Here is a 57671-nt window from a genome sequence, read left to right on the forward strand (position 1 = left end):
TGGAGGACCGATCGATATTCTATAAAGCGATGTAATTGTTTGCAAATAGAAGCAATCTTACGAAAATTGGTTTTTTTAACGGGAAGACTCCGGAATTAGGGGGCCTAGCCGGTAATACAGGGAAAACCTACGTTAATTTGGTTTTTTTCTAAAAAAGTTTAGTTTACATGGAAAATCTCCCGTTATTTCAGAGGGTTTCTCGCTGAATAGCGATTCCCCCAAAAATTAGAGGGAGGTTTTCCAGTTAGATGACCGTTTAGAACAATTAACGCCAAATTAACGGGAGGAATTCCTGTTAGATTTCGCTCCGTATTGAAACAAAAAAGAGGCTGCTCGCTAGGTTTTAACCTTTTGAGTCAGCCTCTTTTTTGTTACTCTTTCGTCTTTTTCCCGCGATATTGACCCGTCCGCAATTCCAAGATATAGGCCTCTGAATCCGGCATCCGCTCATCCTTCGCGTGCTGTACGGCGAGTTCAATGTCGTAAGGCACTCTCACGTGTTGTAAATTGAACACCGCAGGCTGTTTGCTGTGGTAATTCCCCTCAAGTAGGACATAGGAAGCTTGTGTTAAATCCAGCGGATTCCCTACGCTTCCTGTATTGAAAAGCATTTTGCCCTTAAGAATCTGCAAATAGGCGTTGTGAACATCACCATAGCCTGCTACGTCAGCTTGCAAAGGCTCCCCGCACACTTCCGAGGACTCAAACATCGACATACGGCTTTCCATCTGGTCCCATGGCTGAATACGTTCATAAACGCTTCTTGGCGAAGCATGAAATAACCTCACGAACTTCCCGCTCATCCAAAACTCATAGCAAAAAGGCAGTCCTTTCAGATAAGTCAACCGTTCGCGTCCAAGCCTAGTCTGCTGCCAAAGTAAAACCGGATCTTCGGTAGGATTACCAATGAAATCATCCCAGTTTCCCATAATGACCGAGTTGCAAACTTCCCGCACGTGATCAACAATGATATCCGAATGTGGCCCCTTCCCTACTAAATCTCCTAGACAAATGATCTCCGTAACATGTCGATGCTGAATATCCTTCATAACCGCTTCGAATGCAGGCATATTACCATGGATATCTGAAATAATGGCTAGTTTCTCCATCGACCCACCTGCCTTTATGTTAATATTTTCGTTACGTGAAATTAATGCTTCTCCTCGCCCGCTCTGCCAACCAAAAACGGATACATCAGATACAATCCAACCACATACAGCAGAACAGCTATATAAACAGGCAACAAATGAATGAAGTCCATATAGCCAATGTGAACATGCACCAGAAGACCGGCCGCAAATCCGGGAAGACCGCCCCAGAGAAACGTCCACCACAACCAGCTCTCGCCTTGATTAACCCCCCATAAAGCGGAGGCTGTAATCGCTACCGCTAGTGAAAAGAGCGCTCCACCGAATCCTGCTCGGTCATGAGCAATGAGCGGAATGATGTGATCGTTCCAAGCAGAAAGCTGCTGGACTGTCAGGCCGAGATAGGATAAATCTGTCGGTACGAACACGGTAGTGATACCGACGAAAGATATCGTCAAGCCTCCGATTGCTAAACCAAATCCGAGCACAACGAAGCAGCATTGCCCCCACTGCGCTCTGAGCCAAACAGAATCATTCAAAGCGCCTGGTTTTTTCCGGGAGGGATGATCTTTCAATCCGCGCAAGGTCAACAGCAGCATCGGAAGGAGCACAGCCGCAGCTGCGGCATGAAGAGGATCAAAATAGCCATAGCCGAGATAAAGGAAAAAGCTGCTGAACCCCACCGCACACGAAGTAACTACCGCAGTTCGCGCCCAGTGAAGCCCGCAACGCAAGCCATGACGAGCCAGTTGATAATAAAAGATACCGATCGAAATCATCGTTCCGGCTAAAGTAATGCGGTCATGGGACATGAAATGTATAATATGCCCATTAAATCGATTTATGACACTTCGGCTCACGCCAAGAAAAGTTTCGTCGTAAGGCAAGAGGACGCTTGTGGCCGCAATAAGCCATGCGAGTACACCACCAATCATCATGCCGATACCCAGCAGGCTCATCCAGCCCCAATTAGCCCAAAACGAAGGCGGCTGGGGCTCAGCTGTTTGCTTGATGCGCTCATGAATGATCGGTTCATTGATTCGCTTGGGCAGCCCTGGCCCCGCGTACACCAGCCCGCTGTGCAGCTGGACGCTATTCGCTCCGGCTGCCAACAGCTCTAGTGCATCCTGCGGCTGATGAACGCCGCCAGCCGCAACAATCGTGCTCCGCTCGCCAAGCGACTTGCGGAGCAGCCGGACCTGGCTCAGCTGCGCGGTGAGCGCCTCCGCACCGCCGCCGACGCGTTCGCGGCGTGTGCTCGGCTCGCGCAGCGCTTCGCCGACGACGACACCGCTGAAGCTCTCGGCGGTGTCGGTGAGTTCACGCAGCATCCCGATGGGATATGGCTGCGGTAGATAGAGCAGCAGCGGCTTCCCCGGGGCCGCTTCTAATGCGAGCTGGCGTACCTCGCGGAGGTACGCTATGGCTTCTTCCGATGGCCAGCCTTCGGCGAGGCCATCGATGTAGAACCCCGCCGCGTACGGCGCCAGCTTCTCGAGCAGCTCCTGCTGCTCGAGAAGCGCCTCGCGCGGCGAACTGCCCGGCATCGGCCGCAGCCGCACGAAGTGCGGCAGGCGATGCCCCGTGCCCTTGCGCAGGCGCGCGGCGATGGCGTCCGCGCCGTCATTGACATAGCCATCGGGGTATACGATGGCTTCATGCACCACGTCCCGCTCAATCGGCGCGTCGTTACGTACTGCTCGGACCGTCACAGGTCCGATCTCGATGAAGCCAAACCCGAACTGGGCCAGCGCTTTGTGCGCGGTCCCGTGAGGATCAAGCGTACCGCTCAGGCCGATGGGACACTGAATCGGCACCCCCGCCAGATCATCCTCGAGGATCGGCGACAGCTCCATGTGACCCATTGTTTTGATCACGAACGTTCCGCCTGGGACACGGCTTAATCCGCCTATCGCATGAAGGGTTGAGTTCCGGGCTATGCGCCCCGGCAGTCGAAATAGCAACGGACGAAATATCGCGTGATAAGACCAATCAGGCATCGATATGTACTCCTGTATTTGTTTATTTTATCCAGTATACCTCGGATTCAGCATCATGCCTACGTCACAGATTGTTGCTATTCACTGTGATTATAATCACACAGGCTCCATCGTCTTGTTCACTATACTTAAGGCATCAAGTTAATCTATGTGAAGTGAGGCGATCCTTTATGTTAACCGAACAAACCATCCGAGTTATTAAATCAACAGTCCCCGTACTGGAAGTTCACGGTGTAACGATAACTAAACGTTTCTATGACAGGTTGTTCACAGATCACCCCGAGCTGCTGAATATATTCAATCATGCGAATCAAAAACAAGGCCGGCAGCAAACCGCTCTAGCCAACGCCGTGTATGCGGCAGCCCTGCATATTGATCGACTCGAGGCCATTTTGCCTGCTGTGAAACAAATTGCCCATAAGCATCGCAGCCTGGGCGTCAAGGCGGAGCATTATCCGATTGTCGGCCAACATTTGCTTGCAGCCATCAAAGAAGTGCTTGGTGATGCAGCAACCGAAGAAATTCTTCAAGCTTGGGCTGAAGCCTATGGGGTCATAGCGGATGCTTTTATCAGTATTGAAGCCGAGATGTATGATACGTCTGAGCAACAACCCGGTGGTTGGAAGGATTTCAGACCGTTCAGAATCGTACGCAAAAACAAAGAAAGCGACGTTATCACTTCCTTCTACCTGACACCCCAAGATGGAGGCGCACTCGCAGCATTTGAACCGGGGCAGTATGTGAGTATCCGAATTCAGATTCCTGGGGAAGAACATACCCATATTCGGCAGTACAGCCTCTCGCATGCACCCGGTCAGCCTTACTATCGGATCTCTGTAAAGCGCGAGGATCACAATCCTGTTGTTCCTGCAGGCAAAGCTTCGGTCTATCTGCACAACCAGGTGCAAGAAGGCGATGTGCTGTGGTTGTCCGCGCCTGCTGGCGATTTTACACTGGATCAAAAGGATACTCGGCCTGTCGTACTTATCAGCGGCGGTGTTGGGCTGACACCAATGGTCAGCATGCTTCATACCCTTACAACCACGTCGCCGAATCGTCAGGTTACCTTTATCCATGCAGCTCAGAACGGTCAGCATCACGCGCTGCGCAGGGAAGTTGAAGAACTCGCCGTGCATCATCCGCAGGTGACTGTTGCCTGGTGCTATGAGAAACCGACGGAAGCCGATGCAGCTGAGCAAGCTTTTCAAAAAGAAGGATATATCGATTTGCCGTGGCTTCAAAGCATTGTACCGACTGTGGATGCTAGCTTTTATTTCTGCGGCCCCGTACCGTTTATGAAAGCAGTGAACCAAGCGCTCCGTGAATGGGGTGTTCCCGACTCGGATCGCCACTATGAATTTTTTGGTCCTGCGGGCACTCTGTAAACGGATTGGCGGTCTAATTTCGCCTGTATTATGGTTTTACGTTCTCCCTCAGTAGACGATTCACGGTCTCTCGGCGAAGCCCGATGAACTGACCGATTTCCTCCTGCGTTAGCACGTCTGTCAGCTTCGAGGCTCCCGAGTAGTGTTGGAACCAGCTTTCGAGCTTCATCAGCTTGGCCGCTGGAGTCACTGATGTCAGTTGATCAATTCGCTGCTGCATCATGCGCAGTTTATCCTGTAATTGTCGCGCAATCGTGCGGAAATGCTCCGGGCTGCGTTCCAGCTCCTCGTACCACTGCGCAGCAGGAAGCACCTCAATATCACAAGTGACAAGCGCTATCGCAGTACCGTAGTAAGGACTTGGACTAATGAGCGAATGATGTGGAATCGTCTCTCCTGGCACAATTATATTCACGAGTGTCGTATTCCCGTCCTCATGAGCACGGACTATTTTCAAAAGACCGGTTTGGAGTTGGTACAGTGGACCCGTGTCTCCTTGGCGAAATAGGATTTCTCCTTTGTGCAGTTTCATTTCCATTCTCCTTCATATGAAAAAAAGCGACAGCATTCACCTGCTGATCGCTTTTTTGTTTATGATTGCTAGCTGCTAACCAGCTACATCTCTTTTTTTAAAGGTTCCAGCTTCGTGCGAAGCGGCGTAAGTGCCAGTGTTAATCTGGCAAACCAATTCAACTGCTCCAACTTGCCGATGAGCCAAATCGATCCCACCAGCCCCAGAAGAGAAACGAAGACGGCTGCAGGCAGTGCCCAGAATGAGACTGAATGCGCAAAATAGGGAATGAACGAAACGGACAAAATCGGCGCCGCGTTCCATTTGAACCACTGGATGAGAGAGATGGTAATTATTGCTGTTATGAAAAATGATATGGCGCCATGGCTTATCGCAAACATGGTGCTGCCTAATGTCACGGCTATGATTGCACCCATCGTGATGCGTCCAATGTCCTTAATTTGGTCTACCCGGTGCATAAAAAGAAAGCAGAATGCCCCAAGCGTCGGATAAAACACCATCTTCATTGATGGGAAATGGTAGGAAGCCCAATATGCTCCCATGAGGTAGCAGCACATCACTAGTGAACGTAGAAACATCGTTGGTTCCCGTCCTTTGTTCTCGAATTTTTGGCACTTTTCTCATTGTACAAAAGTGACCATCCTTCGGTCAATCATATGGCGGGAATTCCCACTTTTCTTAGTTCCGATCAACCGAAACCGTTGTCTCCACGAAAAATGTGGCCACCGCAAAAGATGCCGCCCCGAGCACCGTCGACCGATCGCTCAGCTCGCTGAACGCCACTTTTAACTGCTTGCGCGGATGCGGCAGGGAACGCTTCTCGAGCAAAGCCAACAGCGGTTTCATCAGCCATCTCTCAGCGCTGGCTAAGCGGCCGCCGAGAATAATATATTCGGGATTGTACCCGTTGATTATATTGACTACGCCCACACCAAGATAGTAACCGAGGCGCTCAAAAAGTGCGATCACCTTAAGATCTCCAGCTTCAGCTTTGTTCAGCAAAACCTCTAGATCCGCAGCGTCATCGTTAAGCTCACGGCGCGCCTGTGTAAGGAGCGCGTGCTCCGACGCATACAGCTCCCAACAGCCCAAGCTGCCGCAGCTGCACTTGGGCCCGTCGTGCTGGATCGAGATGTGCCCGATCTCACCAGAGAAGCCGGTCGCCCCGCGGTACAGCTCGCCCTTAATGATGATCCCAGCTCCGATCCCGATGCCGATTGACACATACACCAGATTCGCCGTGTCTTTACCGGCTCCGAACTGTTTCTCCCCCACAGCTCCTGCATTCGCTTCATTATCAATAACAACCGGAATGTTGAACGTCTCCTCAATTTGCTGCTGCAAAGGCACGTTCTCCCAGCCAAGATTCGGCGCGAACAGCAGATTGCCGCTCTCATCACAAATACCCGGCACACCGATGCCGATACCGATAATACCGTAGACGCTCTCCGGCGCGCTTTCTATAAGCCCGCGGATGGTCGTTTTCAACAGCTGGACGACCTTTTCGACTGAAGCATTGTCATGCTGTACTCTTACTTCGCGGATGATCTTACCGCTTAAATCCGTCAGCACCGCGAGAATATCATTAACGCCTAGGTCTACCCCGATGGCATAACCAGCCGTCCCATTAAAAAGCAGCATCATCGGCTTACGCCCGCCGCTTGATTCACCTACGCCAATCTCTTCGACGACGCTGCTCTCGATCAATTCGTTAACAAGACTCGATACCGTCGCCTTTGTAAGCCCCGTAATTTCCGCAATCCGTGCACGGGATATTGGTGAATTCGTGCGAATATGGTGTAGTACGATGGATTTATTTATTTTTTTTACGAGATTCAAATCGCCTGTTTGCTTCATGTTTGCCCCCACACTGCTCTAATTGCTTGTCGCTCTTTTCTAATGAACTGATTTTAACATGAAAGACATTTTCACGCATTAACTAAGTTTGTTTAATGAATTTACAAACTATTCATTTGGTGCTATGATGACTTCATAAGCACTTATACCTTAATTAATGGAGGCTGAATTCATGAGCTACTTTGACAACATTCAACCGATTAAGTACGAAGGCCGCACATCGACGAACCCGCTTTCTTTTAAATTTTATAATCCTGATCAAGTTATTTTAGGCAAAACAATGCGCGAGCACATGCGTTTTGCAATCGCTTACTGGCACTCTTTTTCCGCTAATGGCTCCGATCCTTTTGGTAGTGGCACAGCGATCCGCGCATGGGATCAATACTCCGGCCTTGAGCTGGCCAAAGCTCGCGTCGACGCTTGCTTTGAGCTGTTGAACATTTTGAACGTCGACTACTTCGCTTTCCATGACCGCGATATCGCGCCTGAGGGCAGCACGCTGCAAGAAACGAACAAGAACCTCGACGAGATCGTTGCCCTGATCAAAGACAAAATGACATCCAGCGGCAAAAAGCTGCTCTGGAATACAGCTAATATGTTCACTAACCCGCGCTTCGTTCACGGTGCTGCTACGACGAATAATGCAGACGTATTTGCTTACGCTGCTGCCCAAGTGAAGAAAGCCTTGGATCATGCCAAAGAGCTTGGCTCGGAAAACTACGTTTTCTGGGGCGGACGCGAAGGCTACGAGACGCTGCTTAACACGGACCTCGGCCTGGAGCTTGATAACCTTGCTCGCTTCCTGCACATGGCGGTTGATTATGCCAAAGAAATCGGCTACGACGGTCAATTCCTGATCGAGCCTAAGCCAAAAGAGCCGTCCAAGCACCAATACGACTTCGATGCGGCTACGACGCTATCTTTCTTGCAAAAATACGACTTGCTGCCGTATTTCAAATTAAACCTGGAAGCGAACCATGCCACGCTTGCTGGTCATACTTTTGAGCACGAGCTTCGCGTCGCGCGCATCAACGGTGTTCTTGGTTCCATCGATGCGAACCAAGGCGACCTGCTGCTCGGCTGGGATACCGACGAGTTCCCGACAGACTTGTACTCGACGACACTCGCGATGTACGAAATCCTCCTGAACGAAGGCGGCATCGGCCGCGGCGGCGTGAACTTCGACGCCAAGGTTCGCCGTACTTCCTTCGAGCCTATCGATGTCGTCTACTCCCACATCGCAGGTATGGACTCCTTCGCTCGCGGCTTAGAAGTCGCTGCCAAATTGATCGAAGACCGCGTATTCGATAACATCCTTGACACGCGCTATGCTTCCTTCAAATCCGGCATCGGCGCCGATATTGTGTCCGGAAAAGCGGATTTCAAGACGCTTGAAGCTTATGCGCTTGAGAACAGCAACAACATCGTGAACCAATCCGGCCGTTTGGAATTGATTAAGGCGACGGTTAACCAGTACCTAATTAACTCCTAATTCGTGAAAAAGCCCGTTAAGCCGTTTCTTGGCTTAGCGGGCTTTTTGGTGTGTCTGACGGCTTGTGCAGATAACGCAGCTTCTCTCTGTAACGATGTTTTCCATCGCTAACGTTATATGGAACGCGGAAACTTGCCTCCTCAACGATATCAGGAACTCTCATCTTAATATGCAAAATGCCCGCTCAGGCCAATAATTTCTTATCAACCATAATTCCCTCGAAATTACCATTCGCCCAATACTTAAATAACGGAGACCGTCGATTCATTCATCCAATCTAGTTCTACATGGTGGTGTCTTAAATCAGGACCCATCGTCAAAATGCGATCCTGCACATCCCATAGGCCAATACGCCGGGGACTGTTGTAAAAACAATCATGACGCCTATGACGCCACCCCCAAGAATGAAAATAATGTTCTCTTACGTTTTTTATTTTTGTATAAAAGTTGAATGCGAGGGCAGGTAAATAATCAAGAATAGGTTCACTGGTGGGTGAACATTAATTATTTGACCTGTTGTAAACCATATGACGTGCTCCGTTATCGGAGTGTATAGCAGAAAAGTTTGGTGCGAGGGCAGGTAAAAAGAAAATAGGAATCTGTTCAAATACTGATAAACAGCTGGTCAAATCCAACTCTGTGGAGTGATTTCGGACATATAAGCTGCTAATCTGCGGATCATTGGGAACGAGCAGCTGCTATTTCGGTGATTATGCCGATGCCGGACCGGTACGCGGAACGTGGGGGCGCTATTTTGGCGTTTTACCGGTTTTTACACCTCGAAAGCGGGAAATAGAGGCTCCTCGTTCCGCGAAAACGTGAAATACGCGGTTTTGAGCAAAATAAGGCTTCTACGTTCCGCTAAAATCTAGTGATCAACTTCAACTCGCAAAATAGCCCTTGAGCGCGTCAATTGTTGTAGAATTTACAACATTGGTAATCGCTAGCTTCCGATTATCCCTCGGAAAAAAGGAAAAAGATCTCTGATCGAAGAGATCAGAGATCCAAAAAGCCAGAAGCACAAGCCTACCTTTTCTTAGGCCACCTTTTTATGAAAAATAAAGTTCGCAGCTTCCATCCTAACGACGATGTCTAGAGCGGCAATTTGTTCGTATGCTGCAAGCAGCTTCTCGTGCTTCGGACATCTTAAGCTGAAGATCAAGTGCATCATTGGGGTATTTCCAGTATTACCTGATACGAGGGAAGATTCACTTCCTGGCATCATCTTTAGATTGGTGACTTGGATACCCTGTTCACCAAAACGGGAGGTAACCAAGCTGAGAAAGCCGGGATGTTCATTGATCATGATCTCTATTTCGTGAGTTCGGCGATGCCTTAGGAAATGCTTCTCCCACTTATTCAGGAGATACAGACTGATGAGTACTAAAAAGGTGCATACCAACGCCCCGGTAATAAAGCCCGCACCTACGCTCAAACCGATAGCCGCTACCAACCAAACGGAAGCAGCAGTAGTCAACCCTTTAATAACACTGCCGTTTCGCAATATCGCGCCTGCGCCAAGAAAGCCGATGCCGCTGACAACCTGTGCAGCCAAGCGGGACGGGTCTATGCGGACGTTGGGTTCATTTACAAAATCAGAGAATCCGTACTCCGACAGCAGCATGATGGTGGCGGAGCCTAAACAAACTAAGATGTGAGTACGAAAGCCCGCTGCATGATTGTTCAATTCCCGTTCAAGACCAATCAAACCACCCAGAACGACCGCCAATACCATTCTTACGATCAAATCCAAATGACTAATTTGCCACACACTGCTTACAGTCGTCATTTATGCATCACTTCAAGCGGCTGCGACAGCCATCGCTTCAGCTTCACTACTTCTGTGCCAGCCAGCATCATAATGCCAACCCCGTGGTTGTCATTGGTTACGGTGAGCAGGTCTTTTTTATAATAATCAGCGGTAAAAGCATACCGCGAGCCGCTGCAAACGCCATGCACGTTGCCCTGAGCGTCGATGGCCAGACGGGTCAAACCGTCCCATGCTTTCAGCGAAGCGTTGATGAACCGATCAGGCTGCTCCAGCCAGCCGAATCGCACGCCTCTCGCAAACGCATAGGCGAACATTGCGGTACACGAAGCTTCCTGATAGGCGTCGGGATCGTTCAACACCTGATGCCACAGCCCGCTTTCAGCTTGCAGATCGGCATATCCCGCGCACAGTTCGTTAAAGAAATGCACTAACTCCGGGCGAGCTTCATGCTCTTCGGGCAGAACCTCCAGCACCTCTGTCAGCGAGAAAAGTGTCCAACCATTCCCACGCCCCCAAGGAATGCCGGTAGCCATGCCGTATTTGAAATCAAAGACATGCGACATGATGCGCTGATCCGGCATGTATAAATACTTGCGGAATAACAGAAATTGCTTCGCTGCTTCATCCAGTGCCTCGCTGCTGCCGGTTATCCCCGCATAGCGGCAGAGAAACGGCGTGCTCATGTAGAGGTCATCGGCCCACATCGTATTTTCCGAATATTCATCCTGACATATCCGATAAAAGGCACCATCTTCCTTACGCTCCAACCTCACGAGTATGAAGTCGGCAATTCGCTGCGCTATCGGCAAGAAGCCCGGATCCTTGTCTTCCTGATAAGCTTCTAACATCGCGGAACCAAAGGAACCGCAGTTATCCAGCATTTTCATCATGACTAACTGTTGATTGATCGCCGGGAACCCGTACTTCTCTCGATCCCATAAGGAGTATTCGAACATGTCAGTGCAGCTTTGAACATGATCGAGGGCATACCCGATAATATCAGACCGCTCCAACAACCGACCTGCTTGCAGCAGCCCATAAATGGTAACGCCAAGCGGATAATCCCAACGGGCATAATTCGTGACGTTGCCGACGGTCCACTTATTGCTCAGCATGGCATTCTCATAATAAGGACGTATCCAGGCGTCTGGACGGTCTAACTGCCAGTACGTCTTGTCACCTGCAGCGTCTGACTCTGAACTTTTTGCATAAATGCGATCGGTTCTTATTAATTCCTCATACGCTAACTCAATGCTGGAATCCAGTGGCCCCACATATAACCACGGCTCATCTGATCCGTGAACCTTCTGAGGAGCGCTTAAAGGGACAACCTCTCCCTTAACATAGGCATGTAGTGTGTAACCCCAAGCGTTATTACCACAAATACTGCGGATTAACAGATCATGTTTGCCAAAAGAAAGCGGCACTTCCACCTGAAAGCTGCCTTCTTTCTCTAGCTCCAATACCTGCCTCCCATCCAGCCAAACGGTTAACGGACCTGCCGTATGGCCCTTCAACAGGCAGGGTTCTTCACCTGAGCTTACTTTGTTCAGCTTCGTCCACGCGTACGCTTGCTTACCAGGCTGTAAGCCGAATAAACGCTCGCAAACAGGCTTCGCAAGATCACCCTCACTCCACTCACAAGTCGGCAACCAGCGCAGCCCATACTCTTTCTCTGACGCCAAACCATCTGGCAGCGGACTGCCCTCGAATAGATCCGTGTCGACTGGTGCAGAGTACACCCATCCCGCCTGTCCTTGCCTTTCGGCAAACGGAGTAAGCACATTCAGAATCCGTACCTTGGCTTCATCAGATCCGAACAAGCAGCCGAAGCCCGCAGCCGTATGCTTAGCTTTGATGAAGAGTCGGTTCCAGCCTTTCACAAAGTTCAGATTAAGCTTAACGCTAGCATCTGGCTTAATTTCATCGATCACGTTGGAGCGATAGGCACGCTCATCATTGAAATAGAACTCAATCGGCCCCAAACAGCGGAACAACACATCCAGATTTCGTTCACCATCACTCCATACTAAACCATAGGCATACGAAAATTGGCCGGGTCTTGCTTCGGGAAATCTACGTCCCAGATTTAAATCAAACATTCCATCCTCGTTTTGCAAAACGCCAGATCGGTAAAAAGCCCGGAAAGCAAATGGGACAGGCGGATTGGCCCCTATATAGCGGTCCGCAAGTACCTTCAATGTTCGATTGTCATCGTCTCCTAAGCGAGACTGTATACTTTCTTGTTCATTAAAATAAGTCGTCATCTCGACCTTCCTTTCTACAGCAGGCGAACCGTAAATGTTCGGTCGAACGGCGTCACCAGGTTCACATGGACGTATTTGCAGCCGGTCGGATGTTGGTCTTCACGAAGCACAGGCAGCAAATGCTCGTAGGCGCCTGTTGAAATCTCAATCGCATCTTCATCCACCGCATATTTCATAGATCCATTTTTCAAGAAATATTTCCCTGCCTCGGCTTGGGCGAGATCACTGCCGCTAACCGTACCCTCATCTCCAAAAATAAAGGATAACTGCGTGAAAACATCTTCTCGCTCATCGGAAAGGATACGAATCTTCCATTCCGCATCTCCTTGTGTAATTTCTGCTTGAAACTCAAGGGTTTGCAGATGTGTCATTGGCCGATGCTGATGCGGAAGCAAGTACCATGGACTGAGTGTCGATCTCTCCGCAGACTCCGGCAGAAATTGTCGCGGAATCGGTCCGTTATATCCTTTTTCCAATACGATTCCTAGCTTATAAACGCCTTCCTCCGCAGTTAGATGTGCGAACTTCACAATCCCAGGTGAGAAAGATGTAGACAACTTAATGCCTAGCAGCCTAACTTTTCCATGGCGAAGGGAGAAGAATGACGGCGTTTGCGGCATAATCGTCACGCTCTGATCAAGCTCTCGAATGCGCACAAGCGGAGCGCCGAAGGCTAAGTGCATGCTGCTGTGTTCAATTTTCATATGGTGACCCACGCCATCGATCTGCGTTAAATGCTCATTGATCGGATGGTGCTCATTGATTACTTGGACATAACGATCAGGAAGCGGAGTACGCTCCAAATCGGAAATATCTGCTTCGGGATACAGCAATAAACCCAAGAGCGCATTATTATTTACCGCCTCAGGACGCTTAATAAAGGTGCCTGCGTAGTCTGACATCGCAGCGAACAACGGATCTTTATCATGTGCAGCCATTAGACGATAAATCAGGAAATAAGTCGCCATATCGAACGTCTGCCCGAAATCCTGGCGTCCGGAATAATCGGTTACCACCTCTCCGGATGGATGGATCAAATACACCATCATGCGCAGATTGCGGCGCACACATTCTAATAATTCTGGACGGTTAAGCACACGCCCCGTATGGTATAAGGCAATATCGCTGACGGCGTTATAGATGCCGTTGCTGCGCTCCGTCCACTCGCCATCCTGTGTGATATCCATACCTTCTGCCAACCATTCTTCCGCTCTAGCTACCAGCTCCGGCATTTGGAAAATCTCATACAGCAGCGAAAGTGCCGCTGTAATAACCCAGCGATGGTTCGGTGTATGACATCCGCCTGTCAGCATAGCAGGGATTGTACGCTCTAGGAAAAGCCTCAGTTTAGCGGATGCAGGCTTCACAGCCGCCCAGTCATGCGTCTCAAGCAGTTGATAAATTTGTGTAATTCCGCCTACGACAAAGGCTGTATCTGGAGGGGAATTATAATTGGTTGAACCTAACGATATCGTACCGTCGGCATGTTGGCGGTTCAAAATAAAATCAGCTGCTTTGTCGAAAGCGGCCAAGAGTGTCTCATCATGATAGTAACGTGAATCTGGATTAACTAATGCGGAAGCCCATACGGCCAAAACGCTCGGCGTGCTGAGATGGTTGGCACGCGCAATGCCCGTTTCATCGATGATACCACCGTAATATTTGGATGTAGAATCAAGCACCTGCCGCTGCAGCGTAGCTGCTGAATGTTCGTCATAAATGTGTACCAACTGTTTATAAGTAGCGTCCATGCTGATCACCTTTTAACCTTTCATAGCTGCAATTTTACTCGTAATAAGCCTGTGACTTTCATCAATTTCATCCGGCTCGCAAAAAGCCTTCAGTTCATACACTTTGACTTTGGCAAAATCAATCGCCTCCAGAAAATGATCAAAGTATTGCAGATCTTTACTGTGTATATAAGGACACCAGTGATCGGACAGCTCTAACGTTTCATGGATGTGTACGCCATAAATATAGCGCTTCACTTCCTGCAGCTCCTTGAGATTATCGTACAATCCCATCCGATCCATCATCATGGCATGACCGATGTCGTACCATAAGTAAACCGGACTGCCTTTCAGGTTATCGCAAATGGTTTTCGCCTCCATTAAGGTCGGCATCTGATAAGATCTTGAGCGCGTTTCGATGCCGATGGCTACAGACCATCCTTGTTTGGCTGCATGCTCGCTCACTTCCTCCAGACTGTCTTGAATTCGCTTGGTGTAGAGCGGACTCAACCGCTCCCGTCTTTCGGACATGATCTTCCAAAGCTTTTGATACTCCGGTGAATCCTTCCCGTGATCCCTGTAAAGCTTTTTCAAATCCAAATCAATGTTATATTCGAAAGGAACTTCGCCTGGATGTACGACAACGGCCTTCGCTCCATAGCGGTTCGCGTATTCCATAGACCGAATTAATAGCTCCACGGATCGCTTGCGCTTCACCTCATCATCGAAACCGAGCATGACAGAATCCGTATCGTAATCCTTGTCATTGATGAAAGGAAACACATTGTGCACACTGGATACACCAATTTCCCCTTTTTCGATCATCGGCTCAATCGTCTTCATCATCTCTTCCGTCACGTTATAGTTCAGTTCCACCTGACGAAAACCGAGCTCCTTGATCTCCTCTATCATGTTCCTTCCAATCGAATGCTTTTTAATATTCCAGCAGGTAGAAAATGAGTATTCCCCTTTGTCCAGCATGTCCGTTCCTCCTTAGAGCATTGTTTTCATCATTTAGAAAAAGAAAAGCCAGATTACCCTTATTTCTTTGCAGGGAATGATCTGGCCTTTCTTCAAGAAAGTCTCTTTATTCCGCCAGGTCACTCAGCCTACATACAGCACCTGAGCGTGCCGATAAAGTCGAAGCTTCCATTAAACGGGTCAAATCAAGGGCTATTTGTATATTTTCAGATGCTGTCGTCCCATTTCGAATATGTGTCACCCATTGTTCAAAGGGAGAAGGGAGATTCGCTGGCAGATCGGTGACTTCTTGCCATCCGGTTGCTCCTTTACCTTCCAGCTTGTGGCTTCGGACTAAAAGCTTATCATCCGTTCTTGTGTACATGAGGCTGCCTTCCGTTCCTTGCACCTCAATATCAAATTGGGAGTAGTTGTTCACGAATCCCGCTTCAACAATGCCTATAGCTCCATTAGGATAACGTAAAGTCGCTATCGCACTATCCTCAACTTCTCGCTCCGTGATATAGCCGAAGCTTGCACTAACACTTTCTGGTAAGCCTAGGAATAAGCGTGTCAAGTACATCGGATGACAGCCAAGATCCATCAATGCCCCTCCTCCGCACTCCTCTAAATTAAAGAAATGGGACGGGAGTAAACCATTCGGATTTTTCTCAGTTCGCAACGCTCCGTTATGAGCAAGCCGTATACGAACCGTTGTTATAGTGCCAAGCTGACCACCCCGAATGAAGTTATGTGCAGCTTGTGTGAACCAGGTATATAGCCGAGGGAGAGAAACCGTTAGCTTAACCCCAGCTGTCTCAACCGCAGCCAATATCTCATTACATTCCTTCGTCGTGGTGGCTATAACTTTCTCTGTGAAGATATGCTTACCCGCTTTGGCTGCTGCGATGATGACATCCCGATGCCGATTCGTAGGAGTATCCACAATTACAGCGTCGATATCCGGATTAGCCAGAAGCGCATGCAAATCGGCATAAAAGCTAACGCCATGCTCCTCTGCCTTTTGCCTTCCTCGTTCGGGAACTTCATCCCATACAGCCACAATTTCGGTACCCGGGTGCTCGGCGGCTAGACGTGCATAATCCTTTGCATGAACATGCCAAAAGCTCAACATCGCTACTCTAATCATGAAAGAATGGCCTCATTTCGGGTTATTTTAGTCAAAATAGACCGCTTTTCCCGTTCTATTGGATTCGTAAATGGCTTCAAGAATTTCAGAAACTACACACGATTGCTCAGGCGTTACAATAGGCTGCTTATCGTTCATTACAGCATCAATCCATGTACGGATTTCTTTATCCGACATGCTCTCTTTTTTACCCTCGTAGAAGTCTGCACCTTTGGCATCGAATTGCAGCTGATTGACGTATAAACGACTGTGGTTTTCACCATTTATGCGTAAGCCATCCTGCATGTCGGCTCCGCCTTCTGTACCGCAAAGCGTACATTTAGCTTCCTTCGTATCCAATGTATTCAAGGCCCAACTCGCCTCCACCATCACGGTCGCACCGTTTTTCATCACGATCATCGCAAATGCGGAGTCTTCCACTTTGAATTTCTCAGGATCCCAAGGACCCCAGGAATTAGCGGCATTTTCTTTCCGTGAAAGCTTATGATAAGCGGTGCCAAGCACCACCTTAGGTTCATAGTTATTCATCATCCACAGCGTCAAATCGAGCGCATGCGTACCGATGTCGATCAGCGGGCCTCCGCCTTGTTTGTCTTCATCCAGAAATACACCCCAAGTCGGAACCCCACGCCTGCGAACAGCATGCGCTTTGGCAAAATAAATGTCGCCTAGATCGCCGTCTTCAACCACTTTCTTCAAATACTGACTATCCGCACGGAAGCGATTATTGTAGCCAATGGTCAGCTTCTTACCTGTACGCTTGGCAGCTTCAACCATACGCCGAGCATCGGCAGCCGTTTTGGCCATCGGTTTTTCACACATGACGTGTTTGCCTGCTTCCATAGCTGCGATAGAAATCTCTGCATGCGAATCATTCGGGGTGCAGATATGAACGACGTCAATCGAAGCATCAGCAAGAAGCTCATAATAGTTCTCAAACACCTTCGCTCCGGGAGCACCAAACTTCTCTGCTGCTTGCTGAGCGCGTTCAAGCACGACATCAAAAAAACCAATAATTTCTACTTGCTCAATTTTACTTAAGCTGGGTAAATGTTTACCTGTTGCAATGCCGCCACAGCCAATGATAGCTACCTTAACCTTATTCATTCCTAGTTCCCCCCATAATGCGATCACCGACTCTAAGCTGACGAATAATGAATGAAGCTGAACATCTTAGCGATGTCTGCATGGGCAGGCACTCGCATATCCATGTCCAGCTCCCTCATTTAATCAGTTACTTCACTTGCTCCATTTGCTGTCTCGCAATTGCCATAATATCCTTAGCAAGGAACGCTTTATCTTTATTTTCCGCATACCATTTGTTCATAAAGTCTTCAAGCTGCTTGCCGCCGGCTTTATCCCATGCCGCTTGTGCGTCTTTAATCGCTTGTTCCGGGCTGTATTTCGCACCGCTGATGATGGCCTTAACAAAAATGTCGTTTTGCTCTTTAAGAATTGTTGTATTAAGAGTTTGGAGATCAGCAGGATAGACCGGCATATGTTCCCCATGAGTCATTCCAGGGTATTGTCTTTGCGAATCGAAATAAATTTTCTGAAGTTCTTTATACATGTCCGAACCGACTTTCTGTTCTGGTACTGCAGTATTAAATCCGTTTATCGTAAAGTTGCACTTATCTGTTCCTGAAGAGTAGAACATTTCGTAGTCTAAAGCGTAGCCGACTTCATTTTTCGATTTCGTTGGATCGATGGTCTCACGGCAGCCATTGGCGCTCTTCTTCCAATGTGTCCCTTCGTCTCCGTTAGTAATCTTCAAAGCGGTTTCCGGTTTCATCATGAAATCAAGATAGCGGCCGACAGCTTCCGGCTCCTTCGCCTTGGCGCTCACAACAGTCGTCATTTGCACAGGATTATCAACACCACCGGTAAATGTTCCAAGCGGCGATTGCGGGTAGCCTAACGGAGCAATTTCCGCGCCTGCCATATTTTTCTTCAGTGTAGCAAAGTCGTTCATAACAAGATCATACACGCCGCCGGAAAATTTAACGTAAATGCCGATTTTACCATTCAGGAAGTCTTGTCTTGCCTTTGCACCGTCTTTATCATTGATGTAATCTTTATCGATAATGCCATCGTCATAGAGCTTCTTCTTGAAGGTCAGGGAGGCCAACTGATTGTCCCACAGAGGGATTACTTTTCCATCCTTAGTTCCCCAGGCAATCAAATCTTTTGACGAATTTTCACCGAAAATCTCGTTGATGGCTTGTTCAGAATAGTAGCTCATATTCATCCCGTACGTATCTTTCTTGCCATTGCCGTCAGGATCTTGCTCAGCAAATGCTTTGGCTACTTTCATAAGTTCTTCCGTTGTTGTCGGCATGCTCAAATTCAGCTTTTTCAACCAGTCGGTACGAATCAATAACATGTGCTGTATGACTGCTTCTTTTACTTTACCGACTTCATACAGCTTGCCGTCCGGTTTCGTCCCCGCTTTCTTCAACTGAGGATACTGGTCCAGCAACTTCTGGTACTCAGGCATGTATTTTAAGATGTCGTCAATGGGAAGCAGCTGCTTTTGATCGTATAGGCTGTTACGAAACGGCGTGTTGTACTCGTTCACAATATCAGGCGCAGAACCGGAGGCAAAAAGAACATTCAATTTTTTCGTAGACTCGCTTCGGAGGACAGGAATGTATTTCACATTCACAGGACCGTTTTGATTGATCCATTTGCTCCAACGATTTTCCTCGTAGTTCCCCTCTGACGCAGGAACCCCTCCCCGATCATACATGGAAACGGTAACATTTCCGCGTTTGGCAGCTGCTGACTCCTTTGGAGCATTCGTAGCCGTAGTACCTGCTGCTGCTCCTTCTTTCTTGTCGCTGCTGCAACCAACAAGCGTTGCTCCTAATGCTACAACCCCTATTGTCATTCCCATCCACAACTTTCTTTTCATGCGCAAACCCTCCTGTTTATATTGAAAAGTTTTGGTAAACGTGGAACCCCATTTGGTTTAACCCTTAACAGAACCAAGCATAACGCCTTTGACAAAATATTTTTGCAGAAACGGATAAACGATCAGCATCGGGACAACCATAACGACAACGCCGACAGATTTGACCATTTCCGTAGCAACCATTTGCTGCTCCTCTGATACCAGGGAAGGTGAATTCAAGATATCGTTCTTTTGCAGCATCGCTTGGACAACGACCGTCAAATTCTGCATGTCACTATTATTGATGTACATCAGAACGCTCATAAATGCATTCCAATAGTTAATTCCATAGAACAAGGCTAAAGTAGCCAGCATCGGAAGCGATAGCGGCAATACGATTCGAATGAGGAGCGACACGTCGCTGCATCCGTCAATTCGCGCTGCTTCTTCCACTTCATGCGGTATATTTTCAAAGTAGCTTTTCATGAGCAGCATATTATAGGTGCTGATAAACCCGGTGAGCCACAGAGACCAATAGGAGTCGATTAAAGATAGGTTCTTTACAACGAGATAAGTAGGGATCAACCCTCCTGAGAACAACATTGTAAACACCATGGCAAGCACAAATTTGCGTCGTCCTATCAAATAGCTTCTCGACAACGGATAGGCTGCCAATACCGTTCCCGCCATACTAAGTGCAACACCGATAATTGTAATGATAATGCTATTTTTAAAAGCAGAGAAAGCCGGACTTGTTAGAAAGAAAACCTTATATGCCGTAAACTGCAAGCCTACCGGCCAGAAGAAGACATGTCCCGAATCTACGGCCGAACGCTCACTCATTGATAGCGCTATGATATGAATAAATGGCAGTAAACAGGTTAAGGCAATTGCCCCGAGTACAACATAATTAACTGCGTAGAAAACTTTTTCACCTTTTGTCGCTTTCATGCGGATGCCCCTCCTCGTTATCAGAATAAAGCTTGGTCAAACTTGCGGGCGATCCTGTTAGCTACCAGTACGAGCGTACAGCCAATGACGGATTCGAATAGCCCCATCGCCGTAGTTACGCTAAATTGCGCATTTCCCAAACCTATTTTATAAATATAAGTACTTATGACTTCCGACGCGTCAGCAACCGCTGAGTTCTGTAGATTATAAATCTGGTCAAAGCCGACCTCCATCAATTGACCCATAGCCAAAATGAGCAGCAGGATGATCGTGTGACGAATGCCTGGAATCGTAATGTGCCAAATTTGCCGCCACTTCGTAGCGCCGTCCATACCTGCTGACTCGTAAAGGGCAGGATCTATGTTCGTCAGAGCGGCCAAATAAATAATTGTGCTAAACCCCATTTCCTTCCAAACCCCCGAACCAACGAATACGGCAACCCAGGATTTCGACTCGTAAAGGAAAGTTATAGGCTCAATATTGAATAGCTTGAGCACCTTATTGATCGAGCCGTAGTCGGTTGCAAATAAGGACAACACGAGACCTGCGACAATGACCCAAGAGAAAAAGTGCGGCAGATAGACGATCGTTTGAACCCATTTTTTAAACCATGTCTTTCTTACTTCATTGAGCAGAATGGCCAGGAAGATGGGAACGGGGAAGCCAACCGCCAAATTCAAAAAGCTGAGCCAAAAGGTGTTCCATATAATTTGGAGCGTACTGGCGCTGGAAAACAAAACTTTAAAATTTTTCAGGCCAACCCATGGACTGTGCAAAATACCATCAGCAAAATTGTAATTTTTGAAAGCAATTACAAGTCCGCCCATCGGCCAATATTTGAACAGAATGTAGTAAGCAATGACAGGGAAAAGCATGATAAAAAGCGGAATGTTTTGTTTCAATCTCCTTCTTCGTCTCAGCTGCGATGCTTTTTGCTGACTTACCGTTAGGGGGAGTCTAGGAGCTTCATTGATATTTCCGTTCAAGGCTGCTTCACTCCTTACTTCAATGTTATAAACCTATAATAAAAGTTTTGATCCTAAAAACCCTTAAAAAATTATAGGAAAAACTATAAATTCATTGGGTATGTGTGTCCAAATAAAAAAAGACAGCTTACGCCATCATTAATCGAATTGTATAGGTTGATAAACATCCTTAGCTTGCCCACTAGAAATCAAGGAAATTGTTGTACGTTGTACAACTTACCTTCCTAATTCTCCATTTTCTCAAAAACCTGTAAACATAACATCAGGTAAATATAGTCAATTACTAATCATTTTGCACGAATCCACAAAAAAAGACTATTTCATATACGGACTTGGCATCCGCTTCTGAAACAGTCTTTTTTCTTTTACTTTATCGTTCAAAACAAATCGTAACGATTTCTGCTGGACGAACGGATACGGACAAACGCTCCGATCCCTCCTGCTGCAGACGATCCAAACGCCGTTCAAGAATATCGCTCTTATAAGCATGATGGAACTTCTCAGGGAGATCTATTTTCAGAGCTCGCTCTTGTGCAGAGATGTTATACCACCGCGTAATGATATCCCCTGTCTCCTCGGAAACTTTCATGGCGGAGAAAACCATAGCTTGACCTTCCCAGCCCCCAAAAGTGTAAATTGGCGGCAGTTCTCCATGATGTACCTCAGTTTGCCTTACGGACCAAGGAACTTGATATTGATGGGCAGCCTGTATGGCACCGGAGCCATGAACTAGCGGATCTTCTTCCATCGTCTCGACAGGCACCGCATAAGGGATAACGGATAGGTGCACAGTGTGTTCGCCTAGACACTGTGCTTCTGGCGTTGGGAAGTATCCCCAGTCGCCTAGTTCCCCTACAGCTCGAAGCAGTGTGACCGCAATGGTTTGGCCGCTATCTTCTCGAACGATCTCGTATTCGTTCAAACCGCGGTTGGCGATAGTAAGCCCCTGCCGCGCCCCCGCCACCATTACGAATGCTTGCTGGTGCTGGCAGTTGCTCGGATTTTTCCATTCGGCTGTCGTTATATTGCTCCGCTCCGGCACTTCAAAGATGGAATCAGCAAAATGGGTTTCTGAATCCAAACCAGTAGGAAACAGCATTCGCAAACGGTGATCTTTGGCATGATTATTAAATGTTGACGCAATATCAACGCTCTTTCCGTTTTTATCCAAGGATACGACGGTCGTGATTTTCAAAACAATCTTTGCGTCAGATCGCGCCGATTTGCGTTGAGTAAACCAGACCAATTCCTTTCTTTCCATTTCCAACAATTCCTCAGCAGATGCCGGTATTTCCAACTCGTGAACGATCTCTATGCTAGCTCGGTAAGGCGTATCTTCCTGAATACGAATGGATGCCGGTATACCTCGCGTAGTCACAGCCGTGTCTCCGCAAGCTTGGCGATACATATACTCATTGCCGATATCTCCCGTATTTTCATAAACGCCTAAGCCTTTGTATACAGCTCCTTCAAGCTTCTCCGTTACCGTCAGCGAGCCGTCTTCAGCGACTTGGACACTCAAATATTCATTTTCCATCGCGTGTGTACCAACGATTAAAGAAGTCGGCGAAAGTTGCTGCTTTAATGAGGCATCGCGGGTCAATGCATACGTTTTATACCCCAAAGCTAGGACATTAGCCGCTTCGAAGGTCACACGGACGGCACGAGCGAAATAAGGCTGCCTGAATTTGTCGTCAGGTAAATCGTACCCAAAGTGAATTCCCATATCCTCTAATCCAAAAGGAATAGGTTTCCCATTCACATCTACCAACACATAATCGTCCAAGCTCTTATCCTTCAAGTCCTGTCTCATATCCCGGAAATCCCTGCCATCACGGAAGTAGATCCTGTTTAATTCCAGCTGCACGGTGACGGTACCACTACGTTCCCACCCGGTCGTATTCGTTACTAGAAACGGCGCCGCTTCTTTTCCGTAACCGGCAAAAGCCGAAGTATCCACTCGTTCCGCCAACCAAGTCAGGCTATCTTGAACGATAGATTCAGCTACATGCTTGCTTTTCTCAAAACGCGTCATCATTTCGGCATGCACTTCGTCAACGCTGCACCCGCAAATACTGTCATGCGGATGGTTCTGCATCAATGTTTTCCAGGCATAGGTAAACAGATGATGGGGATATGGGCATCCTGCTTGGTAAGCAAAGGCAGCCAAAGGCTCTGCCACTTTTTCCAAGAGTGTCTGGCCTTCTTGATTTTTTTGCTTGATATAAACGCGGGAAGATGCCGTATTTACGAGCGTAGACCAGCCGTCTGTATGCTGGCTTCTCAGCTCTCCGCGAATGACGGATAGGTCACTCGGGATCGTCCGGTTCACTTCACTTAAATAATCTTCAAAATTAGAATGAATGAATCGAATGTCCGGGTACAGCTTCTCGGCTGTGCCGATCGCATCCGTCAGATCAGTCTGCACAGGCTGATGATCACAGCCGTTCATGAACAACCAATGCGGTGTAGAAGCATATTGGGATACTTCTGCTAGTTTTCGATCCCAATACTTGGATGCCGCTTCAGGATTCACAGGGATCTCATTCCCGTTGCTGTACCAATTGGCAAATAAAATACCCAGCACCTTGGAGCCGTCAGGCGCTTCCCAAAACATCTCTGAATACGGAGATTCGTAAGCCTGAGTTTCTGATACCTCGTTGTTAAATCCCGTCGGCTTCACACCGCGTCCGAACACGGCGTTCTCAATGTCTGCTTGCCGCAGCAGCTGCGGTGCCTGCCCCATGTTGCCGAAAGAATCCGGAAAATAGCCCAATTTCGAAATGACCCCATAAGCTTTAGCATCGCGGTGACCAATTAACAAATTGCGCACATTCGCTTCGCTGCTCGTAAGAAATTCGTCCTGCAAAATATACCATGGACCGATATGAATGCGTCCGCTGCGAATCAATTGCTCAAGCGTCTCCTTCATTTCCGGTCGTATCTGCAAATAATCCTCTAATATGATCGTTTGTCCGTCCAGATGAAAGCTGCGGTATCCATCATCTTGCTCAAGGGTTTGAATCAACGTATCCATTAACTTGATCAACAATACGTGATGCTTTTCATAGGGCAAATACCATTCCCTGTCCCAATGTGTATGCGAAATAATATGTACGGTTTTGGACTGTGTCATGGCGTTGTCTCCATTTCTATGTAATGTCATCTCTTTGCTTCAAGATGCTCTGTCCGTAGTCGGAGCGCCTCCATGACCGTTTTCAGCGTAGCAGCAATGCCCTTAATATCGCCCGTATCCTCGCCTAAGTCCCCATCTCCCAGCAGCGCCGTCACCAGCTTGGCGCCGTTGGCGTTCCAACCAGTCACCAACATGCCGGGCATGCGGTCAATCGCCCCCTGCTCTTCCGCTTGGCGGATAGACTGCTCGAGCAGATCAAGGGCCGCTTCCGGTGTTTTCCAGCAGCTGGGCCACACTTCAAATCCCTTGTCGAGCAAATGCCCGACGGACGGATAAGCATCCAATTTATCGTAGTGCCAATCGCACAATATGATATCTTTCGGAATAAGATCCACGGCCGGCCAAATGCCGTAAATGTCGCCGTCAAACTCTGTATACCCCATGCCTTTGGCGTCAATTAACCGATCAGCCCACATGAGCATCTGCACCTTCCGATTACGGACCAAATGCTCGTAATAATCGTTAGTTGCTTTTGCAAACAGTTCCGCCTTATTTCTCCCACGACACCGTGGGCACCCATCATCCGCGATGGCGAACACTTCGTCCATGCCGACGTGCAGCGCATCCGCTTCGAAAGCATCGATCAGCTCATCCATCAGATCGAACACGAGCGGATTAATGTCCGGATGGGATGGACACCAGCTCGGGCAATAAAAATCTGGCCACTTGGCATCCGTCGGCACATGCGGGGTTTCGTCGAACTCCGGATGTGCGCGCAGAAGCGAATTCCTCGATCCTCCCCAACCTTGATGCCCCAAACAATCAAACAAAGGAATCAATCGGATGCCGTGCTGCTTACATAAACTGGACAGTTCCCTCGCATCTTCCTTCGTCAAAGTGCCACCCGATACTTCCGGATGAGATTGGAACTGAAATGAAGTGTTGCATTCCAGTATCAAAACATTTACGCCCATAGGCGCCAAGGCTTCCTCAATCACTCGCTTTAAATTACTAACATCCTCATGCGATCCGAAGCGCATATGGAATCCTTTCAGCTGCCATCCATCTTTGTTCACTGTTTCTCCTCCACCCTGTCTTTATCTTTATTAACCTACTAAACCGGTACGCTCCACACTTTCCACGAAATAACGCTGAACGAACAAATACAACGCAATCAAAGGTCCCATCATCAGCAGTACGCCCGTGTTTAGCAGCATTGACTGGTACACCGGATCCGGCTCTTTACCGAGGGCTGGCCCCATATCCGTCAGCTGTGTCGAAAGCACCTTCACTTTACTCAAAAACAGAGACACATAATAGCTATCGTTCCACTGCCATACAAACGAGAACAAAACGACAGTGACAACGGCAGGAATGGCGTTAGGCAGCATAATCCTGTAAAAGGTTTTGAAAATTCCCGCTCCGTCCGCGAGGGCGGCTTCTTCGATTTCTTTGGGAATACCCCGGAAAAACTGACGGAAAATATAAATATAAAGCCCGTTTTTCAGCCCCATCGCTGTAGCAGAAGAGATAAGAAACGGCCAAAACGTGTCGATCAGATTGATACTGCTCTTCCCTGAAAATAGCCCGACTAATCCGAAAAGATCAAAATACCGGTATGTTAAATAGAGCGGAATCATGATCGTTTGAGGCGGCACGACGATGGTGAAAATGACCAGACCAAACAACAGCCCGCTGCCTTTAAATTTCAATCTCGCAAAAGCGTATCCCGCCAACGCGCAAGAACAAACCTGAATCAGCGTTGTCGTAGACGAGATAAGGAACGTATTCCATAAAGCTGACAAATAGTTTGTTGCTGAGATCGCAATTTTCAAATTTTCGAATGTAAAATGCCGGGGAATCCACAGCACAGTTGGATCATAAATGTCGATTCTGCCACGAAAGGCAACCGATAGTCTTAAAAATATGGGAAACAAAATAATATAACAAAAACCGAGCACCAAGACGGCGCGTATGATCTGCCATGTCCAATTTTTCGCCTTTTCCAGCGGATTACGCCTGCTAATCCATCCGTCCATACGTACAGCCTGCGATTTCATAGTCCTATCCCTCCATCAGTCGTAATAAAATACTTTTCTTGAAACAAGCGCAGTGGAGATGACAAGGATGATAGCTACAACAATGAAGTACACCCAGGACATTGCCGCACTTAAACCGAAATCGAAGGTTTTGAACGCCGTTTGTGAAATGAGCGTATTGATTTTATTTCTGCTGAAGGAATCAATAATGGAATAGACCAGGTTCGTTAATATGAGCGGGGACATCATCGGAAACGTCACTTTCCAAAAAATCTCGTATCCCGTTGCTCCTTCGATTTTGGATGCCTCGTATAAGGAAGGGGAGATCGATTGAAGCCCTGCCAAAAAAATCAAAATTTGCACACCAGACGAACTGATAATTTCATAAATTCGATCTACAGCATCAGTGATGTAATTGACTACGATAGGAGCAATGCCCGAATCCAGCAGCATTTTTTTGAGCTCAAAGCTTTGCAGCATATTAGAACCGTCTCCGCTCCCACTGAGAGCCGAACCTCCTACGAAGCTGCTGATATCTAGATTAGCAAGAGCGCTCGACGCCAGAATGACCGGCAAAAAGAAGATCGCGCGTGCGAGGGCGCGCCCTTTAAATTTTTGATTCAATAGCACCGCTGCGAACAGGCTGAAAATAATGATAATCGGCACATTCACAACCATGTTAACGACACCTTCCACCAATAACCGAGGGTAATCCGGATTGGAGGTAAATAAGCTGGCGTAGTTGCTAATTCCTTTAGGCAGTACGGCAAAGCCGCCCTCTACCATTTGTATGGAACTTAAGCTGAATCGGAACGATTGAATGAGCGGCAGCAGAAAAAGCATGACCATCCCCAGGATGAGGGGAGATACGAACAAAACGCCGTACCACGCTTTCGTCTGTTCCAACGATAATCTTTTTTTCCGCAAATCACTCACCTCCTACCCAGTAGCTCTTGGCCTCTAGTTGTTTATCGTTCACCTGTACAGCAGCGTTGTTGTAATTAATAATAATCTTCTTCCCATTCTCGAAGGTCGTTTGAACCACACCTTCTGCCAATTTACGATGATCGGTAATCACATAGGACCGAACCTCATTCAGCACAGTGCCCGCCTCTTTGTAGAAACCGGCCGCTTGATCCAGCCAATCTCCGTAATGCAGCGCATATAGTTCGTTATAATCCGAATCCTTAACCGCTGACGAATCTCTGTAGTACCACTGGTAATAAATATCCGATCCCGTTTCTAGCGCTTTCAGCAGGGAATCGCGTGAATCGGTTACGCTCTGCATATTAAACGGCTCTCCGGCGAGATCATAAAAACCATGAAGCGCGATTTGATAAAAGGGTACGTCTTCGTCGGTCAGATTCAGGCGACTGCTCTTGGTTGGAGCATTCACAATAATATTGGCGTACGGCAGGCTGTAGGCATTGCCGCCATTCACCATTAGCTTGTTGGCTTGCTGCTTCAGCTTGTCGGTTCCGCCAACGGCAATGTTTAGCGCTTCCTGCCGGTTTATAGGATGATCCGGGTTGAAGTCTGAGTTCACTTCGTTCCCTAAATCCCTAAGAGACAAGCCTGTATGGCCGAACTTCGCGTAGTCGGAGACAAATCCGTCCACTGTTTTTGCCAGCGCAAACGGCGATAATAAGTAATGTGAAAATTTCGATGTATCTTTGACATACATCACGGGATCATACTTGTAAATTTTGGCCTTCTGTCTGTCTAAAAAGGAAGCTGCGTCTGAAGCTCCTTTATATTTTTCAAGAAAAGCTACATCCGGGAATAGATGGATGTTCTCCTTTGACATATAATCGATCAGCTTGCGGAATCCCTTCTTACCGCCTAACTCACCGACCACTTCAACGTTCGATGGAGACGTATGTCGAATCCCGTCATTAAACCAACCCACATAACGGAGTCCGATATCCTTGACTCCCTTTTCTTTCAAAGCTGTTAACATCGACTGCGTTTCATCAAAGGTGGTCAGCGCTTCCGTTGATTGATACGGAACACCGACAAAAGATGCTTGTTTCTGGAACGCCCCCTCCACCTCAAGCAGGAAAGGACTTGCTTTAGCAGGCTCCAGCTTCTTCAGAGCGTATTTATTCACCAAATACTCCCTATACTTGCCTGCCATAGCCGTGTAGTCAGATGAAGGTCCTGACAAAAAGTTATATCGAATCTGATAATCCCCTTGAAACGGCTTCTGCCCGAACATCGGTACGGAGCTCTTTTTGGTTCCTGACGTTAACGTATAGAAGTCCATATCCATGACTCTAAACTTCCCACCTACTGTGTTGTAAGAATCGTTTCTGCCGGAGATGTCTGCCGTGATACTGGCCATCGCGTCTCCACCTTCAATCATGCCAAGCATAGCATGATCGTTCTGCTTTATGCCGAAGACGGGTAGTCTCGTAATCTCGTTCGTTTGAATCTTTTCTTTGACGTCGTAAGTGCCATCGGAGCCGTAGACCGGAAGATTATACGCCTCCGCGTTCTTTTTGTTGTTATTCAGATGAATCAAGGCGCCAGACCCGTCAGGGACGAGCATGTAACCGTCCTTTTTATCATCGGCAGCCCCGAAATATTTGAGCAGCTGCAGCATGGCAATCGGATAAGCATTCGTATATTGAAGCTCCTTACCAGCTGTCTTGACAACAAGATGCTCTCCATCCAAGGTGATCTCAAGCGGAACCGTAAACCTCGGACCTTCCTCTTGGGCGCTGCTTCCCGCCCCATTGTCCTTATTGTCCTTGGCGGCTTCTTCGTTCGTATAACCGATTGCCTCTAGTTTTTTGGACAGCTCCTCCGCCACAAAATCCTGCAGCTTGCGAACTTCATATACTTGCTTCTGTTCGTCCAATCGGAATTTGAAAGCGACATCCTCACGGGTGTCCTTGTCCGTCAGCTTCCCCAGAATACGTTCCTCAAACCGCTGCTTACTGATCACCTTAGGAATATTGCCGTAATCTTTCGGAATATTTCCCAACTGGTATACGATTTTGATGCCTTTGTCCACGCTGCTGATTTTAAATTGTTTCTTTTTTACGCTATCGTCGTAGCTGTTGAATGTATTAAGCTGCCCTTTTTCGTTGTAATAGGTAACTAACAGTTGGGACGATAGTTCTGATTTATACAAAGGAGAAGCTTTGGGATCTTTCTCTCGATCCACTGGATTGGAAAACCAGATATAGCCGTCTCTTTTATCCTTGACAGCAACCTCGGCCGTCTCGCGTTTGACGTAGAGCATCAGAATTTCATTCTGGGCCACTAGCTCCATGGCTTGAAGAGCCCTCTGTTCCTCGACTGTATTGGATGATACAGCAGCCACCCCACTTGCAGCACGAACCTCCGCGCTTGCGGCAGTTACGGGGTTTCCCTTACCTGATTGATCTGGAAGAACTGATTTGACCTGGGATTGAGCTTCCGCCATGCTTACGGATTGATCCTGCGAGTAGATCACGATCAGACTGCAGGCCACCAAACCGGCGCTCAGGATGCCAAGGGATATTTTCATCTTGCTGGACACCTTCATCCCTCCTTAGCGTTTTCCGAAGGAAAACTTTCTTCGTAAACATAATCTTAGTTAACCTATCGTGTTCCGCTAAAATCTGAATGAGAGTTCGCGGTAAATTGATGTGATAAAATTGATCATTTGCTGCAGCATGCTGAAGAACAATACCCCAAGGAAGATGATGATACCAATAACAACAAGCGTCAGAATCATCGTGACCACCGTCTTGGAAGCTGAATATTGATGAACAGTCATGGTGCCAACAAACAGCAGCCAGATGAACCAGATGTACGCAATCGCATCGAGCAAATAATAAAACGTGCTTTCACTTCCAGTAATCACATTACTGTAAAGCGTCTGTGGGAGATAGATCACGATGAGCGGCATCAGTGCATAGCCGGTTGCCATTACGATTTCTTTAAACTTGCCTTCCCCATCCATCAAAGTGGTCAAAGACCAATTCGCAATACACCAGAGCAGAAACGGAAGAACGATGAATTTTAGCTCATTGAGACTGTTCAGCTCAAGAGGATTGTTCATATTGACAACAAACCCGCTGTACTGTCGTTTCAAAATGGTGAAGAGCACGAGGAGGAGTAAGCAGATGACCACAACCTTCAACCTGCCTTTTTGTTCGTACTTCATCTCCCAAAATCCATTGAACGGATGCACCATCGTATAAAAAGGATTTTTCAACACACCGATTTCCGTGTAATGTTTACCACGCATTCTTCTGCCAGCAAGCTTCACAGCTGTATAACCTAGACCGATGACAAGCGCAAAGCCTAGTACGATGGTGCCAAAATGCGCGAACACGACTTCTTTCCGGTACCGTTTGAAAGCTTCGGAATAATAGTCACGGTTATTTCCCAATTTGAAATAACTCATCGCCCCGCGGTTGTCGCCATTTTTCAATAACGATTTACCAATCCCGATGTAAGCCACCTCAAAGTTACCATTCATTTGAAGCACTTGCCGCCATGAAGCGGTAGATGCATCCGTTTTCCCGTTATAGAGCGATTTTACTGCTTCGCGTATCAGGCTTCCGTAACGTGTAGGCTGGAAGACAGACAAACGGTTGTTGTCTTTATCGAGCACCAGTACCTTGTCCCCGAGCATCGCAATCGCAGAAGGCGTGCGGAATTTCCCCTGTTCGCTGCCAAGTCCGCCGAATTCGTACAGCAGATTGCCATCTTTGTCATAAGTGAAAATGCGGCCCCTTTTCAAATCCATTGCGCTGTACATGCCGCCTTCATCCTTAGCAATATCGATGAAAATGGAGCTTCCAGGCGCGCTACCGACTTCCAACGTTTGGATATCCCCTTTAGGCGGGAAATACCCTTTATCCCTTAAAATATCCACACCAGACGGATTCAGCCGTTTGATCGGGCGATCCGATTTTTCCTCTGAAGTGGTCGTATAAATAAAACCGTCTTCATCAATGTCCAAGTTATTAAATTCAAGCGGAATGAACAACTGCATTTGCTCGCGCTGCGCTTTGGTCGAAATCCGTTTCCAGAACAAATCTACGGGATTGAACTTCACGCGATTCGTACCGATAAACCCATTGAATTCGCCATCGGTATCAAATTCCATAATTCCTTCGTAGGATCCGCGACTGATAACATAGATCCGCTGCGCCTTATCGACAACCAGCTTGGTTGGCATGTATTGGAATCCTTCGCGCAGTAGTGTTGACTTCGGCTCCCCCATTACACGTACCAACGCTCCCTGGCCGTTCAATTCCACCAGCCTTCTGTTTTGCGTATCAGCTATAAGAAGATGACCGTCGGTTCCGTTGTAGAACACGCCTTCCGGCTTGTTGAACGTTTCCTTGCTTCCGTTATTTTCGAACCCGGAAATAACCTGAACTTCCCGAAACTGATCATTCAATACGACGATTCGATCATTTCCGGTATCCGCAATGTAGATTCGGCGATCACTGCCGATGAATAGATCCTGGGGTGACGACAGATTGCCCGTTTTCCAGTCTGTTCCATACATGACCTGCCCCAGCTCATAAGGGCTCGGAGACGGGACGCTCTGTCCCCAAAAATTGTAATTGTACGTATCGTTGTTAGGTGCGGCATATACAGGAGCGGCCATACCGATGAAAAGCACAACGGCGAACATCATGATAAGTATTCTTTTCAAGTGGCTCCCCCCTGTTTACTCTTTCAGACCAGAAGTGGACATGGTTTGGATGATGTTGCTTTGCGTCACGATAAACACGGTTATCGGCACGGCCATCATTAGCAAGGTAACGGCTGAAACCGGTCCCGTCCGCACCAATCCACCGCTAGCTATTTGCCCGAACACATAATCAACGGTCTTCAACTGCTCACTGTAAATATATTTATGGCTCGTCACGGAACCATTCGTCCACAAATTTTGCAGCGAAAAAATGACCAGCGTCAGCCACGCAGGCTTAACGATCGGCATGACGATCTGCCAAAAAATCCGATATTCGCTGGCACCATCGATTTTCGCTGCTTCCAGAAGAGAGTCTGGGACTTGCTCCATAAACTGTTTCATCAGATACAATCCGAGTGTCATGCCGAAAGATGGCAAGATGATTGCCCAATAGGTATTAATTAGATGAAGCCAAGAAATGGTCATATAATTGGGTACCTGTGTGACATATGCCGTAAACATAAGCGACATAACGACCAGATTGAACAGGATGTTCCTGCCTAGGAACTTGATTTTGGCCAACGGATAAGCAGCAGCGGATGCGATGATTACATGTCCCACGGTGCCAACGATGGCAATAAAGAACGTATTGAACACATAGCGAGAGAACGGCACCCATGAATCGGAAAAAATGTTCGCCAGATCTGTAAAGTTTTTGAACGTAGGATTACGCACTAATAGCTTTGGTGGAAACACGAATATTTCATCGATCGGTTTAAACGCATTGCTAATGGTAAAAACCAGAGGCAGTGCCATAAAGAAGGCTATGCCGCCAAGCAGCAGGAACAGTAAAATATCAACCGCCCAAGAACGGTTCAAACGTTTTGGCATCTTTAATGTCAGCTTCATTCTGGTCACTCACCCACTTTTCCTAGCAGCTTACGCGTCAAGAAGTTTGTTGCAAACATGATAGTAAACAAGACGGTCGCGATCGCGGAGGCGTACCCCATCTCGAAACGGATCGAACCATAGTCGACTAAGTGGGTCACAATTGTATGCGCTGCGTAATCTACACTCGGGAAGCCAATCATGTAGATAGAAATTTCAGCCACGGAGAAGGCGAGCGTGATTTGAATGACAGCGCCGAACAGCAGCTGTGGCCGCATGGCCGGCAGTGTGATAAACCATAGCTCCTGCCAACGGTTACGCACGCCATCGATGGCACCTGCTTCATACAGTGTGCGATCTACATTTTGCAGACCAGCGATAAAGGCTAGAAAAGATGTTCCCAAACTAAGCCACAGTTGTACGAGGATTAGAATCGCGAGAACGAACCTCGGATCCTGCAGCCACTGGATCGGCTCCAGGATCATCCCCCATTTGATCAGGAATGAATTGGCATACCCGTAAGAATCACTAGCAAACAAGGTTTGCCAGATCAGGTACGTATTACCCGAAATCGAAGGCGCATACAGGATTAGCGTGAGCACAGCGCGCAGCTTAGGCCGCAGCTCGTTAATCAGCCAAGCGAACAGGAAGCAAGCCATATAGCTGATCGGCCCGGTAATTAACGCAAACAGCAGCGTATTTTTGAGTGCGATCAAAAAGATGTCATCCTGTACGAACAATCTGGCGTAATTTTGCCAGCCCACCCATTTGGGCGGTTCAAGCATATTGAAGCTCGTGAAGCTTAAACAAACGGACATTAATACGGGAAATACCGTAAATGTAAGGAAAATAAGAAAATATGGCGCTATTAAAATATAAGCATGCTTATGCTTTTTGAATTCAATACCCAGTCGGCCGAATTTACCTCGGAACGCCGAGTTGGATTTCATCACGGACGTTCCACTATCACGTGGCACGCTAGGGTTCACTGCTGGCTGTTGTTTCATGGCGCCCCCTCATTTCTCGTAGGGAAGATTAAACTCTTTCCGTTTTAAAGCAATTTCGTCGTTGATATAACGGACGTAATAATCCATCGTTTCGCGTGGATCGTCACCTTGAACGACGACTCTACGAAAGGCATTATCAATGTTGCGTCCCGTCAAATAACCGCCCGGAACCTCGGGTATCCCTTTCACCCACTTCATCTGCTCCTTCAACCTGTCGAAATCTCTGGAAGGCCAAGGCAGAGCAGCTAAAGCTTCCATGTTGGCCGTCGGATATCTAGCCGAAGACCCCATGCGAATTTCCATTTGACGTCCAAACGCAATTTGCGTCTCTTTGCTCGTCCACCACTCCATAAACTTCCATGCGGCGTTTTTGTTTTTCGTGCGTTTGAACATGACAACGCCCGATCCCCCGCTGCCGACATCGCGACGAAGGGATCCGTCCGGCTTTTTCGTACCAGGAACGGGTGCAAATTCCCACAATCCTTTAATTTCCGGGGCAAAAACGGACAATTTGTTGTACATCGTGTAGTCGGCGATGCCAATAGGCATTTCACCTGTACGGAAACGGTTGGCGAAATCCGCTGCGATCGGAATTTTATAATTCACGTAAAAATCAGTCCACTGCTTGAACTCCTTGATCCCCGTTTCCGAATCAAGACCGCTGGAGGCTCCGTCGTTTTTATAAAACTGTCCATCATGCTGGTATAAAAACATGGCTAAAGCCGGGTTCGGCGGAAGCGTGATGATATCCCTGGTTTCCAAATCATTACCGAAGGTATTGAGCGGTTTTTGCGGAAGCCCGAATTGCAAATTATGCTTCTGCAGGTTAGGCAGCATATCGTATACGTCCTCCCAAGTTTGTGGAGGCTTCATCTTCAGCTCATCTTCCAAAATGTCTTTCCGATAGAAGAGGACTGGGAAGGTTTGCGTTTCCGGCAGCGCGTAATAGCTTCCTGAAAACTCATACGGAACCATCGAGCTTTCGCTAAAGCGTGATTTTACGCTGTTGAAATCTGGAAACACCGATAGATCCTGCATCGCGTTGCGGCTTGCATAATTGACAGGCAAATCGTTGGGAGCTTGCAGCGCTACGTCCGGCCCTTTACCTGCTACTGTAGAAGGCAGCAAAATATCTGCTGATACCAACTTCAAATTGATTTTTATTCCTGTCTTTGGTGTGAAGTTTTCGTCAATCAATTTCTTGATGGTCTGCGCTTGGTCACGTGCTGAGGTTACCCATACCGAAACTGAATCCGCTCCCTCTTTTGTGTTCGATAACTGATCGTAATTCTCAAAGAAGGAAGAGATGAAAGCTGCTGAGCTGCTTTTGAATTTCTGCCACGCAGTTGCTTCCGGATTCGGCAGCTTGGCTTTCGGCGAGCTTAGCGTCAAATAATCAACGGCTAGTGGTTGTTCATTCACCGAAAGCAGCCACGCCCCGAGTCCCCCTACATTGATCTTGAACTGATCAATCCGGGAGGGCACCGTATCCGGTCTGTCTGCCATATCACTGAGCTGGTAAGCCAGCGTATTCAACATCGCGGTACGCTCGTCGTTTTTTCCATTCTGTCCTTGAATCAACTTCGTAATTTTATGTAGCAATTCGCTTTGTTTACGAAACTCCCCAGCCATCTCAGGAATTCTTTGCTCAAGCTGATAATCCCGGAACGAGTCGGGCACCGTCCCCGTAAAGCTAATAATTTTACGATACAGCGCATTTAAGTCCAAAATGCTCGTTTCCACCGCATTCAGAATCGGGGCCAAATCCCCCAATGTCACCTCGAGCCGGACTTTGTGTTTGCCCTTCGTGAAATAAAACAAGTACGGATGCTCAGCATCTTGGCCGATCACCGTCGTCTGCCAGTCACTATTGAAAGGAAAGCCGACATGCTGAAGCTCCTGAAAGGGCATTTTGCCGTCGATGTACATCGTCCGAAGCGAAGCCATCCCGCGCAAATAGTTTTGATGATTTTTCACCGCTATTTGATACAATCCGTCGTCTGGCACATCCACTTCCCATTCGATCCATTGGCCAGGAAGCCGCCATGCCCACCCGCCCATTGCATTATTCCGCAATTTAGATACGTGATACGGCTCTATCGCGGGACTGGAACGATCATTATAAGGTAAAAGGGTTGGAGAAGATTTATATAAGGCGCGTTCGCCTTGAACTTGCAGCATCACATCTTTCGCAAGCTGGTAACCTTTTTGCGTATATGTGCTCGCCAACGTATCATACGAGGGCGTTGTTGCCGAGTTTGTGAGATTAAGTGAATGAATAATGAGCGGTTCTCTTACCGAAGTAAACATGATGGAGTGCTTGCCTTTTGAAAAATAAAACAGATAAGGATCTTCATTAAATCCGGTCGCATCTTTTAATAACGATGCCTGCCACATCGGCTCTTCCACTTGAGAAGGAACCAATTCGTTGCCCTGCTCGTCACGCTCGAACTCATTTTTATCGTTTTTCCATATTCGTTGAAACGTTATGCTTTTGGCCTCGGCAAAAGGGATCGAACCATCAATGCGCAATTCTCTTTCTATATCCGAATCTTTCCCGCTTACTGTGTAGTAATGGATGCCAATGTTGTACATGCCCTCTTGCTCGACAGTAAATTGCCATTCAATGGACCCCGTATCCGAAGTCAGAATGGACTTCCCGTTTTCCCCTTGATAATTGTCTAGAACAGTAACGCTCATGCCTTGGGCTGAACTGAATTGTTCGGTGGGGATGACGGTTTCAGCGCTTGGGCGTGTCGATTGTTTATACCTGGCCAAATATTCCGCATAGCTGCCTTTTTTATATGTATCTGCCAAAGCCGATAGCGCTGTGCCGCTTATTGGATGCTCTTCCGCTGAAGCGATTTGGCGGGAACCGCCGCCGAGCCACTGATACGGTACGAACCCAGTTGCAAAAAACAAAACGAATATGAGGAACACTTTGGCGAATGCTCGGCGCATGGGTTTTCCCCCTTTTCTTAACTTTGCCCCTAATCCCTGCTAGCATGGAATTAGGGGCATGGCATCATGATTGTTTATTTGCTATCCTCGAGCAGTTTACTGATTTTTGCTTCGAATTGAGGCTTCACTTTGTCTACCGCCGTTGCCGGAGATACTTTACCTTCTGTGATGTCCTTCACAATACCTTCGAACAATTTTTCTCCGTCAGGAATCCCATAGTAAGAAATGTAATTAATGCTTTTATCCATTTGCTTACGTGTATCCATTGACTCTTTGTTCGGGTAGGACTGCTGCCAAGATTGCTCGGAAAGCTTTCTGCCTTCTTCGTTCAAGCTGATTTCATCCATAATATGTAAAGCTACTTCCGCATTCTTCGAGTACTTAGATACCATCCACATGTTGCCAAAAGGTGTGTAGGACACATACTTGTCAGCCTTCGGACCTTTCGGGAAGAAGACATAACCGAGTTCTTGGCCCTTCATGTTATCCTTCAAACCACCGAGTTCCCAACTGAAGCCCGCATACATAACGCCTTTGCCCGCTACAAACTCTTTGCTTGCATCTTCTGGAATCGGCTGTTCGATTGATTTGTCCACATTAAACAGATCAGATGCGTATTGCAGCGCTTGTATGGAGTTTTCATTGTTCAAAGAGAACTTGATAGCTCCGCTTGCATCTTTATCCACAGCCCCTTTGTTCGTGTAAACTAATTGCTCCGCGAAAGCTTTCACTTTGCCATAAGCGCCAGTGATGCCCCATACATCGGTTTTACCGTCACCATTCGTGTCCTGTGTCGCTTTTTTGGAGAACTCGCGGAATTTCTCCCAATTCCATTGGCCCTTTTGCTGCAGTTCGTATGGATCTTCCAAACCAAGCTTTTGCACCAACGTTTTATTATAGAAGATACCGTACGGGGACGGAGCGGAATCAATCAACCCGTATTGATGGTTATTGTAGCTGCCGCCTGCTTTCATCCAATCGATGTATTTAGGATCAGATACTTTGATCCATTGATCGATCGGCTGGACAAATCCTTTATTCGCAAGCTGCGGGAACGCCCAAAATAATTCCATACGCACGATATCCGCGAACGGCTGTCCAGAAAGCGAAGTGGTCGTGAAATTCTCCACGTATTTGCCGTAATCCCCGAATTTAACAAACTCGATTTTACAATTGTATTTCTTTTCAGCAGCTTCAATTAATTTGATTTGTGCTTCTTCTGCTGGGCCTTTCTCTTTCGCTGTTCTTGGGTCGGCTCCGTCATACCAGGCACCAATTTTAATGCTTTGACCGTTCAAGTCGACTTTCTTTTCTTCCGGTTTCGTACTTTGCGGCGCCGCTGTTGTTTGTGCAGTCGGCTGTGGTGTCGGCGATGATGTCTTGTTGTCCGTACCCTGTGAACAACCAACTACACCCGCAACCATCGTAAGAGCTACTGGAATTGCAAGTAATTTAAACGCTTTCATTCGAACCCCTCACTATCCTTTGGATTTGAAAAAATTAAAACGCTTACAAAACAATCTCTTTACAAGAAGAAGCGGAATCCCATTGTGAACACCCGAGTTATGTATGCCAACTAAAATAGTTCCACGGATGTTTTATTCTCCTAATTCAGGAAAATCGACACAATTAGATATATCTTTAACCTCATTCTTTAATAAGATTATAGCGAAATGACCTATCTTTGTAAATAGTTAATATATCTTTTGTTAAAATATATAAATTTGGTTATACTCAATTTGTCCGTTGCACAATAAAGGGCTTACGCTGTCCTTAATTGAGCGTGTTAGTTGATTCAAAGCGAGCTGCGTCCAAGAGACATTATGCTTACTTGAACGTGTAAAGTTGTACCTTGTACAGCTTTAGGTAAGGCAAGCTGCGCCCAAAAGACGTAATGCTTATTTGAACGTGTGAAGTTGTACTTTGTACAACTTTATGTAACGCAAGCTGCTCCCCAGTAACGTTATGCCTACTTGTCCGTGTATTGTTGTACTTCGTACAACTTTATGCAAGCTAATCCTCGTTTTCCACGCGATTGTTGCAATAAATACAACAATTCTAGCCAAAAGTAACTCTTTAGCCTCTATAACGGGTAAATTATTGTACAACATACAACAATCCTTAGCTTACCAAGAAGAAATCAAGGAAATTGTTGTACGCAGTACAACTTCTCGAATACTGGGCGTGCGTACCTTGCTAATTCTCCATTTCCTCAAAAAAACAGCAACCAAAAACGCTAGGAAAAATAGTTACAATCGAATGATTAAGTAAATCCACAATCTCACTTAGCCTAGCAAAAATCCGCAGCTAACTATCCTAAATAAGGTAAGCTTCATCACCTTACTCCCTAACCCCTAAAAAATCATAGCGTGTAAATATAAAACCTTCCCAAAGGTATGCCTAACACCCGGGAAGGTTCGCTGTTTATAGTTGTACGGCTGGCAGATCAGTCGTATATGGATTCGGGCGTGGCCCAGTAGATTCGCGTTCAACCCATCGTACCGGGGTCTTAATTTTGTATTGTTCGGTATCGGCGTTCTCAATCCTCCGAATGATGATTTCCGCCGCTTGGCGCCCAATGGAGTAATAATCTTGGCCGACCGAAGATAATGGGACTTCGACATGCCTTGCTATTTCATGGTCGTCAAAGCCCGCTATGGATAGCTGTTCGGGAACGCCAATCCCCATTTCCAAAGCGATTTTGAGGAGTTCGACAGCAATATGATCATGCTCAACCTGAAGAGCGGTAACCTTCATATGCCTCAATTTCGCAATCAACGATTTGTAAAATCCTTCCGCGTTTGCCCCACTCAACTCACGATAGAAATCCGTTATCACGAGATCCGAATCGATTGACATCTTATGGTCTTTTAGCGCTTTGCAATAACCGAGGTACCTGTCTCTTACAGAACTGCGGTATTCAATGCTGACACTGGAAACAAAAGCGATCCGTTCGTGCCCGAGTTCAATCAATCTTTTGGCAGTCATATACCCACCTTCAAAGTTGTCGGATACGACACTGCTGATAGGCAAGCTATCGAAATATTGATCGATCGTCACAATCGGATAATCGTTCCAATAGAGTGCATTGATCACATCAATGTTGCTGATCGTGCTAATTGGATACACGATGATACCGCTCAAGCCGCTTTTCGGCACCTTGGCAAGTATCTCTTTTTCTTTTTCTTTTCTCCAGTTGCTGTTGTGTATGCTCAAATAATAGCCTTTGGAGTCCAAGTAATCGTGGGCTCCTTTGATATAATCAAGCTCACTTGTAGCCATATAAGGCAAAATCATTGCGATGATGGGGTGCGTTGCGTTAGGAATACCCGTTTCAACGGCATCTTCCGGATATTTCACGTAGCTTCCGCTGCCGCGCTTGCGGTAGATCATGCCTTCCCGCTCCAACTCGATCAGGGCGCGTTTGGATGTAATCCGGCTGACGCCGTACTGCATCGCAAGCTCTACTTCGGTCGGAAGCTGCTGCTCAGGCACATACTCCCCGGATCTAATCTTTTCTTTCAAATCGCTCAAAATTTTCATATAAAGCGGTTTACTATCCAATTCCAACACATCACTTCCAGTTGTCCATGCATCTCTTAGACAATTTGATATAAAAATATATACCAACATTGTAAATTAAATATACCAAATTATCAAGCGTGCTTATTGGGCCCAAAGAACTATTCATCCAACTGCCTTACAACTTGCAGCGCTTCTTTACCGATACCCAGCTTATAGCCTGCAGACAGATACCGGATGCGGCACTCGCGGTCCACCACAAACACAAGCGGAAGGTTAGTTTGAAGCTCCGACTGGATACCAGACAGCACTGATTGCAGGCTTTTGCTAGAGACGTCTTTAGCAAAATCAGTTTCGGCAGGTAAGCCTTCGTAAGCATTCGGCTGAAATGCAGCAGTCACTTTATCATCCTCAACAACCAGGCAAATGGAGCCACCCCAATCATCATACTCCTTAGAAAGCTCTCGGAGTTCCCTGATCAAATGCTTCGTAGGTTCCCTATCCGGATCGATCCACGCCATGAGTAGACCGCGACGTTCGGCCAATTCGCCTAGCGCACTTCTTTTACCATTGAAAAATGAGAAAGACAAATCCGGATCGACCGATCCCAGTACAGGCGCTTGAACGGATTCCTTGGTAAAAGCAGGTATAATTTCCGTAGTTCTATCTGGTAATACAGTAAACATCGCGAATTGCACCCTAGCTGTCCCATCCGGCAATCGTGTACCTGTCGTTAACCGGTAACTGCCGATCTTCACAACAAGCGGCTCCTCATAGAAGTCCTTTTTGCCAGCGGTGAATTGAAGCGTCTTGTACTGGCCATTCTCAAAGCGTGCTAATGAAAAGTTACGAAAATATTCCAAGTCATTATCGGCTGTTGCATTTGCAATGAACCTGATGCTGCCTATTTCCTTGTTATCTGTCAAGTCCGTCCGTTCTGGGTCGCCCTGCTGTAAAAAAACAACGTCCACCCACGACCTACTAGCCAGAAATTGAGGACTCCGTTCGCTCGGTTCAAGACGCGCAGGGATCCCTAAGCTTCGTGCCAACGCTACGAAAAGAATATCGCGGCTCAAACGGTCGCCTTTTTGCAATTGAAAGCTCCCTATAGGTGTAGCCATCCCCTGATAATAATTCAAATCTTCCACAATCTCAAAGTACTCCGAAAGCCAACCAACCAACTTGACTGGATCATCCTGGAAACTTCGTTGCTCCGAATCCGTGAATTGTTCCAGAAAGAATTTCCTATAAGGCCTTAGCATTTCAAAATGAACTCTTGGACAAAGGATGTCACGCATAAACGTTTCTTCATCATGTTTATCTTTAAACATAGCGGACTGGATAAGATGGTCGACAAGCGTTGACCCGATTGTATCCGTCAAATCCTTAACGTTCAAACTCTCCAGCAATTTCAAAGTCCATTCGCCGTATTCCGGCATATATTCTTGTAAAAAAGCAGCGATTTCGTGACTATTACCACGTGCCTTCTCCAGTATGTCCCTGACCCTGATCACGGGCAAAGACAACTTTTTAGCCAATTCTTCTGCCTGAAGGGTATCCAAGAAAGAAGCTTCATATTTTTTCCTGATGCTCGCGCCCTCCTGAATACGACGGTTGTTCTCTTGTTTTTCGGCTTCGCTGATACCATCTTCCGCTCTATCCGGCAGTTCCTGCGGGGGAACCATGTCGAAGATGCTGATCCCATTCTGCGGCAGTTGATCTGACAATTGAATGTCGAACACATCGGCATCCTTCACGCTAATCTTTTTCGTTCCCCAAGAATTACCCGAGACCGAATGAATCAACAAATCACCAAGGCCTGCGGTTAAGAAAGCTTCCCCTCGCTCGTCTGCTGGTATAGTAGCAATAGGAGAAAAATCAGCATAGTTGTACACTTGGAAAATGACAGTGGCCCCAGGGACCGGGTTTCCGTTTTCGTCTCTGACCCTGATTGTAATCTTTTTGCTTGGGGCGTAAGGGCTCAATAAATTGATTTCAGAGTACCAAGGATGTGCTAAGGTAAGCTCCTCCGGACCTGGATAGTTGGCTGCAACTCGAGTATTGACGAGCATCGCCCGCCTAGCCGGCCCCCGAAACCACCCCTCATTCAGCCGTGGCTCTGGCTCGCAAGCGCCAAGGAAATACCATTGCCCGTCGGCCCACGCCTCCACCCAAGCATGATTAGAATCGCAATGCGCCCATCGCGGTGTATAGCACTGACGAGCAGGAATACACAAACTCCTTAGTGCTGCCACCAATAGAGTCGACTGTTCTCCGCACCTTCCCAGCGTATTGCGGACCATCGTTAGCGGGGAAACCGTACGCGGGTCGCATCCGACATAGGTCGCTTTCTCATGACACCAGTGATTGATTTCCAATATAGCCTGTTCCATCGAAAGCATCTTGACCCGATCATATAATTGCCCGAAGAACCATCCCCTGCTGTCCTCGATGTTTTCATTGTTTACTCGGTATGGAAGCACAAAATGCAGAAACTCGTGATCGGGCACACTACTTCCCCATTGCACGTCTTCACGGATTTCAAGAGAAGTTCGCACATGGTTTAAAAAGAGACATCCCTCATAATCCGCCAAATCGTTCAGCGGCATGTACGCATATAAAAATTTAAGAGCCCATGCTTCTTCTTCACTCATCGGCTTCTCAAAAATGTCAAAAAGCTCTTTCTCCCTGGCTTGCGCCACCCCTCGTTTGAATCGTATTTTTTCTTCGATTCTCGTGATTGTAGTGCTGTCTAACGAAAAAACATTCGTCATCGTTGTGCCCACTCCCTTAGTCATGTTATAAGTGCCACATACATAATGATATATCTTTTGAAATATATATTATAATATAGTATATCTAATTTAAATATATTTTTTTATAACGCAATCAGAAGTTTATTTAGGAACTGCTGATTAGATCTGTGTCACTGCCAGCTCGAACGTGGTTATTGGTGGGACGTGGCAGCAAAGTAGATATATCTGGATAACTGATAATACGGAATAAGCTGCTTCCGCCGTCCTTAGGCGTGGGTTTGACCATCGTCATGAGACGAGACAACGAGTACCCAAGATTCATGCAGGCTACACACAAGTCGCATTCGCTTGCTTATCCGTGTAATGTTGTATTTCGTACAACAAAAGGTGAACTAATCTGCGTTTTCCACGTGATTGTTGTAAAAGATACAACAATTCCAGCCAAAAGTAGCTCTATGGCAGGGAAAAAGGCTAAATTGTTGTACTGCATACAACATCTCGAGCTTATCAAGAAGAAATCAAGGAAATTGTTGTACGCTGTACAACATCACGAATCCCGGGATCGATTGACTGGCTAAATCTCCATTTCTTCCTGAAACCAGAAAACAAAACACTTCCCCCCCTAACTCAAAAAATTTAATACAAAAAAGCTGCTTCCCACAAAGGGAAGCAGCCCGCTGAGCTACAAATATACTAATCATTCCGTTGGAGCCGCAGTTGATTGCCTAACAATCAGCTCGGGACGCATCACAACACGTTGTTTGGCTTTCGATTCTTTCTTCAATTCCTGAATCAACAAATCGACGACCATTTTACCCATCGGCTCGATCGGCTGAGCGACAGTCGTAAGCGGTGGATCTGTGACTGAAGCCAGTATCGTGTTATCGAAACCGATCACAGACAGATCCTCTGGCACGCGCAAGCCAAGCTGTTTAGCAGCCTGAAGCGCACCAATTGCGAGCAAATCGTTACAACAAAACAGCGCGGTCGGCCGATCTGGGTTCGATTGATCCAACAGTTCAAGCGCTTCACGCTTTCCATCCGCTACAACGTAGTGGCAGTTGCGTACGCTGTTTTCCGGCAGCCCAACCCCTGCTTCTTCCAGCTTGCTCTTGAAGCCGCGCACCCTTTCACGGCTGCTGCTTACTTTAGAGTGCTCAGCCAGAATGGCCATGCGCCGATGACCCAAATCGAGTAGATGCGTTGCTGACAACGCACCTCCAACAAAGTCATCCACAACGACAGTATGAACGTCGATATCAGGCATTTCCCTAGCAATCATAGCAATGGGAATCGCTCTCTCCATCAATGGAGTCAGCATGTCTTTATTATCCATCCCCGTACCAATGATCATGGCATCCACACTTTTTTGCTGGAGCAAATTAAGATATCGCTCCACCCGTTCATCTTTATTGTCGCTGCTGCAAATGACCAGACTATAGCCCATATGATGGCCTTGGTCCTCTACAGCTCGAGCAATTTCCGCAAAAAAGGGATTGGAAATATCGGGCACAAGCAGACCTAATGTATAGGTCTTTTTACCAGTCAGCGCTGACGCGATAACGCTAGGCTGATAATTGAGCCGCTCCATAATTTTTATGATTTCACCGCGCCGTTCTTCGCTTATTTTTCCTTTACCGTTCATGACCTGCGAGACCGCCGCAATGGACACACCGGCCTCTCTTGCCACATCATAGATGGTTGCCTTCATCCTACTACCCCATTTTTCTTGAAGGATACTTTTTTTCTTCCATTATGAAGGGGCTGACAGGAACTTGCAAACCGGCTTACGCTTCGCGCGGCTTCGTCATGATCCACGCATGTTCCGGATCATTATGAAACTTCCATGTTCGAGTAGGTCCCGCCATAACATTCAGGTAATACACGTCATAGCCTGGAGGCGCCGAAACAGGATGATAGCCACGCGGAACGAGCACGGTTTCGCCATTCTTAACAATCAGCGTCTCATCAAGCGACCGGTCGTCCGTGTACACTCGTTGGACCGCAAAGCCATGCCCCGGATCAACACGATAATAATACGTTTCTTCCAGAAACGATTCGTCTGGAAGCGCATCGCGATCATGCTTATGAGGCGGGTAGCTTGACCAGTGCCCATTCGGTGTGAAGACTTCAACAACAAGCAAGCTATCCGCTGGCTCCTGCTCTGGCAAAATGTTATGAATTTGGCGCTCTATATTGCCATAACCACGCGTTTCTACCCCTACCTGATCAGGTGCAATCAGACGTGCCTTATGGTTGCCAGCACCAGGAGCGGAGCAAATAGCAAGCTCAACCGCTGTCAGTGCAATAACCTCGTAGCGATCATCGTTAGGCACATATACGGAATATGGCGGTATTTTCTCAAATACGCTCATCCGCTGCCCAATATTTTTCCACTCCGCTTGCTTAGTAACCACATCGGCTTTACCAGTGAGCAGGACCAGACAAACTTCCAGCCCAGCTGTCTCGCGGCTCAAAGATTGCCCCTCCGCAAGCTGTACAACTTCGAAACCAACATACTTCCATCCTGCTGATTCCGGAGTCACTGTTAAAAGGCTGCCTTCCTCATTCGGAGAGGAGGCAGGCGTTACAATCAGTTTGGACCTGTTCATGTTAACGTCTCCCTCCCTTATTGAGATACCGAGGTCTGTTTAAGCAAATCTAACGCCTCACTTACTTTCACAGGCCGGCCCAATCGGGATGACAGCTTAGCAGCTAAAGCGATCCGCTCCGCCTGCATACCGTCATAACCACTCACAGGTACAGGCTTATCATTCAGTAGACAATCGATGAAAATTTGCGTTTCTTCCATATAGGCAGCTTGATAGCGTTCTAGGAAGAAATGCAGCGGCTTTTCGCTAATAATAGCATCCGCCGTACTAACTACGGCTGTATTAGGGTGATCGTTGGCCACCGCTACACTACCTTTGGAGCCAAACACTTCAACCCGTTGATCATAGCCATATACAGCTTGACGGCTGTTATCGATGACACCGAGAGCACCGTTCTGGAACTTCAGCGTTACGATTGCGGTATCGACATCGCCGTGCTCGGCGAAAACCGGGTTAATGAGCACATTGCCCTGCGCATACACTTCCTCAACCTCGCTTCCCGCTAGATAGCGAGCCATGTCGAAGTCATGGATCATCATATCCATGAAAATGCCGCCCGACACCTTGATGTAATCAGCGTGCGGTGGATTTGGATCACGAGAGGTGATTTTCACGATATGCGGATCGCCAATTGTTCCTCCTTGAACAACCTCGCGAACGCGCTTGAAGTTGTGATCAAATCTGCGATTGAAGCCGATTTGCAGCTTTACACCAGCCTGATTTACGGCAGCAATGGCCGCTTCGGTTTGGGTGATATCCATGCTGATTGGCTTTTCGCAGAAAATATGTTTACCCGCCAGTGCAGCTAGTTGAATGAGCGGGACATGCGTATCCGTGGATGAGCAAATAAAGATGGCATCGATGTCTGGGTTATCAATAAGCTCATGGCTATCCTTAGTAACCGTCTGAATCTGACGTGAAGCAGCCCATACCTCTAACTCAGGACCGGCAAACAAATCGCTCACCGCAATGATTTCAACTTGAGGTATGCGAAGCAAATTGTCTGCGTGGATTTTACCAATTCTGCCAGCACCAATAATACCGATTTTAATTTTATTCATCATGCGTTCCCTCCCGCTTTGCCTGTTGAACCGAATAATTGAATTTTGGCTCTAACGGAGGCGATAATCGCTTCCCGTGCCGGCACTAAATAATTCCTTGGATCGTACGCTTCCGGATGCTCATTCAAGAACGAACGGATAGCAGCTGTACAAGCAATTTGATTATCTGTATTCACATTGATTTTGGCCGTTCCGCAAGCGATCGCTTGACGGATCTCTTCATCAGGCAAACCGCTTCCGCCATGAAGTACAAGCGGCAGTCCAGTCAGCGTTCTAATTTCCGCCATTCGATCGAAACCGAGCTTTGGCTGTCCCCGATAAGGACCGTGAACCGATCCAAGAGCAGGAGCTAAACAATCGATTCCCGTTTCCCTCACTAAACGAACGCAGTCCTCAGCAACAGCGTACATGCCTTCGGCTTCGTCTACGACTAAGTCATCCTCGCGTCCGGTAATCCGGCCCAGCTCCGACTCCACCGATACACCCAACACATGCGCGGCCTGTGTCACCTGACGAGTGACCTCGATATTATGCTCCAGTGAATGATGAGAAGCATCGATCATAACAGAGGTAAAACCGGCATGGATCGCACGAATACATAGGTCATAACTGGTTCCATGGTCTAGATGAAGTGCTACTGGGACCGTTACCCCATAGTGCTCAATCAGTGATTTCACCATTCCTACAATACAAGGCAGTCCACCCATATAAGGAATGTAAGCTTCACTAACGCCTAGAATGACAGGCGCTTGTTCCTGCTGAGCAGCCTGTAAGATCGCTTGTGTAAATTCTAGGTTATTCAAATTAAACTGCCCGACCGCATATTTTCCTGCCAAAGCCTGCTGCAGCATCTCTTTCATTGAAACGAGCGTCATGAAGTTCACCTCTCCTGTCGATAAGGTCTAACCCGCTGTTACCAGCGAGCTGTGACCATTTTCTTACGCGTATAGAACTCCACGCCGTCCGTCCCATTCGCATGCAAATCGCCGTAGAACGATTTTTTCCAGCCAGAGAAAGGGAAGAAAGCCATCGGTGCTGGAACGCCTAGGTTAATGCCGAGCATACCGGCATCGATATTTTCACGGAATTGGCGTACATTGCTGCCATCCTTTGTGAAGAGGCACGCGCCATTCGCAAAATCTGAACGATTAGAGAGCTCGATCGCTTCCTCAAGAGTAGCCACTCTAACGACAGAGAGAACAGGTGCAAAAATCTCGTCTTCCCAAATTTTCATGCCACACTCAACTTGGTCAAAGATCGTAGGTCCCACGAAATAACCTTGCCCCTCAGAAGCAGCGTCCTTACGGCCGTCACGGACCAGAAGCGCTCCTTCGGTTTCGCCGATTTCGATGTATTTTAACGTTCTTTCTTTATGCTGACCGCGGATAACAGGCCCTAAGAAAATGCCTTCTTCCAATCCATTACCCATCGTAATCCGATCAGCGGCTTCAAGCAGCTTGCTTACAAGCGTATCGCCAACTTCTCCAACCGCCACCACGACGGAACAAGCCATACAGCGCTCGCCTGCAGAACCGAAGGCTGCATTGACGATTTCTTTCACAGCAATGTTCAAATCGGCATCCGGCATAACGATCGAGTGATTTTTAGCGCCTGCGAGTGCTTGAACGCGTTTCCCATTCGCAGAAGCAGTTTTGTAAATATATTCGGCAACTGGCTGGGAGCCAACGAACGAAATAGCTTTAACTTCTTTGTGTTCAAGAAGGCCATTGACCACGTCATGCGCACCATGAACGATATTGAGCACGCCAGCTGGTAAGCCCGCTTCATGGAACAACTCAGCCAATCGGTTTGCAAGATGAGGTGTGCGTTCAGATGGCTTCAGCACGAAGGTATTGCCGCAGGCAATCGCAAGCGGGAACATCCAACAAGGCACCATCATTGGGAAGTTGAAAGGTGTGATACCACCGATAACACCAATCGGATAACGGTACATACCGGATTCAATATTGGACGCGATATCTGGAAGCTGTTTTCCCATCATTAGGGATGGCGCCCCAGCTGCGAATTCTACACACTCGATGCCCCGAAGTACTTCTCCGTACGCTTCGTTGTAGCTTTTACCGTTTTCTTGCGTAACGATCCGCGCCAGCTCTTCCCAATGCTCCACCAGAAGCTGTTGGTATTTGAATAATACACGTGCTCTACGTGGTACAGGTGTGCGGCTCCAGGTCTGGAATGCTTCTTGAGCCGTACGAACCGCGTGATCCAAATCTGCCTTCGTTGAAATTGGAATATTAGCAAGAATCTCTTCTGTTGCAGGGTTATAAACCGGTTCTGTTTGTGTGGATGTTGAAGCGACCCATTCGCCGCCGATCCAGTTTTTCAAAGTTGTTGTCATATATGGACTCTCCTTTAATGGTTCGAATTAGTTAAGATGCTGTAATTTCACCGCGGTTGCAGCGCTCGATATAGTCATTTACTTGATCGGTTGTCGGCATCGCATCAGAGCAGCTGTGACTGGAAATCACGATACAAGCTGCGGCACTGCCGTATTCCATACTTTTCTCGATCGTCCAACCTTGCATAATGCCATAAATAAAGCCAGCTGCATAAGAATCGCCTGCACCAAACGTCTTGACCACTTTAGCTGGAAAGCTCTTGGCACGATGACCAACACCGTCAGGTGTATAAGCGATGGAGCCTTCCTTGCCATGCTTGATAATGACAATTTTCGCCGAGTAATCAAACCATTTAGCCGCCGTGACACGGTCATTTTTCTCTGGATTGCTCTCAAAGCGTTCCATCATGTCGAATTCTTCGCGGGTACCCAGAATGATGTCACACTTCTCTGCCGCCAGATTGTAGTAAACAGCCGTCTCTTCCGAAGTCTTCCATGTGTATGGACGATAATCCAGATCAAAAATGATGACGACCCCATGTTTCTTCGCATAATCCAACGCCTGAAAGACGGCTTCGCGGGAAGGGCTTTGTGCAAGTGCTGTACCAGAGATAAGCAATACCTTCGCTTCAGCAATCAATGATTCTTGTACTTCGGCTGGTGTCAGCAGCAGGTCAGCCACATTGTCACGGTACATAAGAATGCTGCATTCCGTTGGACTTTTAATTTCTGTAAAGGCTAGCCCAGTAACCGCGCCAGTATGATCTGTCACGACATTCGTTGTTTCGATGTTGTTCCGCTCTAAATAATCAGATATGAAACGTCCCATTTGATCGTTGGCGATTTTGCCAATAAAGGCTGTTTTCATGCCCAATCTTGCCATACCGATCGTAATGTTAGCAGGTGAACCTCCAACATATTTGGTAAAGGTCATGGTCTCTTCCATGGGACGATTAATTTCATTCGCATTCAAATCTATACATAGTCTACCAATGGCTACAAAATCCAGCGGCTTTGACTGTGGAAAGGAAACATAGGTCATAGGATCATTACCTTCTTTCTTGTGGAATGAGGGATTCTATATGTTGAAGTGCTTGCTTAGCGTATTCATAAGGGTTGTGTGCAGCCGGATCCTGCTCGCCTTCCAGCATCGCCCATCCCGCATATCCTTGAGATAGCAGCTCCTCAAATATAGGAGCGAAGTCGATACAGCCGTCACCAGGAACGGTGAACACCCCTTTGCGGATACAAGTTACGAAGTCGACCTTTTCGGCGCGCGCTTCATCTAACACGGCTTGGCGAATATCCTTCAAGTGGATATAAGCAATCCGCTTCTCGTGCTTGCGCAGCACAGTGAGAGGATCTGCCCCGCCATAATAGGCATGACCAGTATCGAAGAGCAGGTATACGAGCGATGGATCCGTAAGCTCCATCAGCTTATCGATTTCCTCCGGACTTTCAACAACCGTTCCACCATGGTGGTGATACGTCAGCTTCAGACCGTACTCCTGCGCGATTGCTCCCGCAAGGTTCAGTCCTTCGGCTAAGCTTTGCCAGCCAGCTTCGTCAAGACGCAGTACTTCTTTCTCATTCGGGGAGCGGCGCGGATCAAAGTGGAGCGAGCCCCCAACTTCCGCTGTGCTAATGACCGTACTGCCCATTTCCTTGAGAAACTGAGCATGCTTCCTGTAGGCTTTCAGCTCCTCGTCCCTGTAAGCAGGATCAGAGAATAGCACGGATTTCCACTGTGACACGAGGTGTATCCCCCGCTTATCCAGTTCCTGCTTCAGCACCGTAATATCGGTCGGATATTTGCGGCCCATCTCAGTACCTTTCAGCCCCAACGCCTGAATATCATCTAGAATTTGTTCATATGTGGTATCAGCGCCATGTTCTTTGACGTCTTCTCCCACCCAATTAATTGGATGAATACCTAGCTTAAATGGCAGGTCTTTCATAGATATATTTCCTCCCCTTTATCGTTAAATGGGTTTCGCCGCTTGTATGTTTTTCTTCATCTCTTCGTGCGCTGCAATCACTTTCTCGCTCTCGGAAACTTCAGGAACACCTACCTGCCACCAGGATTCATAACCCTGTGTGTTAGTTCCCGGAACAACAGGAATCTCGATCAGCGTCGTGACTGTTTCTTCCTTCGCTTTAAGCAGCGCTTCCTTTAGTTCTTCAGGTGTGTTTGCTTTGTACGCCTTCGCGCCTAAGCTGCGAGCATGCGCTGCGAAATCAATAGGCATATATCCGCCTGTCAACTTGCCCGTAGCGGCTTCACGATATCGAAACTCATTCCCGAACCCGTCGCTGCCGTGACCCCTTTGCAGATTGTGGATGCATTGGAAGCCATGATTATCGAACAGAAGCACAGTGAATTTCCGACCCTCTTGAAGGCTTGTAACCATCTCGGAGTGCAGCATCAGATAGCTTCCATCACCGACCACGGCATAGACTTCGCGATTCGGCTCAGCCAATGCTGCCCCGAAAGCACCGCTAACTTCATAACCCATGCAGGAGAAACCATATTCCATATGATAGGTTTTAGGCTCCGATGATCGCCATAAGCGATGTAAATCCCCCGGCAGGCTCCCCGCTGCGCACACAATGACAGCTGAAGGATCTATCGTTTGATTAATGACCCCAAGCGCGCGGGTTTGGGCAAAGCCCTCTTCACATTCCGCATTGTACAAACGGTCAACCTCGCCATCCCACTCCGCCTTCAAAGAACCTATGTAACCGTTCTCGTAACCGCTAACATAGTGTTGTGCCGACAAAGCTTCTTTCAGAGCACTTAACGCTTCCTTCGCATCAGCCGTAATGCTGATCCCGCTCATTTTCGAAGAATCAAATCCACTGACATTTATATTAATAAACTGCACCTTCGGATTCGCAAAAGCCGATTTAGATGCCGTTGTAAAGTCGGAATACCGCGTCCCTACGCCGATAATCAGGTCCGCTTGCTTCGCCAGCACATTCGCTGCGAGTGCGCCCGTAACACCAATAGCGCCAACATTCAGCGGGTGGTTCCAAGGCAACGAGCTCTTACCTGCCTGTGTTTCTGCTACAGGAATCCCAAAGGCAGCTGCAAATTCCATTAATTCCTTCGTCGCATCTGCATAAAGAACTCCGCCGCCTGCAATAATCAACGGACGCTGTTTGCCTACCAGGCAGGCTACAGCGCGATTCACTGCTTCTTTTGCTGGAGGACGTCTATCTAGATAGTGAACTTTCTTATCGAAAAAGGCTTCCGGATAATCGTACGCCTCTGCCTGCACATCTTGAGGTAAAGCTAGAGTAACCGCTCCAGTTTCTGCAGGATCTGTTAACACTCGCATCGCTTGTACAGCCGCGCTCATCAACTGCTCTGGGCGTACAATCCGGTCCCAATATTTACTGACCGTTTTGAAAGGATCTGTAGCTGACACCGTATAATCACCCACAACCTCAAGCTGCTGGAGCACTGGATCCGGTTGTCTTGAGGCAAAATTGTCTCCTGGCAGAAGCAGCACCGGAATCCGGTTGACTGTCGCTGTTGCCGCGGCGGTCACCATATTCAGAGCACCTGGTCCAATCGATGTCGTGCAGGCATAGATTTGCCGACGGTTCTGCTGCTTGGCGTAAGCCGCCGCGGCATGTACCATCCCTTGTTCATTCTTGCCTTGTATATAAGTAAGGTCGCCTACGCTCCGTTCCAAGGCTTCTCCAAGTCCTGTCACATTGCCATGACCGAAAATCCCCATGACACCACGTACAAACTTGGTCTCTTGTCCATCCACAGACACGTACTGTTGGTCCAGAAAACGCAGCAGCGCTTGTGCCATCGTTAGTCGAATCGTACTCATGACCATCTTCCTTTCACGATAAAGGTTAAGCGCTTAATCTATCAAGGTTAAGCGCTTAATCCGATAGTACAACATATTGTTTTCGATCGCAATGCCTTTTACAAAAAAAACTCATGTACGAGGAAATGGCAATGGCACAGTGGCATCCTATAGCTCTTAACCTTACGATGTCGCTCTGCCATTCCTGTATTCCTTGGGTGACATTTGGAACTGCTGTTTGAAGACATTCGTAAAATAATTCGGCTCATCAAACCCGATGGCAGAAGCGATCTCGAATATTTTCATATCGGTATTTCGGAGCAGCAAAGCCGCCTTATCCATACGGAAACGGGTAACGAAACGCGTAAAGCTTTCCCCTGTTGCTTTCTTAAATACGACGCTGAAATAGCTTGGATTTAAATGAATATGCGAGGCCACATCGGTCAAGCGGCATTCTTCATTGTAGTGCTCCTCAATGTACTTGACGGCTCTCTCGATCAGATTGTCACTTTTGGCCGCCTGCCAGTTGTTAAATTGCTGCTGGAAGCTCTTCACTTGCTCGGCCGCCCAATGAAGGACTTCCTCAGAGGTCCAATGCGTCTGCGGCATTTCGTTAGGGATCCTGGCTAGCGCATTGTTATCGTCAGGATCAAATTGCTTCTGTATTGTTCCAAGCAAAGCAATGGAGAGTGATAACGCCCCTATCCGCATTTCCTCTGGCGATGAAAGAGACAGCTCGGCCAGCACTCGATCCAAAAGAAGCTGAAGACTGTCCTCCTGACCGACCAGAATGGCAGACATCAGTTGAACTTCCATTTCTCTAACCCTCGCTTGGTTCAGCGACAACATGATCCCTGATCCTGTCTCACTACCACTCTCAGGTAGGCTGTTAACAGGTCCGTAGACAATCCCTTTGGTCAAGTTATACAAATCCGCTAACTCATTAGCAGAAGGGCCGATCCCCATTGAAATCATATGCAAGCGAATTTTCAAATACTCGAAGGAAGCATTTTGAATGGCTTCTTGCAAGCTCTCTTCGACACCATGTTGTGCCGAAACCAGTACAAAGCTGTCATGCTCCACCAATAGAAGCTGAGCCTCCAGCCCCGCTCCATTCAGCAGCTCTAGGGCGATATTGGAGAACGCAAATTGCACCAGACTCATGTCGCTTTTCCCATACGCTTTATTTGCCAAATCCTCACTGTTCATTTGCAGAAGCCACAGCTCCCTACCAGCCAGGCCCTCCGTTAGCCTTGCTGCTACGCTCTTCTCATAAGGTAAGTCCAATAAAGCTGCTCGAAGCTCCTGATCTTGCTGGAGCCGCAGCTGCACTTGCTGCTTCTGCTGCTGCGCATATTTTACATAGAACCGCTCGGATGCCTTATTCATCACCTGACGAACATCCTGTTCCGTGCATGGTTTGGTCAGAAAATCCAACGCACCATGTCGAACGGCCGCTTGTGCATACTCAAAATTTTTGTAGCCCGTCAAAATGATGACAAGCATGTCGGGATAGTTCTGCCGCAAATGCCCTACGAATTCGATCCCGTCCATGATGGGCATTCGGATATCGGTCAACACCAAGTCAGGCTTAAGCTCGTCCAGCATCGCTAATGCATCCTGCCCGTTGCTAGCTTCGCCAACCACTTCCCAGCCTAATTCTCTGCCTTCTAACATCTTCATCAGCCCTTTTCGAAAATTCGGCTGATCTTCCACAATTAATACTCTCCCGATTCTCATGCTACTGAACCTCCTGTCTCGACGTTGTTTACAAAAGGCAAAACAAGACGCATGGTGGTACCACTTTCGATCACGCTATTGATTTCCAAACGATAAGGCGTACCATACACCAGCTCGATTCTCCTTACAACACTGCGAACCCCAAGACTTTCTCGCCCATCCGAACGCTGCGGCAAAGAGGAGCCATCGAAGCCCAGTATTTGCGAAATGGCTACTTCGTCCATACCGCAGCCATTATCCGTTACCTCAATCTCCAGAAAGCCATCACGACTGCTCGCTTTAATCAACAGCACTTTATGAGACACTTTGTTGCGAAAGGCGTGCATAAACACATTTTCCACCAATGGCTGGAGAAGTGACCGCATAACCTGACCATTCAGGACGTCATCATCTGCTTGAATAATCGTCTCCAAGTCCGTTTCAAACAGCTCCTTCTGCACCTTCAAATAGTTACGGATCTGCTGAAGCTCTTCCCTCACAGTAGTTAGCGTACGTACAGGCATCAACGAATACTTGAGCATCTCCGATATAGCCGCGATCAAGGCCGCCGTTTCGATCTCGTCTTGCAGATAAAGCTTCCAATAAATTTCGTTAAACATATTATGAAGAAAATGTGGATTCAATTGGGCCTGCAGCGCTTTAAGCTCTGCTTCCTTCTCACTTAACTGCGTCAAATACACTTCCTTGATCAGCCTTCCGACTTGTTCGGCCATTGCGTTGAAACTTTCTCCGATATAAGCCAGCTCATCTTTGGTTCGGATCTCGATGCGAGTATCGAAATCGCCCGATCTTACTTTGCGCAGACCCTGCAGCAAATCCTTGAGCGGCCGTAACAGATTGCCCGTGGAGAGTACGATCAAAACACTGGTGAGAAGAATGCTGATCAGGCCAGAGTATACGATTTTCTGAAATAAATCCCGATTCTTGCTTTGGATAGCTGTAAGCGAAGTTCCGCTAACCAGCTTGAAGGAAGTCACTTTCGACTGTCCTTGAACGAACAAATGCTGATCCATAACCTGAGTTTGATTCAAATTTTTCAAGCGTTCCCGTTTCTCTAGGGAGCTCTCCGGCGAATTGCTAAATAACAGCTCATTATTCTTGTTGAACAAATAGACTTCGCCCTCTCCATTCTTCGTCAGTTCCTTGAGAGAACCTGAGAAGAACGATTCGTCAAAAGCCATCACGAGCACACCATACGTGTTCAAAGCGCTATTTTTCATCCATCGGGCCACAATGATTGTGTTTCTGAACCCGCTTGGTTCCACGGAGGATGACAACGGCATATTAATCCATACGAGATCCCCATAGGTGTCGTTAATTTTGGAACGAATTACGCTGAATACGCTCTCATTCGGCATATTAATGGAAGAGGTGGTATAGCTGAAATAAGAAGGATTCCCTTTGAGGTCATATAAGTACATACCCGTAATGTAGGGCGCATCCGATTTAATCTGGAAAATCTGTTCTTCGATTTGCTTTTTATTATAATACAGATTAAATGGATCGGAATCTTCGCTCGAATTGATCCATGTTATGACCTTTTCGATTTCGGGATTAAATACGACCGTTTGTGAGATCCGTACAACCTCCTGTACTTTCAGGTCCATCTTCGCCAGTGCCTCTTCGTTCGTACTCGAAAACTGCTTACTGATTTCTTCTTCAAACAGTGACAAGTTATAGCGATAAGTTAAATAGCCCGTTATGCCAAAGGTCAGCAAAATGATGACGGATAGGCTGAGAATCAGTTTTACCCTGAAGCTGCGGTTAATGCTTAGTAAAAGTCGACTCCATGATCTCATCTCATTAACCCCTATATCTTAGTATTGATCAATCCCTTGACGACATTATAGCAACTTCATTCGTGTTCCTGCCATCCTTTTAGTCATATAGGCAAAAATTGAAAAAAGTTTAGTTCATCGATCATGAACTAAACTTCTTGGTAAAGTGCTGTGTGCTACAGCTCTTCGAATTTATTTTCGAGTTTATTTTCAACCGGTTGTAGGAGCTCATCATCGTTGTTGTCACGCACCGTTTTTTGGAGAACAAAGGAAGACATCGTCAGGAACAAGGCCGTGACAGCGTAATAGCCTTTGACAGAAAGCAGCTGCTCTAGATTAATAATGCCGATAAACATACCCAGAAGCGCTAGAGCAAACGAGCTCCATGCCAAGAAGGTGAATGCCGCTGTATTTCGTTTGCGTGAACCGTAGCCATCCTCCAAATTATCACGAATGACCTTCTGTAGGACAAAAGCCGACATCGTCAGGAACAACGCGCATACGGCGAAGTAACCTTTGACACTCAGTGATTCTTCTAATGTATAAATCCCGATGAACATCGCTAGGAACGCCCCAATGAAAGATGCCCATGCCATAAAAGTAAATGCCGTCGTATTCCGTCTCCGATTATCCATCATCTCAGTAAGCCCCCTGTGGTTGCTGCTGCAACGCTTTAGTATCTTGCTCTTGTTCTTAGTATAGGAAATAATTCCCTTCCCAGATAGTACTATTTACCAATAGTACCCAAGAACGCATGGACACTTAACGAATGATTATCATATCTCCACAATCTCACTCAACTCAGCAAAATGCATAACTAAACATGCTAAATAGAGGTAAGCTTTCGCCTCCCCTCTGACCCAACCATTTCAATATTAACCCGTTCGGGGTTGACCACCGCCATGCGGCAGTGCTTTACCGCTCGCGTTGAGAAGGCGTTAACTCGGCACCGGTCTATAGTGGTTTTTGCGCAGCAAAAAATCAATCACAAATAGCTACACCAAAGGCATGATGCTCCCAGAAGACAGCCTGAATTTGCTTGGTTTCCTCTTTGACGCAGGCGACAAGCACAATAACTTCCGTTATTTTGTCTCGGGATGGGAGATTGGCTTTCTTCTTTTTTTTATGAGCAATATCAATTAAGACTCCAATTGTAAAACCCACAGCTGCGCCAATAAGGCCCCAAAGAATGGCCCCTCCTTTTAAAATAAAGCCATAGGTAGAGCCAACTACCGTGAGCGCTGTTGCCAGGGCGGTCCCAGCATCAAATAAACTA

General features: G+C 47.4%; 43 protein-coding genes and 1 pseudogene (1 of these 44 running past the window's edge). 3 read left to right on the plus strand and 41 right to left on the minus strand.

Translation table 11 applies throughout. The features are described 5' to 3' along the window. Positions 1–371: 371 nt before the first annotated feature. Both AC58UU_RS27435 and AC58UU_RS27440 read right to left on the minus strand, forming a co-directional pair. Complete coding sequence (locus tag AC58UU_RS27435; RefSeq protein WP_497320386.1) at positions 372–1109, minus strand: metallophosphoesterase family protein; 738 nt, start codon at positions 1107–1109, stop codon at positions 372–374. A 41-nt stretch (positions 1110–1150) separates the two neighbouring features. After that, a complete protein-coding gene (locus AC58UU_RS27440) occupies positions 1151–2419 on the minus strand; it encodes a hypothetical protein (protein ID WP_497320387.1) in 1269 nt (422 codons plus the stop codon). Between the two features lie 11 nt (positions 2420–2430). Here AC58UU_RS27440 and AC58UU_RS27445 point away from each other — a divergent pair, with 11 nt between their 5' ends. Both AC58UU_RS27445 and hmpA read left to right on the plus strand, forming a co-directional pair. Beyond that, positions 2431–2718, plus strand: coding sequence for a hypothetical protein (locus AC58UU_RS27445; RefSeq protein WP_497320389.1), 288 nt, complete (start codon positions 2431–2433; stop codon positions 2716–2718). Between the two features lie 540 nt (positions 2719–3258). Then, positions 3259–4473 (plus strand): NO-inducible flavohemoprotein, encoded by a 1215-nt coding sequence (hmpA, locus tag AC58UU_RS27450; RefSeq protein WP_497320391.1) that lies wholly within the window; start codon positions 3259–3261, stop codon positions 4471–4473. Positions 4474–4501: 28 nt separating this feature from the next. Here hmpA and AC58UU_RS27455 read toward each other — a convergent pair whose 3' ends face one another. The 3 genes from AC58UU_RS27455 to AC58UU_RS27465 all read right to left on the minus strand — a co-directional run bounded on the left by AC58UU_RS27455 (position 4502) and on the right by AC58UU_RS27465 (position 6862). Then, positions 4502–5005 carry a Crp/Fnr family transcriptional regulator gene (locus AC58UU_RS27455; protein ID WP_497320393.1) on the minus strand — a complete coding sequence of 168 codons (504 nt, stop codon included), beginning with the start codon at positions 5003–5005 and terminating at the stop codon, positions 4502–4504. An 83-nt stretch (positions 5006–5088) separates the two neighbouring features. After that, a complete protein-coding gene (locus AC58UU_RS27460) occupies positions 5089–5511 on the minus strand; it encodes a hypothetical protein (protein WP_497320395.1) in 423 nt (140 codons plus the stop codon). 172 nt (positions 5512–5683) lie between these two features. Beyond that, entirely contained in the window at positions 5684–6862 is a 1179-nt protein-coding gene (locus AC58UU_RS27465; RefSeq protein WP_497320396.1) for an ROK family protein, read from the minus strand. 172 nt (positions 6863–7034) lie between these two features. Between AC58UU_RS27465 and xylA the strand changes: the two genes are divergently transcribed. Next, the gene (gene xylA / locus AC58UU_RS27470) at positions 7035–8354 is read left to right on the plus strand and encodes a xylose isomerase (protein ID WP_497320397.1); all 1320 of its coding nucleotides are present in this window, start codon (positions 7035–7037) and stop codon (positions 8352–8354) included. A gap of 16 nt (positions 8355–8370) precedes the next feature. Here the strand turns inward: xylA and AC58UU_RS27475 are convergent, their stop codons facing one another. The 36 genes and pseudogenes from AC58UU_RS27475 to AC58UU_RS27650 form a co-directional block, all read right to left on the minus strand. Next, positions 8371–8517 carry a hypothetical protein gene (locus tag AC58UU_RS27475; protein ID WP_497320398.1) on the minus strand — a complete coding sequence of 49 codons (147 nt, stop codon included), beginning with the start codon at positions 8515–8517 and terminating at the stop codon, positions 8371–8373. An 873-nt stretch (positions 8518–9390) separates the two neighbouring features. Then, positions 9391–10143, minus strand: coding sequence for an MgtC/SapB family protein (locus AC58UU_RS27480; protein ID WP_497320399.1), 753 nt, complete (start codon positions 10141–10143; stop codon positions 9391–9393). Continuing rightward, positions 10140–12392 carry a glycoside hydrolase family 88/105 protein gene (locus tag AC58UU_RS27485; protein ID WP_497320400.1) on the minus strand — a complete coding sequence of 751 codons (2253 nt, stop codon included), beginning with the start codon at positions 12390–12392 and terminating at the stop codon, positions 10140–10142. Before AC58UU_RS27485 ends, AC58UU_RS27480 begins: the two co-directional genes overlap by 4 nt. 14 nt (positions 12393–12406) lie before the next feature. Next, positions 12407–14143, minus strand: coding sequence for a hypothetical protein (locus tag AC58UU_RS27490; protein ID WP_497320401.1), 1737 nt, complete (start codon positions 14141–14143; stop codon positions 12407–12409). A gap of 12 nt (positions 14144–14155) precedes the next feature. Then, positions 14156–15103 carry a sugar phosphate isomerase/epimerase family protein gene (locus AC58UU_RS27495; protein ID WP_497320402.1) on the minus strand — a complete coding sequence of 316 codons (948 nt, stop codon included), beginning with the start codon at positions 15101–15103 and terminating at the stop codon, positions 14156–14158. A 106-nt stretch (positions 15104–15209) separates the two neighbouring features. Then, on the minus strand, positions 15210–16232 hold the full coding sequence (locus AC58UU_RS27500; RefSeq protein ID WP_497320404.1) for a Gfo/Idh/MocA family protein: 1023 nt from the start codon (positions 16230–16232) through the stop codon (positions 15210–15212). Positions 16233–16259: 27 nt separating this feature from the next. Beyond that, positions 16260–17339, minus strand: coding sequence for a Gfo/Idh/MocA family protein (locus AC58UU_RS27505; protein WP_497320405.1), 1080 nt, complete (start codon positions 17337–17339; stop codon positions 16260–16262). A 127-nt stretch (positions 17340–17466) separates the two neighbouring features. Continuing rightward, complete coding sequence (locus AC58UU_RS27510) at positions 17467–19146, minus strand: type 2 periplasmic-binding domain-containing protein (RefSeq protein ID WP_497320406.1); 1680 nt, start codon at positions 19144–19146, stop codon at positions 17467–17469. Positions 19147–19203: 57 nt separating this feature from the next. After that, entirely contained in the window at positions 19204–20076 is an 873-nt protein-coding gene (locus AC58UU_RS27515; RefSeq protein WP_497320408.1) for a carbohydrate ABC transporter permease, read from the minus strand. Between the two features lie 20 nt (positions 20077–20096). Then, positions 20097–20951 carry an ABC transporter permease gene (locus AC58UU_RS27520; RefSeq protein WP_497320574.1) on the minus strand — a complete coding sequence of 285 codons (855 nt, stop codon included), beginning with the start codon at positions 20949–20951 and terminating at the stop codon, positions 20097–20099. 481 nt (positions 20952–21432) lie between these two features. Further along, complete coding sequence (locus AC58UU_RS27525) at positions 21433–24198, minus strand: alpha-mannosidase (RefSeq protein ID WP_497320409.1); 2766 nt, start codon at positions 24196–24198, stop codon at positions 21433–21435. A 26-nt stretch (positions 24199–24224) separates the two neighbouring features. Further along, the gene (locus AC58UU_RS27530; RefSeq protein ID WP_497320410.1) at positions 24225–25274 is read right to left on the minus strand and encodes a family 20 glycosylhydrolase; all 1050 of its coding nucleotides are present in this window, start codon (positions 25272–25274) and stop codon (positions 24225–24227) included. 30 nt (positions 25275–25304) lie between these two features. Further along, a complete protein-coding gene (locus tag AC58UU_RS27535; protein ID WP_497320411.1) occupies positions 25305–26258 on the minus strand; it encodes a carbohydrate ABC transporter permease in 954 nt (317 codons plus the stop codon). Positions 26259–26273: 15 nt separating this feature from the next. After that, on the minus strand, positions 26274–27164 hold the full coding sequence (locus tag AC58UU_RS27540; protein WP_497320413.1) for a carbohydrate ABC transporter permease: 891 nt from the start codon (positions 27162–27164) through the stop codon (positions 26274–26276). A gap of 1 nt (position 27165) precedes the next feature. Beyond that, entirely contained in the window at positions 27166–29766 is a 2601-nt protein-coding gene (locus tag AC58UU_RS27545) for a DUF5696 domain-containing protein (RefSeq protein ID WP_497320414.1), read from the minus strand. A gap of 75 nt (positions 29767–29841) precedes the next feature. Then, positions 29842–31905 (minus strand): YIP1 family protein, encoded by a 2064-nt coding sequence (locus AC58UU_RS27550; RefSeq protein ID WP_497320416.1) that lies wholly within the window; start codon positions 31903–31905, stop codon positions 29842–29844. 15 nt (positions 31906–31920) lie between these two features. After that, positions 31921–32793, minus strand: a complete 873-nt coding sequence (locus AC58UU_RS27555; protein ID WP_497320418.1) for a carbohydrate ABC transporter permease — start codon at positions 32791–32793, stop codon at positions 31921–31923. Positions 32794–32798: 5 nt separating this feature from the next. Next, entirely contained in the window at positions 32799–33722 is a 924-nt protein-coding gene (locus AC58UU_RS27560; RefSeq protein ID WP_246358345.1) for a carbohydrate ABC transporter permease, read from the minus strand. A 66-nt stretch (positions 33723–33788) separates the two neighbouring features. Beyond that, positions 33789–36740: an extracellular solute-binding protein gene (locus AC58UU_RS27565; protein WP_497320420.1), complete on the minus strand. Its 2952-nt coding sequence runs from the start codon at positions 36738–36740 to the stop codon at positions 33789–33791. A gap of 74 nt (positions 36741–36814) precedes the next feature. Next, a complete protein-coding gene (locus tag AC58UU_RS27570) occupies positions 36815–38206 on the minus strand; it encodes an ABC transporter substrate-binding protein (RefSeq protein WP_497320421.1) in 1392 nt (463 codons plus the stop codon). Between the two features lie 958 nt (positions 38207–39164). Continuing rightward, complete coding sequence (locus tag AC58UU_RS27575; protein ID WP_497320423.1) at positions 39165–40283, minus strand: GntR family transcriptional regulator; 1119 nt, start codon at positions 40281–40283, stop codon at positions 39165–39167. Between the two features lie 140 nt (positions 40284–40423). Next, entirely contained in the window at positions 40424–43036 is a 2613-nt protein-coding gene (locus AC58UU_RS27580) for a transglutaminase domain-containing protein (protein WP_497320425.1), read from the minus strand. A gap of 127 nt (positions 43037–43163) precedes the next feature. After that, complete coding sequence (locus AC58UU_RS27585) at positions 43164–43340, minus strand: hypothetical protein (protein WP_497320427.1); 177 nt, start codon at positions 43338–43340, stop codon at positions 43164–43166. Between the two features lie 375 nt (positions 43341–43715). Then, entirely contained in the window at positions 43716–44729 is a 1014-nt protein-coding gene (locus tag AC58UU_RS27590) for a LacI family DNA-binding transcriptional regulator (RefSeq protein ID WP_497320428.1), read from the minus strand. Between the two features lie 76 nt (positions 44730–44805). Next, a complete protein-coding gene (gene iolB, locus AC58UU_RS27595) occupies positions 44806–45630 on the minus strand; it encodes a 5-deoxy-glucuronate isomerase (protein WP_497320430.1) in 825 nt (274 codons plus the stop codon). Between the two features lie 17 nt (positions 45631–45647). Continuing rightward, on the minus strand, positions 45648–46691 hold the full coding sequence (gene iolG, locus AC58UU_RS27600) for an inositol 2-dehydrogenase (RefSeq protein ID WP_497320576.1): 1044 nt from the start codon (positions 46689–46691) through the stop codon (positions 45648–45650). Beyond that, positions 46691–47566: a class II fructose-1,6-bisphosphate aldolase gene (gene fba, locus AC58UU_RS27605; protein ID WP_497320431.1), complete on the minus strand. Its 876-nt coding sequence runs from the start codon at positions 47564–47566 to the stop codon at positions 46691–46693. Before fba ends, iolG begins: the two co-directional genes overlap by 1 nt. 38 nt (positions 47567–47604) lie before the next feature. Continuing rightward, the gene (locus AC58UU_RS27610) at positions 47605–49050 is read right to left on the minus strand and encodes a CoA-acylating methylmalonate-semialdehyde dehydrogenase (protein WP_497320433.1); all 1446 of its coding nucleotides are present in this window, start codon (positions 49048–49050) and stop codon (positions 47605–47607) included. Positions 49051–49081: 31 nt separating this feature from the next. Further along, positions 49082–50092: a 5-dehydro-2-deoxygluconokinase gene (iolC, locus tag AC58UU_RS27615; RefSeq protein WP_497320434.1), complete on the minus strand. Its 1011-nt coding sequence runs from the start codon at positions 50090–50092 to the stop codon at positions 49082–49084. Between the two features lie 7 nt (positions 50093–50099). Then, on the minus strand, positions 50100–51008 hold the full coding sequence (gene iolE, locus AC58UU_RS27620; RefSeq protein ID WP_497320436.1) for a myo-inosose-2 dehydratase: 909 nt from the start codon (positions 51006–51008) through the stop codon (positions 50100–50102). A 24-nt stretch (positions 51009–51032) separates the two neighbouring features. Continuing rightward, positions 51033–52898, minus strand: coding sequence for a 3D-(3,5/4)-trihydroxycyclohexane-1,2-dione acylhydrolase (decyclizing) (iolD, locus tag AC58UU_RS27625; protein WP_497320437.1), 1866 nt, complete (start codon positions 52896–52898; stop codon positions 51033–51035). A gap of 162 nt (positions 52899–53060) precedes the next feature. Further along, a complete protein-coding gene (locus AC58UU_RS27630) occupies positions 53061–54617 on the minus strand; it encodes a response regulator transcription factor (protein WP_497320439.1) in 1557 nt (518 codons plus the stop codon). Continuing rightward, positions 54614–56416: a sensor histidine kinase gene (locus AC58UU_RS27635; protein WP_497320441.1), complete on the minus strand. Its 1803-nt coding sequence runs from the start codon at positions 56414–56416 to the stop codon at positions 54614–54616. The genes AC58UU_RS27630 and AC58UU_RS27635 overlap by 4 nt, the downstream gene beginning before the upstream one ends. A gap of 155 nt (positions 56417–56571) precedes the next feature. Next, the gene (locus AC58UU_RS27640) at positions 56572–56838 is read right to left on the minus strand and encodes a YiaA/YiaB family inner membrane protein (protein ID WP_047683140.1); all 267 of its coding nucleotides are present in this window, start codon (positions 56836–56838) and stop codon (positions 56572–56574) included. Next, a pseudogene (locus tag AC58UU_RS27645) lies at positions 56830–57030 on the minus strand (YiaA/YiaB family inner membrane protein); the annotation flags it as partial. The gene AC58UU_RS27640 and the pseudogene AC58UU_RS27645, both read right to left, overlap by 9 nt. Positions 57031–57376: 346 nt before the next feature. Then, on the minus strand, positions 57377–57671 hold the 3' portion of the coding sequence (locus AC58UU_RS27650) for a hypothetical protein (protein ID WP_497320443.1). 161 nt of this gene lie beyond the right edge of the window; only the last 295 of its 456 coding nucleotides appear in the window; the start codon falls outside the window, past its right edge; its stop codon occupies positions 57377–57379.

Source organism: Paenibacillus sp. JT22N1 (assembly GCF_059692155.1).

Coding starts and splice junctions, on each gene's coding strand:
- AC58UU_RS27435 (WP_497320386.1), bottom strand. CDS start 1,109: ATGGAGAAACTAGCCATTATTTCAGATATCCATGGTAATATGCCTGCA.
- AC58UU_RS27440 (WP_497320387.1), bottom strand. CDS start 2,419: ATGCTGCGTGAACTCACCGACACCGCCGAGAGCTTCAGCGGTGTCGTC.
- AC58UU_RS27445 (WP_497320389.1), top strand. CDS start 2,431: ATGGCTGCGGTAGATAGAGCAGCAGCGGCTTCCCCGGGGCCGCTTCTA.
- hmpA (WP_497320391.1), top strand. CDS start 3,259: ATGTTAACCGAACAAACCATCCGAGTTATTAAATCAACAGTCCCCGTA.
- AC58UU_RS27455 (WP_497320393.1), bottom strand. CDS start 5,005: ATGAAACTGCACAAAGGAGAAATCCTATTTCGCCAAGGAGACACGGGT.
- AC58UU_RS27460 (WP_497320395.1), bottom strand. CDS start 5,511: ATGAAGATGGTGTTTTATCCGACGCTTGGGGCATTCTGCTTTCTTTTT.
- AC58UU_RS27465 (WP_497320396.1), bottom strand. CDS start 6,862: ATGAAGCAAACAGGCGATTTGAATCTCGTAAAAAAAATAAATAAATCC.
- xylA (WP_497320397.1), top strand. CDS start 7,035: ATGAGCTACTTTGACAACATTCAACCGATTAAGTACGAAGGCCGCACA.
- AC58UU_RS27475 (WP_497320398.1), bottom strand. CDS start 8,517: ATGAGAGTTCCTGATATCGTTGAGGAGGCAAGTTTCCGCGTTCCATAT.
- AC58UU_RS27480 (WP_497320399.1), bottom strand. CDS start 10,143: ATGACGACTGTAAGCAGTGTGTGGCAAATTAGTCATTTGGATTTGATC.
- AC58UU_RS27485 (WP_497320400.1), bottom strand. CDS start 12,392: ATGACGACTTATTTTAATGAACAAGAAAGTATACAGTCTCGCTTAGGA.
- AC58UU_RS27490 (WP_497320401.1), bottom strand. CDS start 14,143: ATGGACGCTACTTATAAACAGTTGGTACACATTTATGACGAACATTCA.
- AC58UU_RS27495 (WP_497320402.1), bottom strand. CDS start 15,103: ATGCTGGACAAAGGGGAATACTCATTTTCTACCTGCTGGAATATTAAA.
- AC58UU_RS27500 (WP_497320404.1), bottom strand. CDS start 16,232: ATGATTAGAGTAGCGATGTTGAGCTTTTGGCATGTTCATGCAAAGGAT.
- AC58UU_RS27505 (WP_497320405.1), bottom strand. CDS start 17,339: ATGAATAAGGTTAAGGTAGCTATCATTGGCTGTGGCGGCATTGCAACA.
- AC58UU_RS27510 (WP_497320406.1), bottom strand. CDS start 19,146: ATGAAAAGAAAGTTGTGGATGGGAATGACAATAGGGGTTGTAGCATTA.
- AC58UU_RS27515 (WP_497320408.1), bottom strand. CDS start 20,076: ATGAAAGCGACAAAAGGTGAAAAAGTTTTCTACGCAGTTAATTATGTT.
- AC58UU_RS27520 (WP_497320574.1), bottom strand. CDS start 20,951: ATGCTTTTCCCTGTCATTGCTTACTACATTCTGTTCAAATATTGGCCG.
- AC58UU_RS27525 (WP_497320409.1), bottom strand. CDS start 24,198: ATGACACAGTCCAAAACCGTACATATTATTTCGCATACACATTGGGAC.
- AC58UU_RS27535 (WP_497320411.1), bottom strand. CDS start 26,258: ATGAAATCGCAGGCTGTACGTATGGACGGATGGATTAGCAGGCGTAAT.
- AC58UU_RS27555 (WP_497320418.1), bottom strand. CDS start 32,793: ATGAAGCTGACATTAAAGATGCCAAAACGTTTGAACCGTTCTTGGGCG.
- AC58UU_RS27560 (WP_246358345.1), bottom strand. CDS start 33,722: ATGAAATCCAACTCGGCGTTCCGAGGTAAATTCGGCCGACTGGGTATT.
- AC58UU_RS27565 (WP_497320420.1), bottom strand. CDS start 36,740: ATGCGCCGAGCATTCGCCAAAGTGTTCCTCATATTCGTTTTGTTTTTT.
- AC58UU_RS27570 (WP_497320421.1), bottom strand. CDS start 38,206: ATGAAAGCGTTTAAATTACTTGCAATTCCAGTAGCTCTTACGATGGTT.
- AC58UU_RS27575 (WP_497320423.1), bottom strand. CDS start 40,283: ATGAAAATTTTGAGCGATTTGAAAGAAAAGATTAGATCCGGGGAGTAT.
- AC58UU_RS27580 (WP_497320425.1), bottom strand. CDS start 43,036: ATGACGAATGTTTTTTCGTTAGACAGCACTACAATCACGAGAATCGAA.
- AC58UU_RS27585 (WP_497320427.1), bottom strand. CDS start 43,340: ATGAATCTTGGGTACTCGTTGTCTCGTCTCATGACGATGGTCAAACCC.
- AC58UU_RS27590 (WP_497320428.1), bottom strand. CDS start 44,729: ATGAAGGCAACCATCTATGATGTGGCAAGAGAGGCCGGTGTGTCCATT.
- iolB (WP_497320430.1), bottom strand. CDS start 45,630: ATGAACAGGTCCAAACTGATTGTAACGCCTGCCTCCTCTCCGAATGAG.
- iolG (WP_497320576.1), bottom strand. CDS start 46,691: ATGAATAAAATTAAAATCGGTATTATTGGTGCTGGCAGAATTGGTAAA.
- fba (WP_497320431.1), bottom strand. CDS start 47,566: ATGACGCTCGTTTCAATGAAAGAGATGCTGCAGCAGGCTTTGGCAGGA.
- AC58UU_RS27610 (WP_497320433.1), bottom strand. CDS start 49,050: ATGACAACAACTTTGAAAAACTGGATCGGCGGCGAATGGGTCGCTTCA.
- iolC (WP_497320434.1), bottom strand. CDS start 50,092: ATGACCTATGTTTCCTTTCCACAGTCAAAGCCGCTGGATTTTGTAGCC.
- iolE (WP_497320436.1), bottom strand. CDS start 51,008: ATGAAAGACCTGCCATTTAAGCTAGGTATTCATCCAATTAATTGGGTG.
- iolD (WP_497320437.1), bottom strand. CDS start 52,898: ATGAGTACGATTCGACTAACGATGGCACAAGCGCTGCTGCGTTTTCTG.
- AC58UU_RS27630 (WP_497320439.1), bottom strand. CDS start 54,617: ATGAGAATCGGGAGAGTATTAATTGTGGAAGATCAGCCGAATTTTCGA.
- AC58UU_RS27635 (WP_497320441.1), bottom strand. CDS start 56,416: ATGAGATCATGGAGTCGACTTTTACTAAGCATTAACCGCAGCTTCAGG.